This is a genomic window from Pelagovum pacificum (assembly GCF_016134045.1).
Taxonomy (GTDB): domain Bacteria; phylum Pseudomonadota; class Alphaproteobacteria; order Rhodobacterales; family Rhodobacteraceae; genus Oceanicola; species Oceanicola pacificus_A.
Map to the genome: position 1 here is coordinate 995062 of NZ_CP065915.1, position 54980 is coordinate 1050041.

The following is a 54980-nucleotide window of genomic DNA, read 5'->3' on the forward strand; positions in this document are numbered from 1 at the left end:
ACTCAGACCCGCGGCGCGTGGCGTTGTCGGGCGTCCTGCAATCCGGCGCGCCGGCGCTGCCATCCGACGAGGACTGATCCATGCCCGACAACGAACTCCTGCTCTACGGCACCGTGGGGGACACCTTCTGGGAAGAAGATTACTTCACCGCGGCGCAGGTTCGCGGCCAGCTCGCGGTCATGTCAGGCCCGATCACGGTTCGGATCAACTCCGGGGGCGGCATCGCGAGCGAAGGGCAGGCGATCTACACGATGCTCGTCGACTATCCCGGCGAGGTGCATGTCGTGGTCGACGGGATCGCGCTGAGCTCGGCGAGCCTGATCGCGATGGCGGGCGACCGGATCACGATGCGGCTCGGGTCCTGGATGCTGATCCACGACCCCGCGCAAATGTTCACGGATGGCCGCGGCACAGAGGACGATCATCGCACCTCGGCGGAACACCTCCGGATCATCGCCGACGCCTATGCCGACGTCTACGCCCGTCGTACCGGCCAGACGCGCGAGAGGGTCCGCGAGCTGATGCAGGCCGAGACCGTGCTGAACGGCGAGATGGCCGTCGAGCTCGGCTTCGCCGATGATCGCGACGAGGAGACGCCGGCGGTGACCGCCGCGGTCTTCGACTTCCGCATGTATCGCAACGCGCCGCGCGAGCTTCGCGAGGCAGCAGAGGCTCTGGGCCCCGCCCCGAGCAGAACGGCCGTTCTGGCCATGGTCGCGGGCGAGCCCCGCCAGAAGAAGGACCCGCAGATGACGCAGAATCCCGAAGGGGCCACGGCCACCGCGCCCAAGCCCGCAACCTCGCCGGCCCCGCCGGCCAATCCGACGCCGCCGGTGGCGGACGGCGCAACCGTGACGATGAGCGCCGACGATGCGGTCCGCGCCGAGCGCACCCGCACCCGGCAGATCATGCAGGCCTGCCGCCAGGCCGGCCTCGAGATGTCGGTCGCGGATCAGCACATCGCGTCCGGCACCTCGCTCGAGGCCGCGCTCGACGACATCACCGCGAAGTGGCAGGAGAAAGGCGACACCGATGCGCCGATGACCGGCGCGCCGGTTGCGCATGTCGGCATGGAATCCCGCGAGAAGTTCGTCATGGGCGCGACGAAGGCGCTGATGGCGAAGGCACGGCTCGAGGGCGGGGAACGCAACGAGTTCTCCTCGCTGACCCTGTCGGAGATGGCGCGCGAGTCGATCGAGATGGCAGGCGAGCGGGTCACCTCGCGCGACCGTCGCGAGATGGTCGGTCGGGCTCTGACCATGGCCGGCATGCACACCACGTCGGACTTCGCCAACATCCTCGCCGACGTCGCCTCGAAAGCGGCGTTGCAAGGCTGGAACGAGGCGGAGGAGACCTATCCGCTCTGGACCCGGGCGGGCTCGCTCAGCGACTTCAAGCCCTCAAAGCGGGTCGGCCTCGGTCTCGTCTCAGCGCTCGAGAAGATCGGCGAGACGGGCGAGTACAAGTACGGCACCGTCGGCGATCGCGGCGAGGAGATCGTGCTCGGCACCTACGGCAAGATCATCGCGATCACCCGCCAGGCCATCATCAACGACGACCTGATGATGCTCGGCGACCTGCCGCGCCGGATGGGGCGTGCCGCGCGCCGGACGGTCGGCAACCTGGTCTACGCAGTGCTCACGACAAATCCCAATATGTCGGACGGCAAGGCGCTGTTCCACGCCGATCACAACAACCTCGGCTCGGCCGGGGCTCCGTCCGTCAGCACGCTCGGCGCGGCTCGCGCGGCGATGCGCACCCAGAAGGACCCGGGCGATCCCAAGGCGACGCTGAACATCTCGCCGCGCTACATGCTGGTCCCGGCGACGCTCGAGACCGCGACCCGGCAGCTGCTGACCTCGACCGTCGACCCGACGTCGCAGAAGGGGCACGCGACCAACCCGGTCAACGGCATGGCCGAGCTGATCGTCGACGGCCGTCTCGACGCCGCCTCGACCACGGCCTGGTATCTCGCGGCCGACCCGAGCGCCTACGACACGATCGAAGTGGCCTACCTCGATGGGAATGACACGCCCTACCTCGAGGAAAAGACCGGCTGGACGGTCGATGGTGTCGAGCTGAAGGTCCGGATGGACGCCGGCGTCGCGCCGCTCGCCTACCAGACCCTCTACAAGAACCCCGGCCAGTAAGCCGCGCTGATCAAATGGCGCGCGGATCAGACCCGCGCGCTGGTTCCACATTCCATCTTACATCTCGAACGGGAGTACCCCGATGAAGAACTACGTTCAGCCCGGCGTGAACCTCACGCTGGCCGCCCCCTACGACGTCGCCTCGGGCGCCGGCGTGCTCGTCGGCTCGATCTTCGGCGTTGCGGCACTCACTGCCGACTCCGGCGACGATGTCACCATCGTCACCGAGGGCGTCTTCGATCTCGCCAAGGTCTCCGCACAAGCCTGGACGGTCGGCGCGCGCATCTTCTGGGACGACAGCACGAAGCTGGCGACCACCACGGCGGCGAGCGGCGCCAACAAGCTGATCGGCGTCGCCACGGCCGCGGCCGCCAACCCGTCCGACACCGGGCAGGTCCGCCTGTCGGCCGCCTTCACGCTCTGACGGCGCCGATGTCCGCCTTCTCGGTCGCGGTGAACACGATGTTCACCGGGCCGCATCATGCCGAGTCCGCGACCTACACGCCGCAGGTCGGGGACCCGGTTGCCTGTCGCGTGATCCGGCGCGCGCCGACCGAGGACTTCGGGATCGGCCGAGGCCGCGTCTCGGTGGCCGGCGTCACTTTCCTCGTCCGCAAAAGCGAAGTGGCAAGCCCACGCGCCGGGGACGTCATCACCGCCGCTGGCGAGCAGCGCACCGTCGACGGCAGTCCCGAGCTCGATCCGAAGGGTCTCATCTGGACGATCGACACGCGGCCTGGCCCAACCTCCTAAGGAGAGTGCGATGAAGAAGATCCGTATCACGGCGAAAGACGGCGCGACGATCACCGGCCCGGTCACGCTGAAACTGACCGGTCCGCAGCACCTCGCACACACCGACGTGCTCGGGGCCCGCTGGCGTCGAGCCGGGCTGTTCGACCTGCTCGAGGGCGAGGCGGTCACCTTCGCGCGCGGTGAGGTCCTCGCGCTCGAGCCCGTCGAGGCCGTCGATCGCGCCGCTGCCGACCCGATCGGGTGGGAGTGGCCGGTGAAGAAAGTCGAGCCGAAGACGGCAAAGGCCGCGCCGGACGAATGATCCGCGTCGAGACGCCGACCCGCGCGATCGACGCGGGGCTCAAGTACAATTTCGAGCTCTTCGAGCGGGGTGTGACCGACGCGGTCGGGATCGCCGAGGAGGAGCTCAAGCAGCGGTGGCGCAGCCAGGTGCGCCGCGCAGGCCTCGGCAACCGCCTCGCCAACTCGATCCGTGGGGCCGCCTATCCGACGAGCACGGTCTCGGCCAACGCAAAGGCCCTCGTGTGGACCCGCGCCCCGAAGCTGATCGCGGCGCATGAGCAGGGGGCGCTGATCCGCGCGCGCCGGCGTCGCTACCTCGCGATCCCGACGGACGCGGCCGGGACCGGTCGCGGTGGGGGACGGATCACGCCGGCCGCCTGGGAGCAGCGGAGCGGTATCGAACTCCGACCGATCAAGCTCCGGCGCGGTGGCGTCCTGCTGGTCGCGGACGATGTCCGGATCAACAGCCGCGGGGCTGCGACGCAGAAGCGGGGCCGCCGTCGTCGCGATGGCATTCTGACCGGCGCACAGAGTGCCGTGATCTTCATCCTGATCCCGCAGGCGAAGCTGCCCAAGCGGCTCAACCTGCAGGACGACGCCCGGGCCGTCGCGGCGGCGCTGCCGTCGCTGATCGCAGCCTATACCGGAGCACGCTGATGCCGAGCACATACGAGACGATCCTGTCTGCGCTCAAGGCCGCGCTCGAGGCTGGCACCGATGCGGTCGTGATGCGCGCCGACGACGCCCAGGAGAGCTTTGCGGTCCCGCCCGAGGGTGCCATCCTGATCGTCGAAGGCGAGCCGGGCGCCCCGGAGCTGCTGATGTCGCCGCTCAGCTATACCTACGAGCACGGCATCGAGCTCGAACTCTACGTCACGGGCGAGAACAACATCACCGGCTTCGACGCGCTGCGCGTCGCGGTCGGCGCCGTCCTGGCGGCGGATCGCTTCCTCGGTGGCGCCGTGACCTGGCTCGACTGGGCCCCGGCGGTCCCGAACGACGACCCGATCGACGGCAATGACGCGATCCGCACGGGACTGATCCCGGTCACCGTCACCTACACCACGAGCAATCCGCTCACCTGATCCCTGAACATAGGAGAAGCCCGATGGGAGAAGCACGCGGCGCGACCGCCGAGATGGCGTTCGCCTTTGAAACGACGTTCGGCACCCCGCCGGCGTCCGGTTATTTCCAGCTGCCGTTCGCCCGGTCGACCGTCGGCCCGATGAAGGGCCTCGTCCCGTCGGAGCTGCTCGGCCTCGGCCGTGATCCGCAGGCACCGACGCAGGACCTGATCGACGTCGCCGGCGACGTCGAGGTGCCGGTCGACCTCAACAACATCGGCTACTGGCTGACCCTGCTGTTCGGCGATCCGGAAACGACTGGCTCCGATCCGTACACCCACGTCTTCACCTCAGGTGCGGCCGAGCTGCCTTCCGCAGCGCTCGAGCAGGCCTGGCCGCAGGTGCCGTTCTTCGAGATGGAGAAGGGACTGAAGGCAAACACGCTCACGATCGAGGCCCGCCGGGGGCGGGGTGCGAACCTGACTGCGACGGTCGGACTGATGGGCAAAGGCGCCGCGACGGACACGAGCTCCGGGGCCGGCACGCCGACCGAACAGGCGCTCGAGCGGTTCGCGCACCCGCATGTCGACATCAAGCGCGATGCCTCGGCGATCTCGTCGATCCTGTCCTGCGGGATCAACTTCACCAACAACCTCGAGCCCCTCGATGCCATCGCCAGTGACGGCGAGGTGCCCTCGATCACTGGCGGTGTGTCGGCGGCCACCGGCACGATCGTCCAGCGGTTCGACAACACCGCGCTGATCACCCAGGCCGACGGCTTCACCTCCTGCGCCCTCGACATCTCCTGGACACTCAGCGCCAGCAAGAAGCTCTCGATCAGCCTGCCGCGCGTCTACCTCGAGCGGCCGAAGATCGAGACCACCGGGCCGAACGGCGTCGACGTCAGCTACAGCTGGACGGCCGCGCAGCAGGCGAACGGCGATCCGATGATGACCGTGACGCTCATCAACTCCATCGCCTCCTACAACGGGTAATCCCATGCTGAAACTGAACCTCACGGGCCGGCCCGAGCGCATCGAGCTCGGGCACGGCGCCGTCCTGATCTGCGATCCGGTCGACTACGACATCGTCCTCGAGGTGATCCTCGAGGCGGAGGGGGCCGAGACCCTCGTCGTGCGTGGGCGCCGCCTCGGTGCGCGCGTGATCACCGGGTGGGAAGGCTTGGCCGACCTCGGAACGGGCGAACCGCTCGAGTTCACGCCTGAGCTCGTGCCCTCGCTGTTGCGTCAGCCGGTCGTCTGGTCGGCGTTCTGGGAACAATACGCCATGCGCGCCTTCGGGATGGTTTCCGAGGGAAACGGCTCGGCGCCCTCGTCCGATGGCACTTCGGAGGGGGACGCGCCTATTGCCAAGGGTGCCGCGACCTCTTCGGTGGAACGTGCGAAGAGTGCCCCGCGCGGGTCGGGCCGCGCAACGCGGAAGGCGAAGCCCTCGGCCAGCTCGAAAGCGAAGAAGCAACCGGCGTCTGGCGCCTGATGCAACGTGCCGGCCGCCAACTTAGGCGGGCCGGCTCCAACGGCGTGCCCGTCGGCTTAGACGTGGTCGCGCTGTTCCAGATGGGCGGCGCGACCGGGGTCGACCTGGCCGCGCTGACCCAATGGCTGCCTCTCCTCGAGGCGGAAACCTTGGCCGCTCTGGATGAGCGACAGGAGCACCCTGAATGACGCAGAACACCTACACGGTGCGGATCGGCGCGGAAGGCGGCGAGACGGTCGAGCTGACGTTCGACAGCATCCGTGGCAGCGCGAAGCAGATGTTCGACCAGATCAAGTCGGGCTCCGCCTCGGCCGATCAGATCGCGGACACCTTCACGCGGGGCGTGCGCGACCAGTCGCGTGCCTTCAACGAGTTGCGCGCCTCCCTCGATCCGGCCTACTCGGTCCAGCGGCGCTACGAGCGCCAGGTCGAGCAGGTCAACCGGGCCGTTCGGGCCGGTGCCGTCGATCAGCGCCGGGCGGCCGCCGTCCTGGCGCTGGTCGAGGACCAATACCAGGACGCGACGGCCGCCGCCGCGCGCTACGGCGGGCAGGTCCGGCGGTTCGACTTCCGCATGCTCACGATGCAGCTTAGCCAGGTCAGCGACATGGCGCTGGCCACGGGCGACCCGCTGCGCGCGCTCGCGGTGCAGGGCTCTGACATCGGGATGCTGTTCGGCGGTCCGGTGGCAATGGGGCTCGGCATGGCGGCAGGGGCTGGCATGATGCTCCTGCCGAGCCTGCTCGATCTCGGCGGTGAGGCCGAGACGCTCGAAGAGAAGTTCGACGGGCTGGTCGGTGCTCTCGACGAATATGCGAGCTATGCGCAGACTGCTCTGACGCCAACGTCCGAGCTCGAAGAGCGCTTCGGTCGCTTTGCCGAGACGGTCCGCGCAAGTGCCGAGCTCATGGCGGGGCTCAGCCTCGATAGTCTTCGCGACGAGGTCGGAGATACCGCCGATGGCCTAACCGAGAGCCTCGGCGAACTCGCCGAATTGATGTCTCGCCTCGACGAGCAGCGCGACAGCCTTGCCGGACAAGTGGCTTCGGGCGTGGCAACCCAATCGCAACTCCAGCTCGTTCGCGACGACATCGCCGGCCTCGAGGAAGATGTCGCATCAGCTGCGAACGAGCTCGGCGTCCTGCCATCCCACGTCCGGATGCTGACGGCCGAGTTTGCAACCTTTTCGCGCGCAGATGGGCCCCGGGAGATCGTGGCGTCTGCCACCGCGATCCAGTCCATTCTGGACCAGATGCGCGAGAGCGGCGCGCAACTAAGTCCTGAGCTGCGGAACGTCGCCTCGATCATGGACGAAGTCGTCCAGAAGGGCGCGCTCGCCGCCTTGGCGGCTGAGGACCTCGGCCACGAAAGCCGATCCGCCCGCGACATATTCAAGGACGTCTCGAGCTGGGTCGGCCAGGTCGCTAGCGGCATTGATGATGCCAGCTCTTCGGCCGGACCGTTCGAGCGCATCTGGCAATCCGTGCTGAAGCAGACCGAGGACATGGCGGCAGCTGCAGCAGAGGTCGAGCGCTACGCGCGCGGCATCTCTGCGACGGCTCGCATCCCCGGCATGGCCGACCTGACGGACCAGTACGGCACCCAAGCCGGATTCATGCGCGAGCAGCTCGAGCTGCAGCAGCAGATCGCCCGAATCGAGGCGCGTCGCGCGGCGACCGATGCCGCGAGCTCCGTTCTCGACATGGGCGGGCTGGGCATGAATCCCGACGAGCTGCGCGCGCTCGAGGCGACGATCGGGCGGATCGCAACCGCGACCTCGGATGCCGATCTTTCCCGCCTGTTCGCCGAGGCGCAGCAGCAGATCATCGCCGCCAACGATGGCGTCGAAGGCATGGAGCGCGCGGCTCTGAACGCCACGCTCGCGCTCGGCACGGCCGCGACCACCATGCGCGAGTTCGCCGGGGCTCAGAACGCGGCCGTCGGTGACGCGCGAATGCTGACCGCAGCGCTCGATGATGCCGACACCTCCGCGCAGACGGTAGCGAACCGCCTGGCCGTGCTCGGCCATGACAGCACGGCCGAGGGTATCCGCGCGTTCCAGCGCGAGATGGGCATCGCCGTTGACGGGATTGTCGGGCCCGACACGCTCGCCGCCATCGACCAGGCGCTCGCCCAGCTCGACGAGATGCGCGCCGCCTCGAGCGCTGCCGCGACTTCGAACACCGAACGCGCAGCGGCTTCGGACGCCGCCGCCACGAAAGAGGCGGAGACGGCTGCCGTCGCTGCCCGCGCGGCCACCAGTGTCAAGGATGCGACCGCCGGTCTCGAGAAGGCCGTCTCGGTCGAGATGGTCGGTGCAGTCGAGGCGATCGTCGTCGCGGAGAGCGCCGCGCAGGGCGCCGGGCAGCAAGTGGGCGATGCAACCGTCGCCGGGCTGTCCGACGGTCTCTCTGGCGCCGTTTCGGCTGTCAGCGAGGGTATGGAGCTGGTCCCGGCCTCTGTGCTCGCGCAAGCCGCTCCTTCGCGCGCCGCGGGCGTCTCCGTCGGCGAGAACATCGGCGACGGCATCAGCGCAGGCATGCGGTCCCGCTTGGACAACATCACGACGACGGCGCGCTCGATGGCGCAGATCGCCACCTCGACGGTGCGCTCCGAACTGCAGATCCAGTCTCCATCGCGTGTCATGGCCGAGCTCGGCGCCTACTCGGCCGAGGGCTTCGCGGAAGGGTTGGAGGAAGGTGGCGAGGCGGCCGAAGATGCGATGGAAAGCCTCGCCGATCGCGTCCGCGAAGTCGCGGAACGCGAGCAGGACATGATCGACGCCGGCCGGAAAATGGGGTCCGATCTCGTGTCGGGGATCATCGACGGCATGGGGCGCGGCGATCTCGGCGGTGGCCTCGAGGATCTGCTCGGCGGCTTCCAGGGCGACTTCACAGGCTGGCTCACGCAAGGGCTCGGCGCGAACTTCGGCACGATGATGCAGACGGCCGCCCCGATCCTCGGCGGTGTCAGCGCGGCGATGCAGCTCATCGACGGGTTCTCGAGCGAGGAAACCATTGGGGAAGGGCAGCGGGGCCGGCTCGGTGTCAGTGGCTCCTACGTCGACGACTGGGAGCGGATCAGGCGCGAGACGTTCTGGGGGCTCTCGTCTTCGACCTCGACCGAGTACGATCGGAATGCCCGTGCCAGTGCCGAGGCGACGAAGTCCGTTGCCGCCATGACGGCCGGCGTCGAAGACATGGCCGCTGTGTTCGGCGGTGCTGTCGGCGACGTCCGCGCCGTGTCCGTCGAGTTCGATAGCCGGAACGGCGGCAGCCTCGCCGACGGCCTGCAGGCGCTGAACGAGGCGGAAGCGATCGCTGCGCTCGGCACTCGTAGCCTGACTCGTGAATACGAGACCCACGCCGGCGCACTCGAGCGGATCTCGTCGGTTGCCGGAACACTGCGCCTGACCGACGGCATGTTCGGCCTCTCGGGTCGCACGGTCGGCCCAGTCATGGCGAACGACGCATCACGGGCCTTCGACCGGTTCGGCGGCCCGGACGCCTACGCCGCAGGCGCCCAAACGATCTTCGGAGGCATGTCCCCGAGCGAACAGCTGAAGGTGCTTCGGCAGCAAGTCGCGGCGCAGGCTCGTGGCACGGGATACTCCTTGAGCGATGTCGACACCGCCGCCGAGGTGTCCCGTCGGTTCCAGACTGCCAACAAGAACCGCAACTATGGCAACGCCGCTTTTCTGGCGTCGATTGCCGACTCCGCGGCCCAGATGGATCGATTGCGCGAGACCATCGCGGGCACGGGTAGCGCTGCGAAAGAGGCGGCGGCGGCGCAGCGCGAAGCCGCGCGGGCCGAACGTGAGCGCATGGTAAGCGAGCAGCGCGGTCTGGAGATCCAGCGGCTCCAGGTGCTCGGTCAGGAGCACAAGGCTTTCCAGCTTCAGCTGGCGGAGACGCCGGCACATCTGCGTCGCGCCACGATCGCGCTGCGCGATGCGCAGGACGCGGCGGCCTACCAAGCCGAGCGCACCGGTCTGGTCGATCGTCTCCTGACGGCGCGCGGCGACCAGATCGAACTGGACAAGCGGTGGCTCGACAGCCTGCACGATCGCAACCGGGCGCTCGGGGAGACGATCCTGAAGGAGGAGCGCGCCGCTGCCGCGACGGCCGAGATGGCCCGCGCGATGTCAGAATACGCCGATGCCCTCGACCCCGAGGACTTCGGCAGCCGGCTCGAGTATATGATCGAGTATGCCGCCCGCAGGAGCGGTGAGCGGACCGGTGGCGGTGCCGTGTCCTACGTCGGACCGGTCAGCGCCAGCGGCTCCACCTCGACGGTCAATGCGGACGCGCCGCAGACCGTGGCCCTGCTGCGCGAGGTCAAGCAGTTGCTCGAGTCCGGTCTCGGAAGCTCGGCCGCTACGACCAAGCGCATCGAATCCAGCCTTCGGCAAATCCGTGACAACGGCGTCTTCGTCAAGAACCCCCCGAGGGCCCGTCTGAGGGTGACCAGCTCATGAGCCTTTACGTTGTCGAGCGCCAGCTCGGGCTGTCCGACCTGACAAGCGTCACGTCCGACGGCGTCACTCTCGGGTTTCCGGACAGTGCCTGGAACTACAACGGCGCCACCAGTTACAACAAGAACGACCTCGTGGTGCGCAACTTCTACTGGTATCAGTCGCTGGTCGGGTCGAACGCCGGGCATGATCCAGAGGATGATGACCAGGACGACCCGAGCTACTGGCTGAAGGTTGTCGCGGTCGCGCTATTGCGGCTCTTCGACAGCGGGGTCGATACCCGCCTCGGCGAGGATCCGGAAATCGTAGTAGGAGACTGGGGGCCGATCAGCGGACCCGTCGTCATCAACTTCGACGACATCGCCCACACGAAGGTCGACACCGTCTACCTCGAAGGGCTGAAGGATGCGACCTCCGCGCGCCTGCAGGTCTACGATAGCAGCGACGTGCTGGTCTACGATCAGACCAAGACGCTGATCGACGAAAGCCCGATCTATGACTGGCTGACCTGGCTGACCTACGAGGCCGACGACTTCTACCGCACGAACGTCCTGTTCTGGGATGTCCCGGCCTTCTCTGGCTACCGGATCGTCCTGACGCTCGAGGGCGGCCACCCGGCGATCGGCGAGGCGTTCGCGGGTCGCCGCGTCTACCTTGGCGACTTGAACAACGGCGGCAGCACCGACACCGACGACTTCTCGTCGAAGGACCGCAACGTCTGGGGCGATGTCGAGCTGGTCGAGCAGGGCTATGCGGAGATCGCCGACTACGTCGTCGGACTGAACCGCAGCCAGAAGCAGTTCGTGCAGCGCATCGTTCGGCGCAACCGGGCGAAGGTCCAGCTCTGGACCCCGCCACCCGACTTCTCGTTCACCGACGCTACGATCCTCGGATATCCGCGCGACGGCGTGGTGTTCCCGATGTCGAGCGATTTCCGCCTGACGGCGTCCATTCCCATCACCGGCATCAAAGCGAGCTGAGACATGGCTGAAGTTACAACGACGATTTCCCTGCTGCCGGCGACGGCTCAGATCCACGAAGACGGCTACTCAGGCATCATGCAGGCCTGGGCGGCAGCCCTTCCGAACCACAGCGCCGAGATCAACGCGGTTAGCGCCGAGATCAACGTGGTGGCCGCAGAAATCAACGTTCAGGCCCAGGCCGCGCTTGCCGCCGGCCGCTGGTATGAGGATGTCGACACTGGTATGTCCGAAACCTCGTCCGGCGAGACCTTTTCGACCACCAACAAGGCCGGTGAGTTCGAGCTTTACCTGAACAACGACGATGACGATCTTCTGCTCGGAACCTTCCCGACGCAGACCGCGCTACTCGCAACACAAAGCGCTGTCGAGACTGCACAGGTTGCCGCCGAAACCGCCCGTGACCTTGCCGAAACCTATGCTGGTGCGGTCGATCGGGCCACTTCGGTTGCGGGTTTGGTCGATCCGTCTACCGTTGCCAATGGTGCGCACGCCATCGTTTCCGGGAGCGGCGACCCAGACATCGACGGTCTCTATGAAGAACAGTCGGATACTTGGGTGCGCATTGGAGACACCGGCCTCGCCAGCAAACTTGCTCAGGCCGCCTTCAACCGGTTCTCGGCTGGATACGGTGACTTTCAAGGTGCCGGAGATACAGTGCCTATCGTGGCAACCACGCGAGGCGATGGCACAGGACTCGCTATCCTATTCGGGTTCAACAGGGTCTTGGGGCGACTGGTCGGCGAAGGTATCCCCGACGAGCCTGTGCAGGACACCATCGACTCGAGCTTTCCTGGACACGCCCTCTACAACGGGGAAGGCCCGATCATCCCCATCGTCGGCAACTCCGACTCTGGAATCATCTTGGGTTACGATCTTTCGACGGACAAGCTGGTGGGGGCGGGTCTCGCCGCGTCTTCGAGTTCGCCGCAACGCGAGCGCCGCGACAAGACGGTTCCGACTGCCGATATGCTTCAGGCTATGGTCTACGGTCAGTCGTGGAGCCTTGGCACCGGCTCGGACGGCCCGCTCACGACCGTTCAGCCCTACAACAACATCACGTTCTCCAGCGGTCCGGTGACCGGCTCGTCAGGCACCACGTCCAAGGCGCTTGTCGAGGGCGCAAACGAGAGCCCGTGTTCGATCATCGCCAACATGGCCTATTCCTACGGTCTCAGCCTTGGCGCTTTCGGAGACGAGCAGGTGTTCTTTGCGTCGTCTGCGGGGCAGGGGTCGCGAGAGATCGACGAGCTCGACGCGGACAGCACCCGCTGGGAGCTCGTGCAGGACCAGCTGACCGACGCGGGCACCATTGCCGCCAACGCGGGAGACACCCACAAGATCGCTGCGATGTGCTGGATCCAGGGCCAGGCGGACATCGCCAGTCCGGTGACGCCGCAGGAAACCTACTACGGCCTGTTCACGGCGATGGCCGACGATTTCGCGGCGGAGGCGACGGGGCAGACCGGGCAGACCGAAAGCCCGGTGATCCTCTACACCCAGACGGCACGGCTCACGTCTTCCCGCGATCAGGTCGCGCTCGCACAGCTCCAGGCCGACGGCTACGGCGACATCATGTATCTTGTGACGCCGGAGTATTTCCTGCCGTTCAGCGACGATGATCTGCACCCTACGGAAGTCGGCCACCGCTGGTATGGGGCATATCTCGGCCGCGCGCTGGCGGAAGTGCTGGCGGGCTACGAGCCGCAGCGTCTCAAGCCTCTAGGTGCGATCACCCACGGCGCGGAGGTCCACATTCGCTTCAAGGTGCCGCGCGGCCCGCTGGTCTTCGACACGTCGAATATGGAGCCGATGACCAATCACGGGTTCCAAGTGAAAGACGACGGCAGCACGGTTTCGATCGCAAGCCTGCGCATTCGCGACGACAAGGTGGTCATTCGTTTGGCTGATGCCCCGACTGGTCCGGTAACCGTCTCCTACGCGCTCTCGGAAAGCCAGTCGTGGGTTGGCGCCGAGCAGGTCTCCGGGGGCAACCTTCGCGACAGCTCTGCCGATACCGTGCTGATCTCCGGCGTCAGGCGGCCGCTCTTCAACTGGTCCCCCCACTTCGCCTTCACCGCGCCCATCTCCGAGGAGTAGAGACATGGCCAACCCGTTCTTCGTTCTCAACGTGCCCTCGACCAACGCGGTCGGGACACTCGACCCCGCCGACGTGACCCTCTACGGAGACGCCGAGGTTGGCGCGTGGGGGCACTGGCTGTTCGGGCCCGATGCTGACAGCTACTACGGCCTGAATGGTCGGCAGCTGACCGAGCAGGACGCCGCGCCGGCGTTCTCGACGAACTATGTCAGCTTGCCGGTGGCGAACGGTGACGCGCTGCTGACCGGCTTGAACCCGATTACCGCCGGGCTGACCAGCTGGACCTTCTGCGGCGTCCTGCAGCGGCCCGCCGCGCTTGCGGCGACGGTGAGCCTGTTCGGCAACATCGTGGGTAGCCAGGGCTCAGGCCTCTACCTCGCCTCCGGCGTGCGCATGGCGGCAAACTATGGCGGATCGAACCAGACGGCGAACTCGTCCATGCTGCTGCCGGATGACGAGCCGGTGTTCGTCGGGGTTTCGATGGACTGGTCGACCTCGATCAACAATCTCAACTTCGTCCTCGGCGGCGTCGGGCAGTCGAACCACTCAAAAGGCACAGGTTCGCTAGCACACCGCGACGCAGCCTTCGCTGTCGGCAACCGGGACTCCGCGTCAGCCGACGCGAACCTCGTGCGTTTCCACGAGGCGATGATGTTCACGTCAGCCCTGACGCCGGCGCAGATGAACGCCATCAACACCCGATCGGTCACGCGGATGGCAAACCGCGGCGTGGTCATCGACGGTCCCGTGTAGGCGGCTGACCACAACATTCAACAATGCGACTGATGAACAAGCCACCATCAAGAGCTCTGTTATTTCCGAGGTAATCAACATGTCATATGTAGAAGTAGAGTTGCCATCATCTATTGATATTAAAACAGCCCAAGAACTGGTTCAGAGCGGGCGGTTGACGCTAGTGCAAGACTCCGCAAATGTTGCGGGAGCACAGTGGTCTGAGTCTATGGTTGAGCGCTTCTTCCTTGACATGCTGGAGGCTTCAGGTGGCGCGAAATTTCAAAGAGTGGGCCCGCGGGATTCAAGACCCATCGCCGGAAGACCCGGAATTCGAGTCTATCTTCTCGAACTTACTTGCGCCGGGAGCGAACGCGCTCACGATCCCGATCTTACCGAGCAAGACATCGCTTGCTGGCTATTGCTATTGGAACGTTGAAAGTTGCTGTGATAAACTCGGCGGAAAATTAATTTTTGGTTGGCAAGTTACAACTATTAAGAGGTTTTTCGTGCAAGCCGTGCACCACGCAGTCTGGGAAGCGCCGGATGGCAGATTAATTGACCCGACGCCCAAACTTGCTGCGAGCCCTCACAGCGGTACGTTTTGCCCGGACGGATCTGATCTGAATTTCCACGCCTTTGATCGTTTCCCAAAGAGAGTTTGGGCAGTCAAACATCAGGACGCACAAGAATGGAAGAGATACGATCTGATGTATGACCGCCTACGCATTGAGCAAGTAAAGTTTGGTACCGCTTCGAACAAACTCTCTGATTTTGAAAGGCTAGATCGCCCGAAGTGGAAAAAAGCTGAGCAGAGAATGCTTCACCGTGCATCACGTAGGGGAGAAGAGTGTCTGTGTGGTTCCGGTAAATCGTATGGCCGCTGTCACGGTCTGTGAGGCAAGCTACTGAGCCGCATTAGGCAGCGGCTCCAAGCCTTATCAATTCGATAGCCTCGAGAATAGGCTTTGGCCCGCGGCCTAGATGCTTATCAATCGGCGGAGGTCAATACCAAACCGGTCGGTAGAGGCTGACTCATGGCAATTAGCGATCTCATCAAGTCGCGTCGACTATGAGGACGAGGAATTCGTAGCGGCCAGCCTTTTGCTCGTCTTTCGAAGCAATGGTGGAGTCGACTTTCGACAAAAACATGGGTTAGACCGAATGGCACTCTTGAGAATGGCGAGAGGCATCGCCGACCACTTCCCGATCCGCGTGACAGAATGGGCCATGATCGTGCCGGCCTTCGGCATGGGCGTCGCGCTCTGGCTGCAGGACGATATGTTCACCACGTCGCCGAGCTTCGCAAAGCTCGCACAATGGGGCGACGAAAGCATGTGGTGCGTCCTCGTGTTGCTCTGTGCCGTTGCCCGGCTGGGCGCCCTGACGATCAACGGCAGCTTCCAAGCGTTCCCCTACACGCCACACCTGCGCGCAGCGGCCTCCCTCATTGGGATCACCTTCTGGGGCCAGTACTCAATCGGGTTTCTCGCGGCTGCCCTCTACGGAGGCGGTGCTTGGTCAGGAGTGATCGCCTACTCGACGTTCGTGATCCTCGAGCTCGTCAATCTGTCCCGGTCGACCGGCGACATCCGCCGGGTGAGGGGGAAGTGAATGTGGGACTCGCTCAAAGATGCCGCCTGGCTCGACAGTGCCAGCGCCTTTCTTCTGGCTGTAAGTGCCGTCCTCGCCGTTCTCTTTGGCTATCGGTCGGCGCGACCGCGTGGTGAACAGCCGGCTGAGCCGCAGCAGCTTTCGGTCGCTGGTGCTCTGATCGATGGTCAGGAGGCGAGAAAGCTGCGCGCGTCGATCGATGCCAACACCGACGCGCTGCACAACAACACCGAGGCTGCCAAGGGCGTCTCGGTCGCCGCAGAGCGCATGGAACGTTCGCTCGGCGATGTGAAGGACGAACTAATCCGGAGTCAGTACCGCAAGTAGCAAGGGCAGGGCTTTGCTCTGTCGAAAGCAAGGGGTCGGCAGTTTGACGTGATGCCGAGCACGGGCCCCGTCGAAATCTGCCGCTGATCACCACAACCGTCAATTGAAACCAGCCCGCCTCGCGCGGGCTTTTCCGCGTCCACGCGACGCTCATCCATGGAGACGCGACATGCGCTTCGTTCCCAACTCCCGCACGATCATCGCCCGCGCTCACTCGATGTGGGCGTTCTACCTCGGCCTGCTGTTCATCTGGTTGCCCGAGATCATCTACCTCGCCGCCGGCATCGACACGAACCCGCGCGTCTGGTTCATCCTCGGCACGGTCGCGATCCTCTACGGCATCGTCGGCCGGTTGCTCGACCAGTCGATCGACCGCTCGAAGGTCGAAAGCCCGGCATGGATCGCTGGCCTGGCTGTGCTCGTGGTCGGCGCGGTCCTCTGGTCCGACATCCGGACGCCGGCGCCTGAACCGCGCCTCGAGCCGCTCCCGGTCAGCCAGACGGCCGAGTCCGCCACGATGGGCGTCGCCGTCCCGCTGGTCGCCCGGTGGGAGGGGCTGCGCACCGAGGCCTACCTCGACCCCGTCGGCGTCCCGACCATCTGCTACGGGCACACCAGCGGCGTCCGGCTCGGTGACCGCATGAGCGAGAGCCAGTGCCAGGCTCTGCTCGACACGGAACTCCGCGACTACCGGGCAAGCCTGCACCACTACTTCACGCCGCAGACCATTTCCGGCCGCCTGACGCCGTACCGGGACGCCGCCTACACCTCGTTTGCCTACAATGTCGGGACGGCGGGGGCAGGGGGCTCCACCGCGACCAGGCGGCTCAATGCGGGCGACATCGCCGGCGGCTGTGAGGCGCTGACCTGGTGGAACAAGGCTGGCGGGCGCGTGATGCGCGGCCTCGTCAATCGTCGGGCCGAAGAGCGCGATCTCTGCCTTCGCGGCCTCGGGACCCGGACATGAATCCGTTCGCCGCCTTCGCCGCGATCGGCGTCCTGATCGCGGCCTACGCGCAGGGATGGCTGCTGCCGGCGATCGGCTTGCTTCTGGTGTGCCTCTACCTCTGGCAAGTCGGAAAGCACCTCTGATGCGCGTCGCGGTCATCTGCACGGTGCTGGCCGCCGTGATCACCTCGGCCGTCTGGATCGGCCTCACTCGCGGGCGCGACGATCGCGACCGCCTTAGCACCGACGAAAGGATCGAAGATGCGCGCGACGCTTGCCCTGGTGATCTTCCTTGGCACGACCGGCTGCTCTGCTCCGATCGGTAGCTTGGCGGTATCGCAGGCGGAGGTCTGCGACGAGCTCGAGCGGCCGATCGCCGAGCTCCGCCGTGGGCTGACCGCCCATCCCGAAACGCACGACGACGTCGGCGGACCGGGCGTCGAAGTCATCATCACCGCAGAGGCGGGGTGTCGTCTCTGATCCGCCGCCGGTCGGTCCACCGGCAAAACCACGGGGCCGCTGCCATGTCGCAAGCCTCGAAACACGGGGACCCGTTGTACGTTCTGACGTGCCCGTCCCGGCACAACCCCGCCCCTCGGCCTGCCCGGCCGGGGGGCTTTTTTGATCCCGGGGGCTGATAATAATCGATCATGCAGTGTGCCGGGGCTACGATGTCGGCAAACTTCAAGACGGATAAGCTGTGAAGACGAGGGGGATTTATGACGAACTTGAAGGATTGTTGGGACAAATTGGAGATACTAGCGAAGCTACTTGGTGCTGTCCTAGTCCCAGTTGTCATAGGTGGCGCTGCGTACTTGTTGAATGATCGAATAGCGAAGCGGAGTGCGGCCGCCGACCTCATGGCGGTTGCGGTCGGGGTGTTACAGGAACCGGTTGAAGATGGCCGATTGAACGATCCACTTCGCGATTGGGCGATCGCAGTGCTACAGTCGCCTGACGAAGTTGTGCCGTTGACTGACTCCGCTGCCAACGAACTAAATCTCAGATCCTTGAGTGCCCTTTATTCAGAGTTCGATTTAGAAAAAGGCTATTTCTTAACGCCGTGGCCAAGAAATGTCCCAGAGGGCGAGCTCTATGATCTGGACGATCTCATTCAAGAGCCTTATCGCAGAGAGGGCGCTGAGGGACCTCAGTAGGAACTAGGCCAGATGCCGTTGGACATCTAGAAGTCTCTCTCTCTGGGGCATTGGCATCTCACACCTGTCGGCCTGAGTGCCCGCCAATGCTCGATCCGCTCTTCCACGACGCCGCGACCCACCTGGAGATCACATGCTCGTCCTGCCGGCACACAGTTACGATCTGGAGGAAGGATGCGGACGCGCAACTCGTGCTTCTCTCGCGCCATGAGTTCGAGCGCCGGGTCGTCTGCAGCCGTTGCGGCACGAAGCGGCCGTGGGTTAAAGCGCTGCCGCCGGAGCGGCGCGGGCCGAACCGGTTCGGTTGAGGCCGGAATTAAAGCGTCGTGGTTGTTGGAGCGATCGCGGATAATTGTTCGGCCAATAATATCCAAGGTATTGTAGTCTTACTTCCTAGATAATTTTTATCGGTACCGCAGGGCCTGCCTAGCTCTCTCGAGTACATCGACACCTTCATTCACAATGTCATCTTGCAAGCTGACTATTGTCCTAGCAACTTCTGACCCATCAAGTTTCGCAACCAATTTATCATTCTCAACAGCATAACCGTTTGTAGTTAGCCTAAGAATTTCAACTTTTCGAATAAAGTCCGTCGCGTCGACCCCGGTTTCTGGCGCAAGCAACTTCAGTAGGTTGAGGTCCCTATTAAATTTTGACCGCAAGTCAATTTCCATTTGTGGTTGAGGATCAATTGGCTTGTTTGCCAAGATATATGCTGAGTGCATTTCGTAGGATCTGTCGGCTTTTTTGACTTCATCCAAGTTGGTTATCAGTTCTTTCACCAAGTTCGAGAAAACCTCATATCGCGCGCGCCGCTCGCCATTGTTCTGGTTTATCCAGTCTCTGAGGATTGGGAGAGGGACCGATATGACTGATGTGATTGCGGTGGCTGATGCCGAAATCAGGAGTGCGACATTTGCGATGGTCCATTCCATATTTCTCTCCCATTCTTCTTAGGTTGGCGAAGTCAAAAACATGATCTGCACCATGCATGTGTTGCCGCCGGATTGGTATAGGCCGAATCGGTTTGGTTGACCCCGATCAATTTACTTTCATGGGCAGCAGTCTTACGAACCGTGCGGAGGCTCGCTGAACCTGGCAAACCGGCATTACCTCGGTCAAACCGGGAACAGAGCCCTTTTACATGACGCTCCCTTGGCGAAACACCAATAGCTTGGCGAGGGAGCGGGATGTTTACACCGAGCGTGTCAGGGGTTCACCGCCGTGTCGCTGCGAGCGGGGGTAGTGCGGCATGTTGCCCGTAACCGGGAAACCAGCGATGGTCCGGGCAACGTGCACGGGGGTTAAGAGATGAAGAAATGTGTAGACTGCGGAACCGAGATTGGGATGCTGACTTCCGCAGGACCTGAGGGCCGTCACTGCAAGCGTTGTAATGCCGCGCGCTTGAGGAGCGGCCCGACGGCCGCGGCTGCGCCGGCACCTCGCTTAACCGACGCTGAAATCGAGCGGGTATTGTTGACAACGGAAGTCAGCTCCGACCTTGCGATCACTGAACGGCTCGAAATCGTCACGGCCGAGTGCGCGTTCGGCATGCACATTTTCAAAGACCTCTTCGCAGAGGTGCGAGACATTGTTGGAGGGCGCTCTGCTGCGGTGCAAAAGACGATGCGGGAGTCGCGGCGAGTCGTTCTGTTCGAACTGAAGAGAGAAGCTCGGCTTATTGGTGCCGACGCTGTGGTAGGGGTCGACCTCGACTACGTCGAACTCAGCGCGATGAAGAGCATGGTTCTGTTGGTCGCTTCCGGCACGGCAGTGCGCCTCGATCGCTCCTAATGTGCCGCGCGACACCCACTTCTACACCGCTGATCCGTTTCCAAACGCGCCCGCAAGTCATTGATATGTATGGCGTGGGATGCGCCACGGTTTCCACGCTAGATCGCTGAGAATACGTCGAAAACTTGCTCCTATCGGGTGCGCCATTACAAACTTCTTACCGGTTCAAAAGTCATCTACGTTTTCGCGACGCGTTCCCGGTGGTCTAAGGCCCGCCGATGCCTCATGCGCTCTTCCACCACACCGCAACCCACCTCGAGCTGACCTGCACGTCCTGCCGGCATACGGCGACGATCTGGAGGATTAATGCCGACGCGCAGCTCGTGCTGCTGTACCGTCACGAGTTCGAGCGTCGGGTGGTCTGCAGCCGGTGCGGGTCGAAGTGGCCGTGGGTGAAGGCGCTGCCGCCGGAGCGGCGCGGGCAAAACCGGTTCGGTTGATGTGACTGAGAATCCTTAGTCCGAAGCTGCTGTCGGCGATACCTCGAGTGCTTCGATCGTTCTGACTTGAGATCAGCGGAAACACGTCGGCGACCGGACTGTCTTATCTTCCAATTTGACGACTTAGGGCAGGACCGTGTTAGAAGGCCATCAGGTGAGATTGGTACCTTACCTGAGGATTTCAGCTTTTCGGGCGCCCACGTTCCTGCGTGGGCGCTCTTTTCTTTACCCCTCATCACAACTGCTCGAAATTCGATATCCCGAACCCATTCGTCACCGTGATGACTTCCTTTGCATTAAGCATGCGCAACATATTGCTTTGTTGGAAGAATACCCTTGCTTGTCCGTTTGGACCGGCTAGGTGCCTTGACGTAAACGGGGGGCCTGCATGATCACGACTTGGCTTCTGTTGCTGGGCGGGTTCGTCCTGCTGATCGTCGGTGGGGAGCTTCTGGTACGCGGGGCGGTCCAGATTGCCGAACGACTCGGGATGTCTCCCCTTGTGATCGGGTTGACGCTCGTCGGCTTCGGGACATCAATGCCGGAGCTGGTCACCTCGGTTCAGGCTGGCCTTAGCGGTTCACCTGGTATTGCCTATGGCAACATCGTCGGTTCGAACATCGCCAATATCCTGTTGATCGCTGGCGTCTCGGCGGTGATGTGCCCCATCGTTGTAGCTCGGTCTGCATTGCGCCGCGACGCCTCGATCATGCTGCTGATCGCGATCGCATTTGCATTTCTGGCGATGACGTTCCCTATGGGTCGCCTCATCGGTACGGCCATGGTGGCCGGACTCGTCGGCTATCTGATGTTTGTCATCCGACAGGAGCGCGGGTCTGGAGCCGCTGGAGCGATCCACGACAAAAGCACTGCCTTTTCGGAAGCGGACCTCTCGATTTCGAAGAGTTCGACGCAGAGCGGGCTATTCGTGCCGCTCCTGATCGCGGCGGCGGGCCTTGGGTTGGTAGTTGCGGGTGGCTCCTTTCTTGTTTCCGGAGCCGTCGAAATCGCTCGCAACCTCGGTGTTTCGGAGACGGTCATCGGGCTGACCATCGTGGCAGTCGGGACTTCTATGCCCGAGCTCGTGACATCTGTCATCGCTGCATTGAAGCGGCAGGGTGATGTCGCCTTCGGTAACGTGGTCGGCTCCAATATCTACAATATCCTTGGAATTGGCGGAGCCACCGCTCTGATCGCTCCGTCGATGGTGCCGGCCGAGATCGTCCGCTTCGATGCTCCGCTCATGGTCTTCGTGTCGCTGGCGTTCGTCGTGTTCGCAGCTACTGGAATGAGGGTCGGTCGCAGAGAAGGCGCCGTGCTGGCCGCCGGCTACCTTGCTTACGTCTGGTTGCTTTGGCCTTAGACTCCGGCTTTAGGCGAGGTGACGCCTAGGGGGAGTGAGAGAAGACTGAGGCCAAAGTACACGACAAATCGGCCCAATCCTTATGTTTTGGAGACTAGTGGCCACCACGCATGGCGCTCTTTGCAAGCGCAGCAATGAGGTCAGTCCGCGTCACAATCCCAACGATCTGACCATGTTGGACAACTGGGACGGCGTCTACGTCGGCGTCTGCCATCATCGGCAGGAGTGCTCCAACGGGCGTGTTGGTCGTCGCTCGAGGAACCGCGACACTCATGACCTCCTCCGCCAGAACTGGCTTTGAGCGACGAGGATCAACCATGCGCCTCAGTGCGGCAGTATAGCCCCGGTCGAGCCGCAATGCGTCATCTCGGGCTCGACTGATCAAATGCAGCTGGAAGATCACACCGAGAAAGCGCCCGGAATTCTCTGTGACTGGGATCGATGTGAACCGGTGTCTTCTGAACAGGTCGGCAACCTCCCCAATCGGAGTGCGCGGAGAGACCGTAACAAGATTTTGTGACATCACATCCACCGCCGTCATTGGCCCGGATGACCGAACTGCGGCCTGCATTTCTGCTGCTCCGATCAAGCGAGCCAAGTCCTCCACGCCAAGATTGAACGATTGGCGGTAGCGCTCAAGGATCTCGGTCAGGTCACTCTCAGACAGGCCCAAGCCTTCTGCCGAGCGCCGGTCCACTTGTCGCTTTTCTGATGGATCATCGAATTGGCGGAACGGATAATGACGACCGGTTAAGCGGGCGTAGGCCGCGGCGATAAGCACCAGAGCTGTCGTTCCAACGGCAATTGGTGCCAGTGCGAACCAGAAACCAAGTCGTGAAACAGCCTCGGGAGACATGGCAGCAGTCATTGCTACTGCGCCGGCAGGGGGATGCACCGCTCGGCAAAGGATCATCGCAAAGATCGCGAGCCCAACGGCGAGTGCAATACGCGATGTGGGATCGGAGATGGTCATGCAGACCGCCACGCCGACTAGCGCGGCGACAGTGTTGCCGACCACGGCAGACCACGGCTGGGCCAGGGGACTGTTGGGAACTGCGAACAGCAGGACCGACGAGGCGCCGAAGGGCGCCACGAGATAGAGGCCGAGCTCGGTGTCGATCTCGGGCGAGAGGACGAAGAATCCGGCCAGCCCGAGGCCAATTGTAGCCCCCAAGCCCGCCCGAGCAGCCTCCACGCTTGAGACACGAGAAACGGCTGGACCAAGGGATTTCAAAGCGCGCACGTCGGTCCTCCGGTGGAAACGTGCGCAAAGTTTCATCAGTTTGAAAAAGGCGCAAGCCACCGCAGGTCGGTCCGAGAGAATCCTTGAGGTCGCCGATCTGGTCCTCGGCGCTTGAAGCGAAATTGCCGCCGACCTGCCGGTAAGGCTTTTCCCCTTCGTAGAGGAAAGAGATCGAATCCAGAACATCGGTGCCGAAGTTGTACGGGATTTGTACGGATCGCTCGCGAAAACATCCGTTTTGTACCGCACTTAACGACAGAACATACGCTCTCCACGTTTATGGCGGAGCGACAAAAGGGCTAATTTTCAGGGCTTTAAGTGGTGCTGCCGCGGAGGATCGAACTCCGGACCTCTCCCTTACCAAGGGAGTGCTCTACCCCTGAGCTACGGCAGCGATGGCGCGGGGATTAGCCGCTCTCTTTCGGGCGTGCAAGCCCCGTCTGGACGGTTTTCGGCGTTTGCGGTAACCGGGGGCATGGATGACAAGCGTGGCAAGTCAGGCGCGGGCGAAACGCGGGAGGCGCGGCTGAAGGCGGCGCTCAAGGCCAACATCGCGAAACGCAAGGCACAGGCAAAGGCGCGCGACCGGGAAGACGAGCCCGGCGACGAGCAGGAATAGGGGTCACCTCATGGATTCGATCATCGTCAGGGGCGGCAAACCGCTCTCGGGTCAGATCAACATCGCCGGCGCCAAGAACGCCGCTCTGGCGCTCATGCCGGCGACGCTTCTGTCGGACGAACCGCTGACGCTCACCAACGCGCCGCGGCTGTCGGACATCAAGACGATGACCAGCCTGCTCCAGTCGCTCGGCGCCGAGGTCACCTCGATGCAGGACGGCAAGGTGATCGCGCTGTCCTCGCACAACCTGACCTCCACGCGTGCCGACTACGAGATCGTGCGCAAGATGCGGGCTTCGAACCTGGTGCTCGGCCCGCTGCTGGCGCGCGCGCACGAAGCGATCGTGTCGCTGCCCGGCGGCTGCGCCATCGGCGCCCGGCCGATGGATCTGCATGTCACCGCGCTGGAAGCGCTGGGCGCGGAGATCGAACTGAAGGACGGCTACCTGCACGCCGTCGCCAGGGGCGGGCTCAAGGGCGCGCGGGTGCCGCTGCGCTTTGCCAGCGTGGGCGCGACCGAGAACGCGCTGATGGCCGCCACGCTCGCCAAGGGCACGACGCTGATCGAGAATGCAGCCCGTGAGCCCGAGATCGTCGATCTCGCCCGCTGCCTGCGCGCGATGGGCGCCCAGATCGACGGCGAGGGCACCTCCACCATCGAGATCCAGGGCGTCGACCGACTGAATGCCGCCACGCACCGTGTCGTCTCCGACCGGATCGAGCTCGGCACCTACATGCTGGCCCCGGTCATCGCCGGTGGCGAAGTGGAGTGCCTCGGCGGCACGATGGAGCTGGTCCAGTCCTTCTGCGAGCGGCTCGATGCCGCCGACATTCATGTCGAGGAAACGGCCAACGGGCTGAAGGTCGCCCGTCGCAACGGTCGCCCGCGTGCCGTCGATGTGGTGACCGAACCGTTCCCCGGTTTCCCGACCGACCTTCAGGCGCAGATGATGGCGATGCTCTGCACCGCAGAGGGCACCTCGGTGCTGGAAGAGCGCATCTTCGAGAACCGCTTCATGCATGCGCCCGAACTGGTGCGGATGGGCGCGAACATAGACGTCCAGGGCGGCACCGCGAAGGTGACCGGCGTCGAGCGCATGAAAGGCGCACCGGTCATGGCGACCGACCTGCGGGCCTCCGTGTCGCTGATCCTCGCCGGTCTCGCCGCAGAAGGGGAAACGCGGGTGAACCGGGTCTATCACCTCGACCGCGGCTACGAGCACGTCGAAGAAAAGCTCGGCGCGGTCGGTGCTGACATCGAGCGGGTGGCCGGCGAGTGACCGAAGACGCCCGTTTCGAAGACGGTGGAGAGCAGCCTCTCCGCCTTCGCGCCCTCGATGCCGAGGACCTCGCCGTGATCTCCGGCCTCGTACAGGACGGGGTCTTGCCGGGTGGCGAGATGACGTGGGACCGCAAGGCCCGTCGTTTCGGTATGCTGGTGAACCGCTTCCGCTGGGAGGACGCCCCGAAGGCGCAGGCCCGCGCCCGCGACTACGAACGGGTGCAGGCGGTGATCGCCATTGAGAATGTCGAACTGGTGCGGGTTCAGGGGATCGACCCTTCCGACAAGGACACGGTCTTGTCCGTGCTGGCCATCACGTTCGAGCCGGGCGAGGACGGGGCGGGACATGTCCTCGTCACGCTGGCCGGCGACGGGGCGATCCGGGTGCAGGTCGAGGCGCTCGAAGTGTTGCTGCGCGACGTGACCCGTCCGTACCGCGCGCCCTCCGGCAAGGCGCCCGCGCACGAGTGAGCGCTCTTCGCCGCGGTCCAAAATGAGCGCTCTTTGATTGTCGCTTCCCGGCCCGGTGGCTAAGAGGGGTGGATCAGGAGACGTTTCATGGCCCGCACCCTTTCCACGCGCGATTCCACGTTCGAGACCGAGTTCACGGCGCTTCTCGGTGCCAAACGCGAGGATTCGCCTGACGTGGCGGAGACGGTGGCGAAGATCATCGCCGATGTCCGCAGCCGTGGCGACGCGGCGCTGGTGGAGCTGACCAACCGCTTCGACCGGGTGTCCATCGGAGCCGAGGCGCTGCGCGTCTCCGAGTCCGAGATCGACACCGAGATCGCGAAGGTGACGGACGAGGACCGCGCCGCGCTCGAACTCGCGGCGGAGCGGATCCGCGACTACCACGCCCGACAGCTGCCGCCGGACCAGTCGTGGCAGGATGCGCATGGCGCGACGCTCGGCTGGCGCTGGACGGCTGTCAACGCGGCGGGGCTCTATGTGCCGGGCGGGCTCGCCTCCTATCCCTCGTCGGTCCTGATGAATGCCGTCCCCGCCAAGGTCGCCGGGGTCCGCCGGCTTGCCGTCACTGTCCCTATGCCGGACGGCATCGCCAATCCGCTGGTGCTGCTCGCCTGCCGCCTCGCCGGGGTTGACGAGGTCTACCGGGTCGGCGGTGCGCAGGCGATCGCGGCGCTGGCCTACGGCACCGAGACGGTGCGCCCCGTGGACAAGATCACCGGTCCCGGCAACGTCTTCGTCGCCGCCGCGAAACGCGCCGTCTTCGGGCAGGTGGGCATCGACATGATCGCCGGCCCGTCCGAAATCCTCGTCATCTCCGACGGCACCGGCGACCCCGACTGGATCGCGCTCGACCTGCTCAGCCAGGCGGAGCACGACGAAAGCGCGCAGTCGCTCCTGATCACGACCGATCCCGCGCAGGCGGACGCCGTGCGTGCCGCCGTCGAGGCGCGGCTCGAAACGCTCGAACGGCGCGAGATCGCAGGCAAATCGTGGGAGGAGTTCGGCGCGATCATCACGGTCTCCGACCTCGACGAGGCGGCCGCGCTCTCCGACCGGATCGCGCCCGAGCACCTCGAACTGGTTGTCGACGATCCGGAGACGCTGGCCGCCAAGATCACCAACGCCGGGGCGCTCTTCCTCGGCCAGTGGACGCCCGAGGCGATCGGCGATTACGTCGGCGGGCCGAACCACGTGCTGCCGACCGCCCGGTCGGCGCGCTTCTCCTCCGGCCTGTCGGTGATGGATTTCGTCAAGCGCACGACCATCGCGCGGATGACGCCCGAGGCACTGAAAGCGGTCGGCCCGGCGGCGGAGACGCTGGCGAAGGCCGAGGGACTCGAAGCGCATGGCCTGTCCGTGCGGGCGCGGCTCGACCAGCTGAACGAGGGCGGCGCATGACCCGGATCTGCCATATCGAACTGGAGGAGACCGGCACCTCCGACACGACGCCGGAGATGGTCCAGGAGCGCAAGGTCGCGGTCTACGACCTGCTCGAGGACAACAGCTTCACCCTGCCGTCGCGGGATGGTCGCGAGATCCCGCCCGGCCCCTACCGGTTGACGCTCGGCATCCGCGAGAGGCGCTTCGTCTTCGACATCGGCACCGAAGGCGGCGACCCGGCGGCGGAATTCCACCTGTCGCTCGGGCCCTTCCGGCAGGTCGTGAAGGACTATTACCAGATCTGCGCGAGCTACTACGACGCCGTCCGTTCCGACAGCCCACGCCAGGTCGAGACGATCGACATGGCCCGGCGCGGCATTCACAACGAGGGCGCGCGCGTCCTTCAGGAACGGCTCGACGGCAAGGCCGATATCGACATCGACACGGCCCGGCGGCTTTTCACCCTTCTCTGCGTGCTCAACAAGGAGACCTGACGGTGAAGGCAACGGTCCCGCAGGCTCTTCCAAGTTCGGTCCTGTTCTGCTGCGATCACAACGCCGTCCGCTCGCCCATGGCCGAGGGCATCATGAAGCAGCTCTACGGGCAGGGCTGCTACATCCAGTCCGTCGGCGTGAAGAACGACCTCGAGATCGACGGCTTCGCCATTGCCGTCTGTCAGGAAATAGGTGTGGAGCTGTCGCGCCATCGCGTCCGGTCGTTCGAGAGCATGGAGCAGCTCGGCGACACGCTATCGTCCTTCGATCTGATCCTCGCACTGTCGCCCGCCTCGCAGCGCCGGGCGCTGGAGCTGACGCGCTATTGTCACCTCGAACTGGAATACTGGCCGGTACTCGACCCCACCGGGCTGGGCCGCACGCGGCAGGATCAGCTTGCATCCTATCGCCAGACCCGCGACCAGATCCGCCAGAAACTGATCGACCGCTTCGGAGACCCGACCGCATGACACGCGACGTGCTGGACCGCTACTATGCCGCTTTCAACGCCAAGGACATCGACGCGATGCTCGCCGAACTCGACGAGGACGTGGCCCACCACGTCAACGAGGGCGAGATCCGTCAAGGCAAGGAGGCGTTCCGCGCTTTCTGCGGACATATGTCCGACTGCTATGACGAACATCTGACCGAGATCGAGCTCTTCGCCAGCGACGATGGCAACCGCGCGGCAGCCGAATTCATGGTGAACGGCACCTATCTGAAGACCGACCCCGGCCTGCCCGAGGCCCGTAACCAGGCTTACCGGCTGCCTGGCGGGGCGTTCTTCACCCTGCGCGACGGCAAGATCATCCGCGTCACGACTTACTACAACCTCGCCGACTGGCTGAAGCAGGTCTCATGAGCCTGAGCTATCGCATCCTGCGCGGCGCGGATGTCGAGGATCGGCTCGACGACCTCGCTGCACTGCGGATCGACGTATTCCGCGACTGGCCCTACATCTACGACGGCTCGATGGACTACGAACGTCGCTACATGGCGAGCTACCGCGACAACCCCGACGCCGTGCTGGTCGGCGCCTTCGACGGCGACAGTCTGGTCGGGGCGGCCACCGGCTCTCCGATGGAAGCGCATGGCGAGGATTTCGCCGCGCCATTCGAGGGCACTGACATACCGCTCGCCGAGATCTTCTACTGCGCCGAGTCGGTCCTGCGCGCCGAATACCGAGGGCAGGGGGCCGGCCACGCCTTCTTCGACGCGCGCGAGGCGCATGCCCGCGCGCTCGGCCGCCGTTATTCTGCCTTCTGCTCCGTCATGCGGCCCGATGACCATCCGTTGCGGCCTGCCGATCACCGCGCACTGGACCCGTTCTGGCGCAAGCGCGGCTACGAACCGCTGGAGGGTGTCATTGCCCGCTTCCGCTGGCGCGACGTCGGTGAGACGGAAGAGACCGAGAAGCCCCTGCAATTCTGGATGAAACGGCTGTGAAGGTCGGCGCGCTGGCGTACCGGTGCGAGCGTCTGCCCGGCTGGGTCGCCCACGAGGCGAAGCTCGATCGGCTCTTCGCGGAGGCCGGGCCGGACCTCGCCGTATTGCCGGAATATGCCGCGATGGAAGCGGCGCTGATCGCGGGCGAGCCGGATGGCACGCCGCGGCACTGGCGCGACCGCGCCGCGGAGCGAGCCGGTGACTGGGTCGAACAGGCCAAGCACATCGCCGCGATCCACAAGAGCTGGATCCTCGCCGGCACCGGCCCGGTCGTTACCGACAGAGGAGTCGTGAACCGTGCCTGGCTCGTCTCGCCCGAGGGAGCGGTCGGCACGCAGGACAAGATGATCCTGACCCCCTACGAGCGCACCGAGATGGGTATGGTCCCCGGCGAGTCGCTGACCCTGTTCGACACACCGTTGGGCAAGCTCGGTATCCTTGTCTGCTACGACAGCGAATTTCCCCTTCTGGCACGGGCCCTTGTCGAAGCGGGGGCCGATGCGATCCTCGTCCCTTCCTGCACCGACCTGCCGCAGGGACAGACACGTGTCCGGGTCTCCTGCCGCGCCCGTGCGGTGGAAGGGCAGTGCCTCGTCGTACAGGCGCCGCTTGTCGGACAGGTGTCCGGTTGCGAGCCGATCGACAGCTCGACCGGGCGCGCGGCCGTCTTCACGCCACCCGACCTCGGACTGCCGCCCGACGGGATCCTTGCCCAGACGGAAACCGATCGGCAGGGCTGGGCGTTGGTGGATGTGTCGCTGTCGGACGTGACGGCGGCACGCCGCTCGGGCCAGGTCGGCAACGTTGCCCACTGGTCCGAACAGGATCATCGCGTCACGGATGTCAGGACGCTCCGCCTCTGACGATTTCCCTTGAAAAGCGTGGTGATCGAGCGCATTTACACCGCGTCCGCGCCAAGGCGGGCGATTTATGACGGAGACCACATGGCCAAGGAAGAACTTCTCGAATTCCCCGGCGTCGTGAAGGAGCTCCTGCCGAATGCGACATTCCGGGTCGAGTTGGAGAACGGCCATGAGATCATCGCACACACGGCAGGCAAGATGCGCAAGAACCGCATCCGCGTCCTCGCAGGCGACCGCGTTCAAGTCGAAATGACGCCGTACGATCTGACCAAGGGTCGGATCAACTACCGCTTCAGGTGAATGCCAGGGCGCCAGATCCGGCGCTGAAGCTCGTCCTCGCCTCCGGGTCCCCCCGGCGGCGGGAGCTGCTCGGCCAGCTCGGTATCGTGCCAGCCGCGATCCGGGCGCCCGACATCGACGAGACGCCCGGCAAGGGCGAAAAACCCCGTGATTACGTGAACCGCATTGCCCGCCAGAAGGCGGAGGCGAGCGTGCCGTCCGACGATGAGCTGGTGCTCTGCGCCGACACCACCGTCGCGGCGGGCCGCCGGATCATGGGAAAGCCCGCCGACCGTGCCGAGGCTGACGCCTTTCTGCGCCTGCTCTCGGGGCGCCGCCACCGGGTCATCACCGCCATTGCCGCCCGGCGCGGCGACGAGATCCGCGTGAAGGATGTGGAGACCGCGGTTAAGATGAAGGTGCTCTCGGAAACCGAGATCAGCAACTACCTCGACACCGGCGACTGGGACGGCAAGGCGGGTGCCTACGCGATCCAGGGGCCGGCGGGTGCCCTGATCCCTTGGATCAACGGATCCTTCACCGGTGTCGTCGGCTTGCCGCTGGCGGAGACGGCGACCCTGTTGCGCACCATGGGACTGGTATTCGGAGGCAAGCCATGAAGGGCCGCCGCGTCGTTCTCGACCATATCAACGGGCAGGAGGCCGCCGCGCTGCTGGTCGACGGCCAGCTCGACGACTTCCTGATCGACGATCCCGACCGGCCACGACCCGGCACGATCTATCGCGCGATCTGCGACCGGCCGATGAAGGGGCAGGGCGGCATGACCGTGCGCCTGCCCGATGGCGGGTCGGGATTTCTGCGCCAGGTCAAGGGCTTGTCGCCCGGGCAACCGCTTCTCGTACAGGTGACCGGATACGTGGAAGACGGCAAGGCCGTGCCGCTGACGCCGAAGATCCTGTTCAAGAGCCGCTACGCCATTGCCACGCCCGATGCGCCGGGGCTCAACGTCTCCCGCCGCATCCGCGAGGAGGAGGAACAGGTCCGCCTGAAGGACATCGCCCACGACCTCGTCCCTGACGGCATGGGCCTGATCCTGCGTTCCGCCTGCGAGGGGGCGTCGGAAGAGGATATCGCCGAGGACATCACCGCCATGCTCTCGCTCGCGGACGCCGTCGCGGCGGATGCCGAGGGTCGCGAGCCGTTGTCGCTGATCGACGGTGACAGCCCGCACACGCTCGCCTGGCGGGAGTGGGAAGGCGTGCAGGACGTCGTGACGGAGCCGGGCGGGTTCGAGCGTGAAGGCGTGCTTGATGCGCTCGAGACGCTGACCGCCGGCGTCGTGCCGCTCGGCGCGGGCGACATGGCGGTCCAGCCGACCCGTGCGCTCGTCGCGGTGGATGTCGACACGGGCGGTGACACTTCGCCTGCGGCGGGTCTGAAGGCGAATATCGCGGCGGCCAAGGCGCTACCGCGCACGTTGCGGGTGCTCGGCCTCGGCGGGCAGATCACGGTTGATTTCGCGCCGATGTCGAAGGCCAACCGCAAGCAGGTCGAAACCTCGCTGCGCGCCGCCTTCCGGTCCGATCCGATCGAGACGGCCCTCGTCGGATGGACCCCGCTTGGCCATTACGAGTTGCAGAGGAAACGCGAACGCGCGCCGCTCGCGCGTGTCTGGAGGCCCTGATGAGCTGCCCGATCTGCGGCAAGGTAACGGATGAGAAGGTCCGCCCGTTCTGCTCCAAGCGCTGCGCCGACATCGACCTCGCCAAGTGGCTTGGTGGCGACTATCGCCTGCCGGGCGAGCCTGCGACGGAAGAGGATTTCGACGAGGCCGAGCGCGAGGAGCGCCGCAATCTCCCCCACTGACCCCGTCGTTTGGTGATCCTCAGTCGCCGAGGATGCGGCTGACCATCTCGCGCGTGTCCCGGCTCAGGTTCGGCGTGTCGAGAATGCGTTGCAGCGCGGCGCGCATCTTCTCCTGCCGCCCGGTGTCATAGCGCTCCCACGTGTCGAACGCCGTCGAGCCGCGTGCGGCGATCGACGGGTTCACGGGGTCGAGCCGGATCAGCCAGTCCGCCATCAGCTCGTAAGCCTTGCCCGACGGGTCATGGAAGCCCGCCGGATTGGCGTTGGCCAGCGGCGAGAAAACGGAGCGGAAGCGGTTCGGGTTCTTCCAGTTGAACGCCGGGTGCCCGGTGAGGCGGTCCGCCGTCGTGGCGGCGTCCTCGGGTGCGGCGCTGGCGACCTGAAGCGAGAACCACTTGTCCATGACCAGCGGATCGTCGCGCCATTTCGTTTCGAAATCAGCGAGTTGCGCATCGCCCTTGCCGATGTTGAGCAGTGCGCTCAGCGCCGCGAGCGACAGGGTCATGTTGTCTGCGCTGTCGTATTGCGCCGCAGCGCGTGCGCCATCGTCGCGCCGCGACAGCAGCCCGAGACACCGGTTGGCGAGGCTGCGTTTGCCCGCTGCGGCCGCGTCGGGGCTGTAGGGGCCGGGGACCTGGTTTTCGTCGAAGGTCTTTGCCAGCAGCGGTTCCAGCTCTTCCGCGATGCGGTCGCGCAGCGCTTCGCCCGCCGCGTGGATCGCGGTCGGATCGGGGGTCTTGCCCGCCGCGTGCAGCCCTTGGGCGATATCGTCCTCGGACGGCAGGCCGAGCACCAGCGCCTTGAACGCCGGGTCGAGGTGCGTGTCGCGCAGCACGGACGAGATGCCTTTCACGAGATGCGCATCGTCCGCCTCTTCACCCGCAGCGCGCTTGAGCAGCACTTCCCGCGACAGGTTGCGGCCCGCTTCCCAGCGGTTGAACGGGTCGGTGTCATGGGCCAGCAGGAAGGCATTCTCTTCCGTCGGGCGCTCGAATTCCACGATCACCGGCGCGGAGAAGCCCCTGAGCAGTGATGGAACGGGCCGCGCCACGTCCTTTCCCTGTCGCTTGCATAGGTCGGCGATGTCGTAGGTCAGAACCTCGGTCTCCTGGCTCATCTCGACCATCGTGGTGCCGACGATTTCCGCCCCGTCGGGGTGCAGAAGTCCGATCGCCACGGGGATCACCAGCGGCAGCTTGTCGGACTGGCCCGGCGTCGGAGGCGTGCTTTGCGTCAGCGTCAGCTTGTAGGTCTGTCCGTCCCAATCCTCCTTCACCGACAGGCGCGGCGTCCCGGCCTGCGAATACCAGCGTTTGAACTGTTCGAGGTCGCGGCCCATCGTGTCCGCGAAAGCGGCGAGCCAATCCTCGATCGTGACGGCCTCACCATCGTGCCGTTCGAAATAGAGGTCACAGCCGGCGCGCCAGGCGTTGTCGCCGACGAGGCGTTTCAGCATGCCGACGACCTCCGCCCCCTTCTCGTAGACGGTTAGCGTGTAGAAATTGTTGATCTCGACGAAGCTTTCCGGCCGCACCGGGTGGGCGAGGGGGCCGCCGTCCTCGCGGAACTGGCGGGCGCGCAGCAAGAGAGCGTCCTCGATCCGTTTCACCGGGGCGGAGCGCATGTCGGACGTGAACTGCTGGTCGCGGTAGACGGTCAGGCCTTCTTTGAGCGACAGCTGGAACCAGTCGCGGCAGGTGACGCGGTTGCCGGTCCAGTTGTGGAAGTACTCGTGAGCTATCACGCCCTCGATCCGCTCGAACTCCGCGTCGGTGGCGGTCTCGGGAGAGGCGAGAACCAGCGCGGAGTTGAAAATGTTCAAGCCGGTATTCTCCATCGCCCCGGCATTGAAGTCACTAACGGCGACGATGTTGAAAATGTCCAACTGGTACTCTCGGCCGTAGGTCTCTTCATCCCACTTCATGGAAGCCTTGAGAGACTCAAGACCCCAGGCGCACTTGTGCTCGTCCCCCTTGCGGACCCAGATCGCAAGGTCGACCTCGCGCCCCGACCGCGTCGTGAAAGTATCGCGCACCGGCTGCAGGTCGCCGGCCACCAGCGCGAAGAGGTAGGCCGGCTTGGGCCAGGGGTCGTCCCATTCGGCAAAGCCCTTGCCGGATGCCACCGGGTTGCCGTTCGACAGGAGAACGGGAAGGTCGCTTTCGATACGCACGCGGAACCGGGCGAGCACGTCGGGGCGGTCGGGATAGAAGGTGATCCGCCGGAATCCTTCAGCCTCGCACTGAGTGCTGAAGATGCCGTTGGACATGTAGAGCCCTTCGAGGGCGGTGTTCTCCTCGGGCGATATCTCGACCTCGGCTTCCCACAGGAAGGGCCGATCCGGGACGTCGCAGGTGAGGCCGCGGTCGGTCACGTCGGGGCTCACCGGCTCGCCGTCGATCGCGGCGGAGATCAGCCGAACGGACTCGCCATGAAGGAAGAACGGGGCGGCCGGCGCCGCCGGGTCGGGACGGAATGCGATGCGCGATAGCACGCGCGTCGCTTTTGGCGAGAGCTTGAAGGTCAAATCAACGCGATCGACCTTCCAAGGAAACGCCTTGTAATCACTCAGAAAAATCTTCTCGTGCTGGTTGTCCGGCATGATGCCCTCTCGGAACTCGGGTTTCCCGCGGACGTTATGTTTGTGAATCTCTGCCCGCAAGGCAGTGGAACACAGGAGACAGACATGTCCGCACCCGAAACAAACGTCGACAAGCAGGCAAAGCGACACAGACCGTCGATCGTAGGGATCTCGGTGGTCCTTATCTTCGTCGCCATCATCACGGTCGTCTTCAGCGTCTGGCTGTTCGCCGCAGGCGATGAGCCCGAAGGCGCGGATACGCAGATCGACGGACGCACCGGTGAAGTGGTGAGCGGAGAGGGTGACACGGCCCCGGCCGCGAATGGTGAAGAGCCCGCCGATTGATCCCGTGCCCTTGTTGCGCCCCTGAAAGTTCTGTCTACTCGCGCCGACTGTCATTGAAGGAGCGACGACATGGCCGAAGTGGATCGCAACGGGCTTAAGGTCGCCGGGGAGCTTGCGGCGTTCATCGAGGACAAGGCCCTGCCCGGGACGGGAGTCTCGGCAGATACGTTCTGGTCGGGGTTTGCGTCCATCCTGGCCGACCTCGCACCCCGCAACAGAGAGTTGCTGAAGGTCCGACAGGACATTCAGGACCAGATCGACCGGTGGCATCTCGATCGCGAGAGCCAGCCCTTCGATTCAACGGCTTACGAGACGTTCCTGCGTGAAATCGGCTATATCGTGCCGGAAGGGGACGACTTCAGCATCGACACTGGCGGGGTGGACCCGGAGATCGCGGAGATCGCCGGGCCGCAGCTTGTCGTGCCGATCACCAATGCCCGCTTCGCGCTGAACGCCGCCAACGCGCGATGGGGATCTCTGTACGACGCCCTTTACGGCACCGATGCGCTTGGCTCGCTGCCGACCGGCAAGGGCTACGACGAGGCGCGCGGCGCGCAGGTGATCGAGAAGGCGAAGGAGTTTCTCGACAAAACGTTTCCGCTGGCCAGCGGCTCGCACGCCGACCTCGATGGGTACGTTGTTGAAGACGGCGCTCTGAGCGGCACGATCGGCAGCGACAAGGTTGGCCTCGCCGATCCGTCGCAGTTCGCCGGCTATCTGAAGGACGACCTCTGCGAACTGCAAATCCTGCTTCAGAACAATGGCCTGAAAGCCGAAGTTCTGATCGACCGGACCTCGCAGATCGGCGGATCGGACAAGGCGGGCGTGTCGGACATCTGGCTGGAATCCGCGATCTCGACCATCATGGATTGCGAAGATTCCGTGGCCTGCGTCGATGCCGAGGACAAGGTACTCGCCTATTCCAACTGGCTCGGCCTGATGAAAGGCGACCTTGAGGAGACGTTCACCAAGGGCGGCGAGCAGATGACCCGCAAGCTGAACCCGGATGCGAGCTACCTCGCGCCGAACGGGGACAGCGTAGAGGTGAAGTGCCGCTCGCTCATGCTGGTGCGCAACGTCGGCCACCTGATGACGAACCCCGCGATCCACCTTCCCGACGGCAGCGAAGTGCCGGAAGGGCTGATGGACGCGATGATCACCACGCTGATCGCGATGCACGACCTGAAGAAGGACAGCGGGCCGCGCAACTCGCTCCACGGGTCGGTCTACGTCGTGAAGCCGAAGATGCACGGTCCGGAGGAAGTCGCCTTCGCCAGCGAGATCTTCGACCGCGTGGAAGAGGTGCTTGGCCTGCAGCGCTATACCGTGAAGCTCGGCATCATGGACGAAGAGCGCCGGACCTCCGTGAACCTCAAGGAATGTATCCGCGCCGCGAAGAACCGGGTGGCCTTCATCAACACCGGCTTCCTCGATCGCACCGGCGACGAGATCCACACCTCGATGGAGGCCGGTCCGATGATCCCGAAGGGGGAGATGAAGGACAGCGCCTGGATCAAGTCCTACGAGGATCGCAACGTCGATATCGGGCTCGCCTGCGGGCTGAAAGGCAAGGCGCAGATCGGCAAGGGCATGTGGGCGATGCCGGACAAGATGGCCGACATGCTGACGGCCAAGATCGGCCATCCCAAGGCGGGCGCGACCTGTGCCTGGGTTCCGTCGCCGACCGCCGCCACCTTGCACGCGACCCATTACCACGAAGTGAACGTCTTCGACGTGCAGGACAAGATCGCCGCCGGCGGAGCGCGCGGCACGCTCGAGGACCTGTTGACCATTCCGGTCGCCACCGGGCGCAACTTCGAGATCGAAGAGGTGACCCGCGAGGTCGAGAACAACTGCCAGGGTATCCTCGGCTACGTCGTGCGCTGGATCGACCAGGGCGTCGGCTGCTCCAAAGTGCCCGACATCAACGATGTCGGCCTGATGGAAGACCGTGCGACGTGCCGGATCAGCTCGCAGGGGCTGGCGAACTGGCTGCATCACAACGTGGTCACGCCCGACCAGGTGATGGCGGCGATGCAGAAGATGGCCGAGGTCGTCGACCGGCAGAACGCCGGTGACCCGAGCTACGAGCCGATGGCGCCTGACTTCTCCGGTGTCGCGTTCCAGGCGGCCTGCGACCTTGTCTTCAAGGGCCGCGTCCAGCCGTCGGGCTACACCGAACCCGTTCTGCACAAGCGCCGGCTCGAGAAAAAGGCGCAGGCGTGAGCCTCCCCGTGATCACCGAAGCCCGCCGCATCGACAGCGGCCGGCTGGAGACACGTGTGCTCTCCCACGGGCCGGAAGACGGGGTGCCGGTGGTGTTCGTGCACGGCAACCTCTCTGCCGCGACGTGGTTCGAAGAGACGATGATGCGGCTGCCGGACGGTTTCCGCGCCATCGCGCCCGACCTGCGCGCCTATGGCGAGGCTGACCCCGAGGCCAAGGTCGACGCGACGCGCGGGCTGAAGGACCTGTCCGACGACCTCGCCGCGCTGCTTGCGGCGCTCGATATCGAGGCAGCGCATTTCGTTGGCCATTCGCTCGGCGGGGCAGTGCTGTGGCAGCTGCTCGCCGATCATTCGGGCCGGGTGCTCAGCCTGACGCAGGTATGCCCCGGCTCGCCGTTCGGCTTCGGCGGCTGCCTGCCCGATGGCGGCGCGGCCTATCCGGACGGGGCAGGGACCGGCGCGTCGGCGGTGAACCCGGAGTTCGCCAAGATGCTTGCCTCGGGAGACCGGGGTGGCGAGACGCCGTTCCACACGCGCAACATCCTGAACGCCTTCGTCTGGAAGCCGCCCTTCGTGCCGGAGCGGATGGAGGACATCCTCGACGCCGCGCTGGCCCAGCACACGGACGAGCAGGACTATCCCGGCGACGTGAAGCCGTCGGACAACTGGCCGACCGTGGCCGCCGGAGACTGGGGGCCGATCAACGGCATGGCACCGCACCGGATCGACGATCCGCTCGGTTTCACCAAGGGGCCGACTCCGCCGATCTGCTGGATCCGGGGGAGCGACGACGCGATCGTCGCCGACAATTCCGGCTTCGACCTCGGTGCGCTCGGCGCGGCGGGCGCGGTGCCGGGGTGGCCGGGGGCGGAGGTCTTCCCGCCGCAGCCGATGATCGCCCAGACGGAACGCGCCCTGTCGGCCTACGAGGCCGCCGGCGGCACGGTCCAGCGGCACGTGATCGAGGATTGCGGCCACTCGCCCTACCTCGAGAAGCCGGGGGCCTTCGACACGGCGTTCCACGCCTTCCTGACCAATATCTGAAAGGAGTTCGGCATGGCCGAAATCACCCTAGACCACGCTCGCACGATCATCAGCGCGGCGCTCGCCAAGGGGCGCGAGCTGAACCTGAAACCGCTCACCGTCGTCGTGCTCGACGCTGGCGGCGCGATGAAAGCGGTGGAGCGTGAGGACGGCGCGGCGCCGGGCCGGATCGAGATCGCGGGCGGCAAGGCCTACGGGGCCGTGATGCTCGGCATGGGCGGTCGCGCCCAGATGGACCGGGCCGAAGCACAGGCCTATTTCATCGCCGCCGCGAACGGCGCGCTCGGCGGGCGCATGGTGCCGGTGCCGGGCGGCGTGATCGTCAAGGACGGGGACGTGACCATCGGCGCCGTCGGCATCTCCGGCGATGCGTCCGATCAGGACGAGGCCGCCGCGCTGGCCGGGATCGAGGCCGCGGGCCTGACCGCCGTTCCCTGATCGAGATTGCCCGAACTGGCAGACCCAGACGCCCCGACCCCGCGCGCCGAGGTCGGGGCGTTTTGCGTTCTTGGCCGAAATGCGCATGAAACCGTAGCCTTGGCTCGCCTATCCCATCCGCGAACGGTCCGCCCGTCCGCAGTCCGACTTCGATCTGCCCGGAAACGAGGCATGTGCAAGCGTGAACGGCTCTCGGTGCGGGGATCGGTCTTTTCCTGCTGAACACGCGTGTTTAGCTTTGTTAGCGAAAGGGGATCGCGCATGACCCGTCCTGTGATCGGCATCATCGGCAACTTCGCCATGATCAACGAAACCTACGCGACGCACAGCGGCGGCGTGATGAACTCCGAGGCGGTCTCGCTCGTCTCCGGTGGCATTCCGCTGATCGTGCCGGCGGACCCGAGGCTGTTGTCGGTGAACGACCTGCTCGAAGCCTGCGACGGGTTCCTGCTGACCGGCGGACGGCCGAACGTCCACCCAGAGGAATACGGCGAAGAGGAAACCGAGGCGCATGGCGCGTTCGACCGCGCCCGCGACGCGATCACTCTGCCGCTGGTGCGCGCCTGCGTGGAGCGGGGACAGCCGGTCTTCGGCGTCTGCCGGGGCTTTCAGGAAATGGCGGTCGCCATGGGCTCGACCCTGCATCCCGAGATCCGCGACCTCCCGGGCCGGATGAATCACCGAATGCCGCCCGACGGTACGCTGGAAGAGAAGTTCGCCCTCCGCCACATCGTGACGCTGACCGAAGGCGGACCGTTTCACCGGCTGTTCGGGGCGCGCGAGGTGATGACCAACACGCTGCACGGGCAGGGGATCATGAAGGCCGGCAAGCGCATCGTGATCGACGGCCACGCGCCCGACGGAACGCCCGAGGCGACCTACGTCAAGGGCGCCCCGGGCTTCACGCTGTCGGTGCAGTGGCACCCCGAATACAACGCCGCGAATGACCCGGTGTCGCGGCCGCTGTTCGAGGCGTTCGGCGATGCGTGCCGTGCCTGGGCCGGCGGCGCGCGGGCGGAACCTCAGCGCATCGCCGGATAAGTCGGTTGTCGATTACTGACCGAGCGTCGTGCTCGAGAAAGGATCGGCGGACGCCATCGGCTGAGCCGCGACCGGCGTCGGCTGGACGATGCCGCCCTCGGGGTTGAACGTCGGAACGGCCGCGTTGCCGAAGGACTGGCCGACGGACCCGGGACGACCCGACAGGAACACCGTCACCGCATCGAACACGGTACCGGCGCGCGCATCACCGCAGAACTCGGTGATATCGGCGGCCAGCAGGCTCGTGTCCTGATCGCCGACCGGCGGTTGCACGGGGGAGTCGCTGGCGAAGTCGCGCCATTCCTCCAGCCCCCAGAGCGTCGCGGCACGGATCGGCCCGCTTGTGGCGGAGTTGTTGATCGTACTGCAGCGGATGTCTCCGGCGTTGGCCGGCGGCGTGTAGGTCGGATCCGGCGAGATATCGACGAACGGAATCGCGGGCGTCTGCGGCAGGATCGGCGCCATTTCGGGAACCTCGCCGCGTGCACACGCGCTCAGTGCGAGCGCGGCGACGGCAAGAAGGATCGGGGGAGTGGGGATTGCAGTTCTCATCGGGCCCTGTTCAATGTTTCCTGTCCCTATTAACGGTGCCTAATGCAACGCTCAACAATCAATGAAATCATGGCCGAAGCGGATGACATGATCCGTCGGCACGGATTCGCCCTTCCGCCCTTCGCTTACTGGACCCCTGAAACGTTCCGCGAGCGTGCTGCCGACGCCCGCCACGTGATCGATTCCCGCTGCGGCTGGGACATCACGGACTACGGCGCGGGCCGCTACGACGAGATGGGCCTCTTCCTTTTTACCCTCCGCAACGGCCGTCTGGCCGACCTGCAGGGCGGCAAGGGCATGTGCTATGCCGAGAAGCTCCTGATCTCGAAAGAGGATCAGCTCTCCCCCATGCATACCCATGTTATTAAGGCCGAAGACATCATCAACCGGGGCGGCGCCACCCTTGTGGTCGAGCTCTACGGCAGTGATGACGAGGGCAACTTCGCCGAAGATCGCGGCGGCGCGGTGATGTGCGACGGGATCGTGCGGCGCTACGGTCCGGGCGACAAGCTGGCGCTCGCGCCGGGTGAGTCGGTCACGCTGTCCCCCGGCGACTGGCACGCCTTCTGGGGCGATGGCGGCGACGTTCTGATCGGCGAAGTCTCGACCGTGAACGACGACGAGACGGACAACATCTTCCGTGAGCCGATCGGTCGTTTCGCCGAGATCGAGGAGGATGTCGCGCCGACTCACCTCCTCGTCAGCGATTACGCGAAGTGGCTGGCCTGACGGTCAGCCCCTCCGCCTGACAGGCTTAGGCGTTGAGAATCAGCGCCTCGTGCCGCTTCAGACAGCGGCGCGCGGTGTCGCCGTAGCGGTTCGGCTCTGCCCGGAGTTCGGGGAAGATCGAGAACATCTCTTCCCGCGCCGCATCCGTCACGCCGGAGAGGCCGATGTGACCGGGGTGGAAGCTCTCGGTCGGGGCGCCCTCGGCGAAGATGATCTCGTGCTCGTCGAACATCAGGTGGAAGTAGGTGACCCAAGTCTGCTCCTCGCGCAGGACGGCGTGTCCGTCCACCAGGTGAGTCGCCGCCACCAGCACTTCGCTGTCGCCGAACAGAAGTTCGGCACGCGCGCCCTGAAACAGCATCCGGTGCTGGGGCGACACGATCAGGTCGCGGTCGAGCCCCGGCACGGCGCGCGGCGTGATTCGCACTGGCGCGAACCGGTCGACCCCCGGCACCTTGCGTGATCCGATCCAGCGGATCGGCTGAAGGCCGTGATCACGCGTGACGACCTTGTCGCCGATCCGCAGGCTTTCGACCGGGCGCGCGCCACGCGGCGTCAGGACCCGCGTCCCGGCGCCGAAGCAGATGATGTTCTCGATCTCCGAGAAGTTCAGCACCGTCCCGTCGTCGAGCAGCACGAAGCCGGACAGGCCGCCGGCGGCATCGTCGCTGTTGTTGATCGTCAGTGTCGACAGGTCGGCGAGCTTGCCGAGCTGCAGCGTGTCGCCATTGGTCTCGCCGCCTTCGCCGCCGAAGATGTCGATCTCGCCCGACAGGCTCTCGAGGAAGTCCTCGAGGATGAACAGATCGTCGCCATCGCCGCCGAAGACCGTATCGGCCTCGGCGAAGCGGATGGTGTCGTTGCCGTCGCCGCCGTAGAGATCGTCCGCGCCGGTCCCGCCGGAGATGACGTCGTCGCCCGCCCCGCCATAGAGGGTATCGGCACCGCTGTCGCCGGTGAGGCTGTCGTTGCCGTCGCCGCCGTAGACCAGGTCGTCGCCGGTGCCACCGTCGATCGTGTCGGCGCCGAGGCCACCGCTGATGGAATCGTTGCCCGATCCGCCGGTGAGGCTGTCGTTCCCGTCGCCGCCGTCGATCCGGTCGTTGTCCGCGCCGCCGTCGATACGGTCGTCGCCCGCACCACCCCAGAGCAGGTCGTTGCCGTCCCCGCCGGTGATGCTGTCGTTGCCCAGGCCGCCGAAGACGCTGTCCTCGCCCGCGTCCCCGGCAAGCGTGTCGGCCGATCCGGCAGTGCTTGTTGTCCAGGTCGGGCCGATGAGCTGCACGTTGTCGATCTGCGTGCCGTGGTTGTCGATCACCCCGGTCTCGCGGAATTCGAGACGGTTGCTCCCGTTGCCCGAGCCGCCGATCAGCTCGTAGCTGTAGTTCTGCATACCGCCGTCGACCGCATCGATCGTGTCGATCAGCTCGCCGTTCCAGTAGACCTCAAGGATGTTGTTGGCCGTGAAGTCGAGGTCGCCGGCATCGAAGGAGAGGTCGTAGGTCTCGCCCTCCATGACGCCGGGAATGTCCTGGTAGACATGCAGGTTGTTGGGCGACCCGCCCATGTCGAGCGTGTGCGTGCCGTCGGTGGCGTAGGTATTGCCCTTGCCGTCATCGTGCAGGTCGAACGTGTTGTTGGGGTCGTAGGAGGTCCAGCCGATGATGGAGCCCGTCGCCACCCCGCCGTAAGCCGTGTCGGTGACTCCGGTGAAGTCCTCGAAAGAGCCGTTGACGATCAGGTCCTCGAACGTGATCTCGACATCGTCGCCGAAGATGAAGTCGTCGCCAGTCCCGCCCGAGACGCTGTCGCTCCCGGCATTGCCGGCGAGCGTGTCATTGCCGATCCCGCCGAGCAGCGTGTCGTCGCCGAGCCCGCCGTAAAGCGCGTCGGCCCCGTCCTCGCCCGAGAGCGTGTCGTTGCCGGCGTCGCCGTACAGCGTGTCGGCGCCCGTGCCGCCCTGCAGCAGGTCGTCGTTGTCGCCACCGTAGAGCGTGTCGCTTTCGGTGCCGCCGTAGAGCGAATCCGCGCCCGTTCCGCCGTAGAGCGTATCGATGCCGCTGTCGCCATAGAGCCGGTCGTCGCCGGCATCGCCATGCAGCGTGTCGTTGCCGGCGCCGCCTTCGAGCCGGTCGGCATTGTCGCCGCCGTACAGCGTGTCGTTTTCCAACCCGCCATAGAGCGTATCCGCCCCGGCGCCGCCGTAGAGCGTGTCATAACCTTCGTCGCCGTAGATCGTGTCCGAGCTGGCGTCGCCATAGAGCCGGTCGTCTCCGGTGCCCCCATAGAGCGTGTCGATCCCGTCGCCGCCGTAGACGACGTCGTTGCCGGCCTCGCCGAACAGCGAGTCGTTGCCGGTTCCGCCGTAGATCAGGTCGGCCCCGTTGCCGGACCGGACAAGATCGTTACCCGCACCCGCGTCGATGATGTCGTTGTTGCCGTCGGCCCCGTCGATCGTGTCGCTGCCTGCATCGACCGAGCCGGGAAGCAGCGTGTCGTCGCCACCCGTGCCGTGCACCGTGCCGTCGGGCTGGACGAAGGACGTCGCCTGCCGGTCGGCCGTCGTTCCGCTGACCATCTGCGACTCGACGCCGGTCAGCCGCACGGAGGTGATCGGCTTGGCCGTCAGCCGCGCCTGGTCGGTGTTGGCGGTGACCTCCGGGAACAGGTAGGTGCGTCCGGCCGTGTCCTGCACGATGACGGCGGTGATCGTGGTGGTCGTGCCGTCCGAATAGGTCAGCGTCGCATTGTAGGTGGCCGTCCCGTCATAGGTCTGGAGCGAGCCGCCGTTGATCCTGAACGTGTCGTTCGAAAGGCTGTTGTTCTGATCGTAGGACGTCGAGTTGCCGCCGGAATACGAGCCCGGCGACAGCGTCTGGATGCGATTGTAGAGCGGATCCGACGTCGAGCCGTAGGTCCGGTTGATGAGGAGCGATGCGTTCTCGGCCTCGGAGTCCCCTTCGGTCGGGTCGATGGAGCCAAAGTTGTTGCCGAGATAGAATACGTTGAATGTCGTCGCCACGGATCAGCCCTCTTGCCCGGAGAATACGCAAGGGGCCGCGATCGCCGGTCGACGTCGCAAAAATTGACCAGCCGCCCCGAAATCGTTGCGCAACACCGTCTCCTGAACTTTTCAAATTGCGGGCCACGACTAGGGACGCGGCCAACTGCTCGATAAGGGCAAAGTGACGGTTGAGCCGGACCTTTTCAGAGCCGAATGAGATCGATTTTGTGACGTTAAGGTTAACGTTGCGGCAGCGCAGCACCCGCTATGCGCGTCTTTGCGGTGATCCGGCCTGACTCCTGACTTGGTCGCGCCGCAATGCTCCGGTGTTCAAGCCGATCCGCCCTATCCGGGCGCCATTGGACGCATCGGGGCGACAAACCCTGCAATCGCTTTCGCCGAGCCCGCAGTACCCTTGCGGCGACTCGCCCTGTCGCTCCGCTTGTGAAGCCGGGTTCTGGCCGATACCACTTCGCCAACAGTTGCACGGACCGGGGGAGCAATCCTGATGCGCATCGGAACACCGAAGGAAGTCCATCACGGCGAGGATCGGGTCGCGATGACGCCAGCCTCCGCGAAGGACCTGCAGAAGCTGGGTTATTCCTGCGTGATCGAGGCAGGGGCGGGTGAAGAGGCCGGCTTCCTCGATGCCGCCTACGAAGAGGCGGGTGTCGAGATCGCGGCGAGTGCAGCCACGCTTTACGATGCCGCCGACATCGTCGCCAAGGTGCGCCCGCCGACCGAGGACGAGATCGCGCTGCTGCGCGAGGATCAGCTCCTGATCTCCTTCTTCTATCCTGCGCAAAACGGCGACCTTCTGGACCTCGCGAAGGATCGCGGGGCTTCGGTCATCGCGATGGACATGGTGCCGCGCATCAGCCGCGCCCAGAAGATGGATGCGCTGTCCTCGATGGCCAACATCGCCGGCTACCGGGCGGTGATGGAGGCCGGCAACAACTTCGGCCGCTTCTTCACCGGGCAGGTGACCGCGGCGGGCAAGGTGCCGCCGGCCAAGGTGCTGGTCGTCGGGGCAGGGGTCGCCGGCCTCGCCGCGATCGGCACCTCGACGTCGCTCGGCGCGATCACCTACGCCTTCGACGTGCGCCCCGAAGTGGCCGAACAGATCGAGTCCATGGGCGCGGAGTTCGTCTACCTCGACTTCGAGGAAAGCTCGCAGGACGGGTCGGCCACCGGCGGTTACGCCGCGCCATCGTCGCCCGAGTTCCGCGAGAAGCAGCTCGAGAAGTTCCGCGAACTCGCGCCCGAAGTCGACATCGTCATCACCACCGCCCTGATCCCCGGCCGCGATGCGCCGGTGCTCTGGACCAAGGACATGGTCGAGGCGATGAAGCCCGGCTCCGTCATCGTCGACCTCGCCGCGGAGCGGGGCGGCAACTGCGAGCTGACGCAGGCCGACGAGAAGCTTATCACCGACAATGGCGTGACCATCGTCGGCTACACCGACTTCCCCTCGCGGATGGCGCAACAGAGCTCCACGCTCTACGCGACCAACGTGCGGCACATGATCTCCGACCTGACGCCCGAAAAGGACGGAATGGTCGTGCACGACATGGAAGACGATGTGATCCGCGGCGCGACCGTGACGCACGAGAGCAAGATCACCTTCCCGCCGCCGCCGCCCAAGGTGCAGGCCATCGCGGCGCAGCCAAAGAAGGAGAAGCCGAAGGAGCTGACCCCGGAAGAGAAGCGGGCGAACGAAGTCGCCGCCTTCAAGGCCCAGACCCGAAGCCAGGTCGGGCTGCTGGTCGGCGGCGGGCTCCTGCTGCTTCTGATCGGCGCATGGGCGCCCGAGAGCTTCATGAGCCACTTCATCGTCTTCGCGCTGTCCTGCTTCATCGGGTTCCAGGTCATCTGGAACGTCAGCCACGCGCTGCATACGCCGCTGATGGCCGTGACCAACGCGATTTCGGGGATCGTCATCCTCGGCGCGCTGCTGCAGATCGGGTCGGGGAACTTCCTCGTCATGTTGCTGAGTCTGGTCGCGGTGCTGATCGCCACGATCAACATCGTGGGCGGCTTCCTCGTCACGCGGCGCATGCTCGCCATGTTCCAGAAGTCCTGACCCCCTGATGTCCGCACCCGAACGTCAGACCGCATGGCTCCGGCTCGTTCGCGGGGGCGCCGCCCTCTGGGTGGTGCTGGTCCTGCTGACCCTGACGGCACCCACCGGCACCATCACGATCGTCACCATCGTCTACAGTGTCGTCATGGTCGTGCTCTGCATGGTCGCGGCCCTGCTGATCGCCCGCCCGGCGGAGCCGGGAACCCCGGGCGAGAGCTTACGCAACCACGCCGCCATGATCCTGATCCTGATCCTCGCCGGCAACGCGTTCTTCGGATCGCAGCTGTCGCGGACCGGCGCCGCACCGGAGGAGCAAACGCAATGAATACCACCATCGGGAGGCCGTCATGAGCATCGGCATCGTTTCCGCCGCCTATATCGCCGCGGCCGTCCTCTTCATCCTGTCGCTCGGCGGGCTGTCCAACCAGGAGAGCGCCAAGCGCGCCGTCTGGTACGGCATCGCGGGGATGGCCATCGCGGTCGTCGCCACGATCTTCGGCCCCGGCGTCTACAACCTGTTCCTGATCCTGATCGCCGTCGCCGCGGGGGCCTTCGCGGGCCATTACGTCGCCGGCAAGGTTCAGATGACCGAGATGCCGCAGCTCGTCGCGGCACTGCACTCCTTCGTCGGCCTCGCCGCCGTCTTCATCGGGCTGAACGCCGACATCATGCTGTCTTCCGTGGAGAGCCTGAAGGCCGACGGCGCGCAGTTGCAGACGTTGCTGGCCGACCGGGCGCTCACTGGCTTCGGGGAACGTCTGTGGCTCAAGGACGCCGTCGAGGTCTCCATCCTCAAGGTCGAAGTGTTCCTCGGCATCTTCATCGGTGCCGTGACCTTCACCGGCTCCGTCGTCGCCTTCGGCAAGCTGGCGGGCCGCGTCGACGGCAAGCCGAAAAAGCTGCCGGGCGGTCACATGCTGAACCTGCTGGCGCTGGTCGTGTCGATCATCCTCGGCCTGATGTTCATGAACGGTGCGGGCCTGTGGACCATGGTGCTGGTCACGCTGATCGCGGGCTTCATCGGCTGGCACCTCATCATGGGCATCGGCGGGGCGGACATGCCAGTGGTCGTGTCGATGCTGAACAGCTATTCCGGCTGGGCGGCCGCGGCGATCGGCTTCACGCTGGGCAACGACCTGCTGATCGTGACCGGCGCGCTGGTCGGCTCCTCCGGCGCGATCCTGTCCTACATCATGTGCAAGGCGATGAACCGGCACTTCGTCTCGGTCATCCTCGGCGGCTTCGGCGGCACCACGGGCCCGGCGCAGGAAGTCGAGGGCGAGATGGTCGCCACCGATGCCGATGGCGTCGCCTCCGCGCTCGAGGATGCCGACAGCGTGGTGATCGTGCCCGGCTACGGCATGGCCGTCGCGCAGGCGCAGCAGCCCGTGGCCGAGCTGACGCGCCGCCTGCGCGCGCAGGGCAAGGAAGTGCGTTTCGCCATCCACCCCGTCGCAGGGCGTCTTCCGGGCCACATGAACGTCCTGCTGGCCGAGGCGAAGGTGCCCTACGACATCGTGCTGGAGATGGACGAGATCAACGACGACTTCCCCTCCACCGACGTGGTGATCGTCATCGGCTCCAATGACATCGTGAACCCCGCCGCGCAGGACGATCCGAACTCTCCGATCGCGGGGATGCCGGTGCTCGAGGTCTGGAAGGCGAAGCAGGTCTTCGTCTCCAAGCGGGGGCAGGGGACGGGTTACTCCGGCATCGAGAACCCGCTCTTCTTCAAGGAGAACACCCGCATGTTCTATGGCGATGCCAAGGCATCGGTGAACGAGTTGCTGACAAAGATCAGCTGAGTCGCGATGTCGGGCCACGAAGGCCCGAAACATGTTGAAGTTGACTCTGCAACCGGCGCTCCTTGGGCGCCGGTTTCTTATTTCATTGTTTTATTTGTAAAATTTCGCAGGTTCGGCGGGAAAAGGTCAATAAACCTTACTCGCCTATAGGGCGAATTAACCTTAATGGAGCTCGCCCTTCGCCCCAATTCGGCCCGATTTCGCGCCAAGGCTCGACGTTAACGGGCCGTCCCCTCACAAGTCCCTCACCGGCCCGGAAGTTCGTGAAACCAGTAACTCTTCGTTCCCCGGGAGAGGCCTCTTATGGCAATCGTAAACGCAGACCTTGGAAGCAGCGACTTCGTCGTCGACAGCTCCAACGCCAACAATGGTGACGTGGTCAATGTCACCGCCCTCGGCAGCAACACCCTCACAGTCGACGGCGTCGATGTTTCTGTCAGCAGCATCGCAAACGTCACCGCCCTGGCGACCCCGACATTCGAGGCGGTCAACGGCGGCTCGCTGACGTTCAACGCGGGACTGCTCGGCGCTACGGCGCTCAACAGCATCAACTTCAACGTTGGCGAGGACGGCTCGCGGATCGAGGTCGACGCCGCGACGATCAACCTCAACATTTCCGACTTCAACGTGAACTTTCTCGGCAACGACGACAGTCCCACGGGCATCGGCGAGTTCGTCTACGATCCGCCCGCACTTTCGCTGACACCGATCACCTTCGACGTCTCGGGATATTCCACGGGCGACCGACTTATGGTCGACGGACGGTCGGCCATGTCATTCACCTACGATTCCGGCAGCGGGATCGGCCGCCTGTCCAGTACGGCATTCCTGCAGCAGACGGTGCGCTTCGAGTTCGAGATGAGCCAGGAGCAGGCCGATCTTCTGCTCAACGCCGGAACCCGTGGCGATTACATCCTCGCCGACGGCACGTTCATCTTCCCCGGTGCTTCCTTCGTCTGCTTCGTGAAGGGCACCATGATCGAGACGGAGCACGGCCCGGCGCCGATCGAGCTGCTGCGCGAAGGCGACCTCATCCGAACCCGCGACAACGGCTTGCGCCCGATCCGCTGGATCGGCTCCACCCGCATCCGCTCCACCCGTGACACCGCTCCCATCCGGTTCGCGCGGGGCTCCATCGGCAACGGTCGCGAGCTGCTCGTCTCTCCGCAGCACCGGATGCCGATCGAAAGCTGGGAAACCGAGCTGTTGTTCGGGGAAAGCCGGGTTCTCGTCCCCGCCAAGCATCTCGTGAACGGCGACACGATCACCCAGCTCGAACCGGGCACGGTGGAATATTTCCACATGCTCTTCGACACCCACGAGATCGTCTTCTCCGAAGGTGTTCCGACGGAGAGCTTCCACCCCGGTGAGTTCGGTCTATCGACCCTCGAACGTGCCGCGCAGGAAGAGATCTTCGGCCTCTTCCCGGAACTCCGCACCGACCTCGCGGGCGGCTTCGGTCCCGCCGCCTATCCGACGCTTCGCCGGCACGAGGTCGCTCTCCTCGCCGCCGCCTGAGCATACCGCCTCTCACACCGACCGACCCTTGCCGCGCCCCGTCAGCCCCGCCTAGGCTGGCGGGGTCCGGTATTGAGGGAGGGCACATCATGGCCAGAGTCACGGGCATCGGAGGCGTCTTCTTCCGCAGCAATGACCCGGCGGCACTCGCCGCCTGGTATCACGAACATCTCGGCATCGACCCGGTGTCCGAGACGGGCGCTTGGACGCAAGCCGCCGGCCCCACGGTCTTCGCCCCCTTCAGCCAGGGCACCGACTATTTCGGCGACCCGGCGCAGCAGTTCATGATCAACTTCCGCGTCGATGACCTGAAAGCGCTGACCGCACAGCTCGAGGCCGCCGGCATTACCGTCGAGACGCGGGAGGAGTGGGACATGCCCGAGATCGGCACCTTCGCGCGTATCCACGATCCGGACGGCAACCCGATCGAGCTGTGGCAACCGGCCGACGGGATCTGAGCCCGGCTGTCAGTCGTCGTCCTCGCGCCGACATTCCCCGGCCACGTCACCGATCCCGGCGGGCAGCACCGTGGCCGACCCGATGCAGGCCGTGCGAAGCTGGCGGGCAGTGAGATTCTCCGCCGCGCTCAGGTCCGCGCCGTCCAGCCGCGCGCCGGAGAAGTCCGTGTCGTCCAGCAGTGCACCCTCGAAATCCGCTCCGCGCAGGTCGGCGCCCTTGAAGTCGGCGCGCGTCAGGTCGGCCCCTTCGAAGTCGACGCCGGACAACTCCGCGTCCTCCAGGTCGGCGCCGATCAGGATAGCCCCTTCGAAGTCGACGCCCTCGAGGTCGAGCTCCTTCAGTTCGGCTCCCGTCAGGTCCGTGCCTTCGAAGGAGGGGGCGAAGTCGGCGAGCGTGCCGATCTCGGCGAGATAGCGCAGAACGGTGCCGGCGTCTCTCGAGCGGATCTGGGACAGGACGGCCGTGGTCTGCGCGCGGCCCGCCGCGGCGAAGCTTTCGGGCCGGTCCGCCATGCCGGGGTCGATGACCAGCGCGGTGATCCGGTCGACATAGGCTTGCAATGCCTCCGCGCTCGCGCGGGCTTCCTCGCGCTGGGCCTGCCCCTCGTTGAAAATAAGTCCTGCGCCCCACAGCACCGCCGGAACCGCGAGAAGCGAAATCCAGTCCCAGAGGGTGCGCCCCGAAAAGCCCATCCATGCGGGCTTCCAGACGACCCAGAGCACCACGAGAACGGCGACGACGACAAGCAGTATGCCACTGGCGAGCATGAGAAATCCGAACATGACCGAACCTTGCCGGGGGAGGGGGGCGACGGCAAGGGATCCGCCCCGGAGCCGCAACAAAAGGACTGCGGCGGCCATCGATATTGTAAGGATTCGTCACGCGGCGGTGACGAGACGTGCGTCGAGTTTGAGTTGCGCCGCGATACCGCTAGAGTCACAACTGCCTGACGAGCCGGCCCGAGACCGGCAGTCTATCCCAGAGACAGGAGACGTTCCGTGACATCACAGGTGCTCGCCCATTCCAAAAATGGCGACACGCCGCCCCACAGGCTGCGCGCCGCTTTCACGGCACTGGTCCTCGGCGCGGCGATCGCGCTGACGCAGGCGCTGCCGGTCAACGCGCAGAGCCGGCCCACCACTTTCGCCGACCTCGCAGAACAGGTCAGCCCGGCCGTCGTGAACATCACGACCTCGACCATGGTCGCCGGCCGCTCCGGCCCGCAAGGTGTCGTGCCCGAAGGCTCGCCCTTCGAAGACTTCTTCCGCAATCTCCCCGACGAAGACAGCCCGCGCCGCTCCTCCGCGCTCGGCTCCGGCTTCGTGATTTCCGCCGACGGCTACATCGTCACGAACAACCACGTGATCGAAGGCGCCGACGAGATCATGATCGAGTTCTTCGACAACGACGAACAGCTCGTCGCCGAAGTCGTGGGCACCGACCCGAACACCGACATCGCGCTGCTGAAGGTCGAGGCCGAAGATCTGCCCTACGTCGCCTTCGGTGACAGCGACGGCACCGGCGCACGCGTCGGTGACTGGGTCATGGCCATGGGCAACCCGCTCGGCCAGGGCTTCTCAATCTCCGCCGGCATCATCTCCGCCCGCAACCGGGCGCTGTCGGGAACCTACGACGACTACATCCAGACCGACGCCGCCATCAACCGCGGCAACTCCGGCGGTCCGCTGTTCAACATGGACGGCGAAGTGATCGGCGTGAACACCGCGATCCTGTCGCCCACCGGCGGCTCCATCGGTATCGGCTTCGCGATGTCTTCCGCTGTCGTTTCCAATGTGGTCGACCAGCTTCAGGAATACGGCGAAACCCGCCGCGGCTGGCTCGGCGTTCGCATCCAGGACGTCACGCCGGACATGGTCGACGCGATCGACGGTCTCGACTCCGCGGTCGGCGCGATGATCACCGACGTGCCTCCGGGTCCGGCCGAAGACGCCGGCATGCAGGCGGGTGACATCATCCTGACCTTCGACGGCACCGACGTCGAGGACACCCGCGAACTGGTCCGCATGGTCGGCAACGCGCCGGTCGGCAAGGAAGTCCCGGTCACCGTCCTGCGCGAGGGCGAGAACATGGACCTCACCGTGACGCTCGGCCGTCGCGAGACGGACGAAGCCGAAGCCTTCCCCGCGTCGTCCGACGCCGTTCCGGAAGAGCAGGGCGAAGCGGAAGTGCTCGGCCTCACCCTCTCCGAGGTGACGACCGCGCTAACCGAGCAGTTCGATCTGACGGTCGAAGAAGGTCTCGTCATCACCGGCATTGATCCGATGTCGGAAGCCGCCTCCAAGGGGCTGCTCGACGGTGACGTCATCACCGAGGCCGGCCAGCAGCCGGTCGCCACGGTCGCCGAGTTCCAGGAGCGTATCGAAGAGGCCCGCGATGCCGGCCGTCGCTCGCTCCTCCTCCTCGTCCGCCGTGGTGGTGATCCCCGCTTCGTCGCCCTCGGCCTGGTCGAAGACGACGCCGGCGAAGAAGACGACTCCGCCGAGTGATCGGCACCTCCAGCAACTGACCAATCAGGGCGCCCCGCGGGGCGCCCTTTTTTGTAAGGGTGTCTGAGCTGTCTGAGCGACGCGGCGAACGTGGCCACACCCGGCCCCGATCCGATCAGGCCGAAACGCCGACCCCATACTGCCGCTCGATCTCCAGCAGCCGCTGCTTGCGCCACAGCCCGCCGCCGTAGCCGGTGAGAGAGCCGTCAGCCCCAATCACCCGATGGCAGGGGATCAACAGCGCGATCTGGTTCGCGCCGTTCGCCCGCGCCACGGCCCGGGTCGCCGAAGGCCGGCCGATCGCCCGCGCGATGTCGGCATAGCTGCGTGTCTCGCCCGCCGGGATCTCGCGCAGCGCGGCCCAGACTTCCCGCGAGAAGGCGGAGCCATGCAGGCCGAGCGGTACTTCGAACCGCGCCGACCGGCCGGCGAAGAAATCGCCAAGCTCCTTGCGGGCCTGTTCGGTCGGGGGCAGGGTGCCGATCCCGATCGACCCTTTCGCGCTTTCGAGCAGCCGCTTCAGCTCACTCGACAGCGCCTTTCGCCCGACGAACTCCAGCAAGTGCAGGTGAGAGAGGCTCGAAACCGCGATCATGTCGCCGATCGGGGTGCCGATCCAGTCGGCCATCAGGACGCCGTCCTTCACGAAGTCACCGGGCGCACATCCGACCAGCCGGGCAAAGGCGGCGCGGAAGGCGCTCGCCGACTCGAACCCGGCCTCCTGCTGTGCGGCGATCACCTTCGACCCGTCCGACAGGCTTTCGAACCCTTCGCGGAGCCGCCGCTGCCGCGCCATCTCGAGAAACGTCATCCCGAACTGCCGCTTGAAACTGCGCCGCACCGTCGACAGATCGAACCCCATCCGCGTGATGTGCTCTTCGCTCCAGCGCAGCTCCGGCCGCTCGTCGAGCGCGGCCAGCAACGCGCCGATCATCGGGTCGGCCGAGGCGGCGGGTTGCAGCGGGTGGCACCGCTTGCAGGCACGGAAGCCCGCCTCGATGCAGGCGCCGACGGAATCGTGGAACGTGCAGTTCTCCGGCTTCGGCTTGCGGGCCGGGCAGGTGAAGCGACAGAAGATGCCCGTGCTCGACACACAGACATAGGCGCGGCCCTCGTAGCTCTCGTCCCGCGCAAGCAGCGCGGCATAGAGCGTGGCGTGATCTGGAAGGTCAAACAGCATCATGGCCACAGTCATACCAGCGCCGCCGGACCGCTACGCCGGAAAACGGGCGGCTATTCGAGAAAGGTCAGCCGGCCTCGTCGTATTGCTCGTCCAGCCGGTCGAGCTCGTCCTGCCGGAGTTCCACCAGGCCGAGCTGCACGGCGGTATAGCGCGAGATCACCGGGCTCGACGGGCCGCCGTTGCTCTCCTGGAACTCCTGCACGGCGACCTGCGTGGCGCGGTCATAGGCCTCCGTCGGCCGGCCCGCGTAGCTGCCGCGCGCGGTCAGCGCGCGTTGCAGGGAGCCGACGAAATCCGCCGTCAGCTCCTGCGGGCAGAGCGTCTCGAACTCCGTCTCCGTCCGCTCGCGCAGGATGCGCTGCTCGGTCACCGTCTCGAAGGTCGCAGCCTGAAGCTGCTCGCCGGCCTCGTTCACCGTCGCGGGCCGGATCATGACCTGCTCCGTCACCGTCTCGATCAGCGCGGGAGAGATGGTGCGCCCGTAGCAAAGCCCGTCGTCCCCCTGCGCGATGTGCAAGCGGTCGGCCTCCGGCGCAATGCGGGTCGCGGAGCCGCCCGCGCTGTCGCAGGCCGCAAGCGCCATCACCGCGAGGGCGATCATCGGGGGAGGGAACCGGATCATCTCAATCTGCTCGCATCAGGGGTCTCTTGCCCCGGTTTCGGGCACCCTAGACCACGACGACACATGAGCAAAGCGTTACCGCCGAACCGGCCTCTTTCGGATGCCGGCGAGGGTCGCTAGACAGGGCCGAGACCAAGAGGATACGGGCAATGGCGAAAATCACCTACATCGAACACGGCGGCAAGGAACACGTGGTCGAAGTGTCCAACGGCATGACGGTCATGGAAGGCGCGCGGGACAACGGCATCCCCGGCATCGAGGCGGACTGCGGCGGCGCCTGCGCCTGCTCGACCTGTCATGTCTACGTGGCGCCCGACTGGGTCGACAAGCTGCCCGACCGCGACCCGATGGAAGAGGACATGCTCGACTTCGCCTACGAGCCGGACCCGACGCGCTCGCGCCTGACCTGCCAGCTGAAGGTGACCGACGCGCTCGACGGGCTTGTCGTTCAGATGCCGGAAAAGCAGATCTGATGCGCGCGGCGCCGATCGCGGGGCTGGCGATGCTGCTGGCCCTGCCGGTCGAGGCGCAGGTCCCCGACATCCTGTCCGCCCACTACGACGGCCCGACCGACCGCTACCCCCACGGTGCGCTCGGCGACCCGTTCGAATGGGGCACCCTCGTGCTCGAGCGGAACCAGTGCCCCGGCTGCGCGGGGATCGAGCGTGACACGCTGACCATAAATCTGCCGCCGGAGCTGGTCTTCGAGGACACCGCGCCGCGCCTCGTGGACGTCGACGGCGATGGTCTGCGCGACGTCATCACGGTGCAAAGCCATCGCGACTACGGGGCCCGCCTTGCCGTGTTCGACAGCCTTGGTGCCGTGGTCGCGGCAACCGACCGGATCGGTCAGCCGAACCGCTGGCTCGCGCCGCTCGGCGCAGTCGACCTCGACGGCGACGGGCGAGTCGAGATCGCCTATGTCGACCGACCTCACCTCGCGAAGCGCCTGATCGTCGTCGAATACCGCGAGGGCACCCTGACGCCCGAGGCAGTGGCGGAGGGTCACACCAACCACCGCTTCGGCGATCCCGAGATCGGCGGCGGCCTCCGGCTCTGCGATGGCGCGGCGGAGATCATCACGGCCTCCGGCGACTGGACCCGCGTCCTCGCCACCTCGCTGCGAAACGGGGTCCTGAGCAGCCGCGACCTCGGCCCCTACACTGGGCCCGACAGCTTCACCGCCGCGCTCGCCTGCTAGGGCCAGATCGTCATCGCGATCAGCGCGGCCATCTCGCCGACCTGCTGCGTCGCGCCGAGCA

60 protein-coding genes and 1 tRNA gene (2 of these 61 only partly in view) are annotated in these 54980 nt (G+C 65.3%); 51 read left to right on the plus strand and 10 right to left on the minus strand.

Annotated elements, in window-relative coordinates; genetic code table 11:
* From I8N54_RS05055 to I8N54_RS05150, 21 genes are all read left to right on the plus strand, one after another.
* Positions 1–77, plus strand: partial view of a phage portal protein gene (locus I8N54_RS05055; protein ID WP_140193605.1) — the final stretch only. 1405 nt of this gene lie to the left of the window's left edge; only the last 77 of its 1482 coding nucleotides appear in the window; its start codon lies beyond the left edge, outside the window; its stop codon occupies positions 75–77.
* A gap of 3 nt (positions 78–80) precedes the next feature.
* The gene (locus I8N54_RS05060) at positions 81–2150 is read left to right on the plus strand and encodes a ClpP-like prohead protease/major capsid protein fusion protein (RefSeq protein WP_140193604.1); all 2070 of its coding nucleotides are present in this window, start codon (positions 81–83) and stop codon (positions 2148–2150) included.
* 82 nt (positions 2151–2232) lie between these two features.
* Entirely contained in the window at positions 2233–2574 is a 342-nt protein-coding gene (locus I8N54_RS05065) for a DUF2190 family protein (protein ID WP_140193603.1), read from the plus strand.
* Positions 2575–2582: 8 nt separating this feature from the next.
* Positions 2583–2903: a head-tail joining protein gene (locus I8N54_RS05070; protein WP_140193602.1), complete on the plus strand. Its 321-nt coding sequence runs from the start codon at positions 2583–2585 to the stop codon at positions 2901–2903.
* 10 nt (positions 2904–2913) lie between these two features.
* Positions 2914–3204 (plus strand): hypothetical protein, encoded by a 291-nt coding sequence (locus I8N54_RS05075; protein WP_140193601.1) that lies wholly within the window; start codon positions 2914–2916, stop codon positions 3202–3204.
* Positions 3201–3842 (plus strand): DUF6441 family protein, encoded by a 642-nt coding sequence (locus I8N54_RS05080; RefSeq protein WP_140193600.1) that lies wholly within the window; start codon positions 3201–3203, stop codon positions 3840–3842. Before I8N54_RS05075 ends, I8N54_RS05080 begins: the two co-directional genes overlap by 4 nt.
* Positions 3842–4270 (plus strand): acyl-CoA transferase, encoded by a 429-nt coding sequence (locus I8N54_RS05085; RefSeq protein ID WP_140193599.1) that lies wholly within the window; start codon positions 3842–3844, stop codon positions 4268–4270. Before I8N54_RS05080 ends, I8N54_RS05085 begins: the two co-directional genes overlap by 1 nt.
* Positions 4271–4293: 23 nt before the next feature.
* Complete coding sequence (locus I8N54_RS05090; RefSeq protein ID WP_140193598.1) at positions 4294–5244, plus strand: phage tail tube protein; 951 nt, start codon at positions 4294–4296, stop codon at positions 5242–5244.
* A 4-nt stretch (positions 5245–5248) separates the two neighbouring features.
* Positions 5249–5746, plus strand: a complete 498-nt coding sequence (locus I8N54_RS05095; protein ID WP_140193597.1) for a hypothetical protein — start codon at positions 5249–5251, stop codon at positions 5744–5746.
* A gap of 44 nt (positions 5747–5790) precedes the next feature.
* Positions 5791–5934, plus strand: a complete 144-nt coding sequence (locus I8N54_RS05100) for a DUF7697 family protein (protein WP_198571753.1) — start codon at positions 5791–5793, stop codon at positions 5932–5934.
* Positions 5931–10223: a peptidoglycan-binding domain-containing protein gene (locus tag I8N54_RS05105; RefSeq protein ID WP_140193595.1), complete on the plus strand. Its 4293-nt coding sequence runs from the start codon at positions 5931–5933 to the stop codon at positions 10221–10223. Before I8N54_RS05100 ends, I8N54_RS05105 begins: the two co-directional genes overlap by 4 nt.
* Positions 10220–11200: a hypothetical protein gene (locus tag I8N54_RS05110; RefSeq protein WP_140193594.1), complete on the plus strand. Its 981-nt coding sequence runs from the start codon at positions 10220–10222 to the stop codon at positions 11198–11200. The genes I8N54_RS05105 and I8N54_RS05110 overlap by 4 nt, the downstream gene beginning before the upstream one ends.
* A gap of 3 nt (positions 11201–11203) precedes the next feature.
* Entirely contained in the window at positions 11204–13300 is a 2097-nt protein-coding gene (locus tag I8N54_RS05115; RefSeq protein WP_140193593.1) for an SGNH/GDSL hydrolase family protein, read from the plus strand.
* Between the two features lie 4 nt (positions 13301–13304).
* Positions 13305–14054 (plus strand): hypothetical protein, encoded by a 750-nt coding sequence (locus I8N54_RS05120; protein ID WP_140193592.1) that lies wholly within the window; start codon positions 13305–13307, stop codon positions 14052–14054.
* A gap of 248 nt (positions 14055–14302) precedes the next feature.
* Positions 14303–14932, plus strand: coding sequence for an SEC-C domain-containing protein (locus I8N54_RS05125; protein WP_197097497.1), 630 nt, complete (start codon positions 14303–14305; stop codon positions 14930–14932).
* 265 nt (positions 14933–15197) lie between these two features.
* Positions 15198–15647: a hypothetical protein gene (locus tag I8N54_RS05130; protein WP_140193590.1), complete on the plus strand. Its 450-nt coding sequence runs from the start codon at positions 15198–15200 to the stop codon at positions 15645–15647.
* A complete protein-coding gene (locus I8N54_RS05135; protein ID WP_140193589.1) occupies positions 15648–15974 on the plus strand; it encodes a hypothetical protein in 327 nt (108 codons plus the stop codon).
* 169 nt (positions 15975–16143) lie between these two features.
* On the plus strand, positions 16144–16941 hold the full coding sequence (locus I8N54_RS05140) for a lysozyme (protein WP_140193588.1): 798 nt from the start codon (positions 16144–16146) through the stop codon (positions 16939–16941).
* Entirely contained in the window at positions 16938–17066 is a 129-nt protein-coding gene (locus I8N54_RS20260) for a hypothetical protein (protein WP_269434061.1), read from the plus strand. The genes I8N54_RS05140 and I8N54_RS20260 overlap by 4 nt, the downstream gene beginning before the upstream one ends.
* Before the next feature lie 117 nt (positions 17067–17183).
* Entirely contained in the window at positions 17184–17402 is a 219-nt protein-coding gene (locus I8N54_RS05145; RefSeq protein WP_140193587.1) for a hypothetical protein, read from the plus strand.
* Positions 17403–18165: 763 nt separating this feature from the next.
* The gene (locus tag I8N54_RS05150) at positions 18166–18387 is read left to right on the plus strand and encodes a hypothetical protein (RefSeq protein ID WP_140193586.1); all 222 of its coding nucleotides are present in this window, start codon (positions 18166–18168) and stop codon (positions 18385–18387) included.
* A 96-nt stretch (positions 18388–18483) separates the two neighbouring features.
* Here the strand turns inward: I8N54_RS05150 and I8N54_RS05155 are convergent, their stop codons facing one another.
* On the minus strand, positions 18484–19014 hold the full coding sequence (locus tag I8N54_RS05155; RefSeq protein WP_140193585.1) for a hypothetical protein: 531 nt from the start codon (positions 19012–19014) through the stop codon (positions 18484–18486).
* Positions 19015–19426: 412 nt separating this feature from the next.
* On the opposite strand from I8N54_RS05155, the gene I8N54_RS05160 reads away from it, so the two are divergent.
* From I8N54_RS05160 to I8N54_RS05170, 3 genes are all read left to right on the plus strand, one after another.
* Positions 19427–19873 carry a YbjQ family protein gene (locus I8N54_RS05160; protein ID WP_231592466.1) on the plus strand — a complete coding sequence of 149 codons (447 nt, stop codon included), beginning with the start codon at positions 19427–19429 and terminating at the stop codon, positions 19871–19873.
* A gap of 218 nt (positions 19874–20091) precedes the next feature.
* Entirely contained in the window at positions 20092–20313 is a 222-nt protein-coding gene (locus I8N54_RS05165; protein ID WP_140193583.1) for a hypothetical protein, read from the plus strand.
* 388 nt (positions 20314–20701) lie between these two features.
* On the plus strand, positions 20702–21676 hold the full coding sequence (locus I8N54_RS05170; protein ID WP_140193582.1) for a calcium/sodium antiporter: 975 nt from the start codon (positions 20702–20704) through the stop codon (positions 21674–21676).
* A 94-nt stretch (positions 21677–21770) separates the two neighbouring features.
* Here the strand turns inward: I8N54_RS05170 and I8N54_RS05175 are convergent, their stop codons facing one another.
* Both I8N54_RS05175 and I8N54_RS05180 read right to left on the minus strand, forming a co-directional pair.
* Positions 21771–22955, minus strand: a complete 1185-nt coding sequence (locus I8N54_RS05175) for an HPP family protein (RefSeq protein ID WP_197097496.1) — start codon at positions 22953–22955, stop codon at positions 21771–21773.
* A gap of 283 nt (positions 22956–23238) precedes the next feature.
* A tRNA-Thr gene (locus tag I8N54_RS05180) sits at positions 23239–23313 on the minus strand.
* 81 nt (positions 23314–23394) lie between these two features.
* On the opposite strand from I8N54_RS05180, the gene I8N54_RS05185 reads away from it, so the two are divergent.
* The 13 genes from I8N54_RS05185 (at position 23395) to I8N54_RS05245 (ending at position 31579) form a co-directional block, all read left to right on the plus strand.
* The gene (locus tag I8N54_RS05185; protein WP_197097495.1) at positions 23395–23538 is read left to right on the plus strand and encodes a hypothetical protein; all 144 of its coding nucleotides are present in this window, start codon (positions 23395–23397) and stop codon (positions 23536–23538) included.
* Positions 23539–23548: 10 nt separating this feature from the next.
* Positions 23549–24817 carry a UDP-N-acetylglucosamine 1-carboxyvinyltransferase gene (murA, locus tag I8N54_RS05190; RefSeq protein ID WP_140193581.1) on the plus strand — a complete coding sequence of 423 codons (1269 nt, stop codon included), beginning with the start codon at positions 23549–23551 and terminating at the stop codon, positions 24815–24817.
* The gene (locus tag I8N54_RS05195) at positions 24814–25290 is read left to right on the plus strand and encodes a DUF2948 family protein (RefSeq protein ID WP_140193580.1); all 477 of its coding nucleotides are present in this window, start codon (positions 24814–24816) and stop codon (positions 25288–25290) included. The genes murA and I8N54_RS05195 overlap by 4 nt, the downstream gene beginning before the upstream one ends.
* An 87-nt stretch (positions 25291–25377) precedes the next feature.
* A complete protein-coding gene (gene hisD / locus I8N54_RS05200; protein WP_140193579.1) occupies positions 25378–26688 on the plus strand; it encodes a histidinol dehydrogenase in 1311 nt (436 codons plus the stop codon).
* A complete protein-coding gene (locus tag I8N54_RS05205; protein WP_140193578.1) occupies positions 26685–27164 on the plus strand; it encodes a UPF0262 family protein in 480 nt (159 codons plus the stop codon). Before hisD ends, I8N54_RS05205 begins: the two co-directional genes overlap by 4 nt.
* 2 nt (positions 27165–27166) lie before the next feature.
* On the plus strand, positions 27167–27634 hold the full coding sequence (locus tag I8N54_RS05210; protein WP_140193577.1) for an arsenate-mycothiol transferase ArsC: 468 nt from the start codon (positions 27167–27169) through the stop codon (positions 27632–27634).
* Entirely contained in the window at positions 27631–28026 is a 396-nt protein-coding gene (locus I8N54_RS05215; protein ID WP_140193576.1) for a ketosteroid isomerase-related protein, read from the plus strand. Before I8N54_RS05210 ends, I8N54_RS05215 begins: the two co-directional genes overlap by 4 nt.
* Positions 28023–28610, plus strand: coding sequence for a GNAT family N-acetyltransferase (locus tag I8N54_RS05220; RefSeq protein ID WP_140193575.1), 588 nt, complete (start codon positions 28023–28025; stop codon positions 28608–28610). Before I8N54_RS05215 ends, I8N54_RS05220 begins: the two co-directional genes overlap by 4 nt.
* Positions 28607–29473: a carbon-nitrogen hydrolase family protein gene (locus I8N54_RS05225; RefSeq protein ID WP_140193574.1), complete on the plus strand. Its 867-nt coding sequence runs from the start codon at positions 28607–28609 to the stop codon at positions 29471–29473. The genes I8N54_RS05220 and I8N54_RS05225 overlap by 4 nt, the downstream gene beginning before the upstream one ends.
* An 81-nt stretch (positions 29474–29554) precedes the next feature.
* Positions 29555–29773 (plus strand): translation initiation factor IF-1, encoded by a 219-nt coding sequence (gene infA, locus I8N54_RS05230; protein WP_007256914.1) that lies wholly within the window; start codon positions 29555–29557, stop codon positions 29771–29773.
* On the plus strand, positions 29770–30372 hold the full coding sequence (locus tag I8N54_RS05235) for a Maf family protein (RefSeq protein WP_140193573.1): 603 nt from the start codon (positions 29770–29772) through the stop codon (positions 30370–30372). The genes infA and I8N54_RS05235 overlap by 4 nt, the downstream gene beginning before the upstream one ends.
* Positions 30369–31397: a ribonuclease E/G gene (locus I8N54_RS05240; protein ID WP_140193572.1), complete on the plus strand. Its 1029-nt coding sequence runs from the start codon at positions 30369–30371 to the stop codon at positions 31395–31397. The genes I8N54_RS05235 and I8N54_RS05240 overlap by 4 nt, the downstream gene beginning before the upstream one ends.
* Entirely contained in the window at positions 31397–31579 is a 183-nt protein-coding gene (locus I8N54_RS05245; RefSeq protein ID WP_140193571.1) for a DNA gyrase inhibitor YacG, read from the plus strand. The genes I8N54_RS05240 and I8N54_RS05245 overlap by 1 nt, the downstream gene beginning before the upstream one ends.
* 19 nt (positions 31580–31598) lie before the next feature.
* Here the strand turns inward: I8N54_RS05245 and pepN are convergent, their stop codons facing one another.
* Positions 31599–34181: an aminopeptidase N gene (pepN, locus tag I8N54_RS05250; protein ID WP_140193570.1), complete on the minus strand. Its 2583-nt coding sequence runs from the start codon at positions 34179–34181 to the stop codon at positions 31599–31601.
* Positions 34182–34265: 84 nt separating this feature from the next.
* On the opposite strand from pepN, the gene I8N54_RS05255 reads away from it, so the two are divergent.
* From I8N54_RS05255 to I8N54_RS05275, 5 genes are all read left to right on the plus strand, one after another.
* On the plus strand, positions 34266–34505 hold the full coding sequence (locus tag I8N54_RS05255; protein WP_140193569.1) for a hypothetical protein: 240 nt from the start codon (positions 34266–34268) through the stop codon (positions 34503–34505).
* A 69-nt stretch (positions 34506–34574) separates the two neighbouring features.
* Positions 34575–36731, plus strand: a complete 2157-nt coding sequence (locus I8N54_RS05260; RefSeq protein ID WP_140193568.1) for a malate synthase G — start codon at positions 34575–34577, stop codon at positions 36729–36731.
* Complete coding sequence (locus tag I8N54_RS05265; protein ID WP_140193567.1) at positions 36728–37777, plus strand: alpha/beta hydrolase; 1050 nt, start codon at positions 36728–36730, stop codon at positions 37775–37777. Before I8N54_RS05260 ends, I8N54_RS05265 begins: the two co-directional genes overlap by 4 nt.
* 12 nt (positions 37778–37789) lie before the next feature.
* Complete coding sequence (locus I8N54_RS05270) at positions 37790–38215, plus strand: GlcG/HbpS family heme-binding protein (protein ID WP_140193566.1); 426 nt, start codon at positions 37790–37792, stop codon at positions 38213–38215.
* Between the two features lie 261 nt (positions 38216–38476).
* Positions 38477–39256 (plus strand): gamma-glutamyl-gamma-aminobutyrate hydrolase family protein, encoded by a 780-nt coding sequence (locus I8N54_RS05275; RefSeq protein ID WP_140193565.1) that lies wholly within the window; start codon positions 38477–38479, stop codon positions 39254–39256.
* Between the two features lie 12 nt (positions 39257–39268).
* On the opposite strand, the gene I8N54_RS05280 is transcribed toward I8N54_RS05275, so the two are convergent.
* Positions 39269–39808, minus strand: a complete 540-nt coding sequence (locus I8N54_RS05280) for a hypothetical protein (RefSeq protein ID WP_140193564.1) — start codon at positions 39806–39808, stop codon at positions 39269–39271.
* A 42-nt stretch (positions 39809–39850) separates the two neighbouring features.
* Here I8N54_RS05280 and I8N54_RS05285 point away from each other — a divergent pair, with 42 nt between their 5' ends.
* Positions 39851–40537: a D-lyxose/D-mannose family sugar isomerase gene (locus I8N54_RS05285; protein ID WP_140193563.1), complete on the plus strand. Its 687-nt coding sequence runs from the start codon at positions 39851–39853 to the stop codon at positions 40535–40537.
* Between the two features lie 25 nt (positions 40538–40562).
* On the opposite strand, the gene I8N54_RS05290 is transcribed toward I8N54_RS05285, so the two are convergent.
* Positions 40563–43559 carry a Hint domain-containing protein gene (locus I8N54_RS05290; protein ID WP_140193562.1) on the minus strand — a complete coding sequence of 999 codons (2997 nt, stop codon included), beginning with the start codon at positions 43557–43559 and terminating at the stop codon, positions 40563–40565.
* 490 nt (positions 43560–44049) lie between these two features.
* Here I8N54_RS05290 and I8N54_RS05295 point away from each other — a divergent pair, with 490 nt between their 5' ends.
* From I8N54_RS05295 to I8N54_RS05315, 5 genes are all read left to right on the plus strand, one after another.
* Entirely contained in the window at positions 44050–45624 is a 1575-nt protein-coding gene (locus I8N54_RS05295) for a Re/Si-specific NAD(P)(+) transhydrogenase subunit alpha (RefSeq protein ID WP_140193561.1), read from the plus strand.
* Positions 45625–45631: 7 nt separating this feature from the next.
* Positions 45632–45949, plus strand: coding sequence for a hypothetical protein (locus I8N54_RS05300; RefSeq protein WP_140193560.1), 318 nt, complete (start codon positions 45632–45634; stop codon positions 45947–45949).
* A 22-nt stretch (positions 45950–45971) separates the two neighbouring features.
* The gene (pntB, locus tag I8N54_RS05305) at positions 45972–47429 is read left to right on the plus strand and encodes a Re/Si-specific NAD(P)(+) transhydrogenase subunit beta (protein ID WP_140193559.1); all 1458 of its coding nucleotides are present in this window, start codon (positions 45972–45974) and stop codon (positions 47427–47429) included.
* Positions 47430–47732: 303 nt separating this feature from the next.
* Entirely contained in the window at positions 47733–48947 is a 1215-nt protein-coding gene (locus I8N54_RS05310; RefSeq protein WP_140193558.1) for a Hint domain-containing protein, read from the plus strand.
* Positions 48948–49036: 89 nt separating this feature from the next.
* The gene (locus I8N54_RS05315) at positions 49037–49405 is read left to right on the plus strand and encodes a VOC family protein (RefSeq protein ID WP_140193557.1); all 369 of its coding nucleotides are present in this window, start codon (positions 49037–49039) and stop codon (positions 49403–49405) included.
* Between the two features lie 9 nt (positions 49406–49414).
* Here the strand turns inward: I8N54_RS05315 and I8N54_RS05320 are convergent, their stop codons facing one another.
* Positions 49415–50188 carry a pentapeptide repeat-containing protein gene (locus I8N54_RS05320; protein WP_197097494.1) on the minus strand — a complete coding sequence of 258 codons (774 nt, stop codon included), beginning with the start codon at positions 50186–50188 and terminating at the stop codon, positions 49415–49417.
* 216 nt (positions 50189–50404) lie between these two features.
* On the opposite strand from I8N54_RS05320, the gene I8N54_RS05325 reads away from it, so the two are divergent.
* The gene (locus I8N54_RS05325; RefSeq protein ID WP_140193555.1) at positions 50405–51913 is read left to right on the plus strand and encodes a Do family serine endopeptidase; all 1509 of its coding nucleotides are present in this window, start codon (positions 50405–50407) and stop codon (positions 51911–51913) included.
* A gap of 115 nt (positions 51914–52028) precedes the next feature.
* On the opposite strand, the gene I8N54_RS05330 is transcribed toward I8N54_RS05325, so the two are convergent.
* Both I8N54_RS05330 and I8N54_RS05335 read right to left on the minus strand, forming a co-directional pair.
* Positions 52029–53093, minus strand: coding sequence for a bifunctional transcriptional activator/DNA repair enzyme AdaA (locus I8N54_RS05330; RefSeq protein ID WP_140195595.1), 1065 nt, complete (start codon positions 53091–53093; stop codon positions 52029–52031).
* Positions 53094–53160: 67 nt separating this feature from the next.
* Complete coding sequence (locus I8N54_RS05335) at positions 53161–53718, minus strand: peptidoglycan-binding domain-containing protein (RefSeq protein WP_140193554.1); 558 nt, start codon at positions 53716–53718, stop codon at positions 53161–53163.
* A gap of 149 nt (positions 53719–53867) precedes the next feature.
* On the opposite strand from I8N54_RS05335, the gene I8N54_RS05340 reads away from it, so the two are divergent.
* The gene (locus I8N54_RS05340; protein ID WP_140193553.1) at positions 53868–54191 is read left to right on the plus strand and encodes a 2Fe-2S iron-sulfur cluster-binding protein; all 324 of its coding nucleotides are present in this window, start codon (positions 53868–53870) and stop codon (positions 54189–54191) included.
* Entirely contained in the window at positions 54191–54919 is a 729-nt protein-coding gene (locus tag I8N54_RS05345) for an FG-GAP repeat domain-containing protein (RefSeq protein ID WP_140193552.1), read from the plus strand. The genes I8N54_RS05340 and I8N54_RS05345 overlap by 1 nt, the downstream gene beginning before the upstream one ends.
* Here the strand turns inward: I8N54_RS05345 and cobS are convergent.
* Positions 54916–54980: the 3' end of an adenosylcobinamide-GDP ribazoletransferase gene (cobS, locus tag I8N54_RS05350; RefSeq protein ID WP_140193551.1), read on the minus strand. Its footprint extends 700 nt past the window's final position; the window shows 65 of its 765 coding nt (coding positions 701–765); the start codon falls outside the window, past its right edge; it ends in the stop codon at positions 54916–54918. The genes I8N54_RS05345 and cobS overlap by 4 nt on opposite strands.

What these genes read in the sequence shown, in the direction of transcription:
- I8N54_RS05060 (WP_140193604.1), top strand. Translation starts at nt 81, where the DNA reads ATGCCCGACAACGAACTCCTGCTCTACGGCACCGTGGGGGACACCTTC.
- I8N54_RS05065 (WP_140193603.1), top strand. Translation starts at nt 2,233, where the DNA reads ATGAAGAACTACGTTCAGCCCGGCGTGAACCTCACGCTGGCCGCCCCC.
- I8N54_RS05070 (WP_140193602.1), top strand. Translation starts at nt 2,583, where the DNA reads ATGTCCGCCTTCTCGGTCGCGGTGAACACGATGTTCACCGGGCCGCAT.
- I8N54_RS05075 (WP_140193601.1), top strand. Translation starts at nt 2,914, where the DNA reads ATGAAGAAGATCCGTATCACGGCGAAAGACGGCGCGACGATCACCGGC.
- I8N54_RS05080 (WP_140193600.1), top strand. Translation starts at nt 3,201, where the DNA reads ATGATCCGCGTCGAGACGCCGACCCGCGCGATCGACGCGGGGCTCAAG.
- I8N54_RS05085 (WP_140193599.1), top strand. Translation starts at nt 3,842, where the DNA reads ATGCCGAGCACATACGAGACGATCCTGTCTGCGCTCAAGGCCGCGCTC.
- I8N54_RS05090 (WP_140193598.1), top strand. Translation starts at nt 4,294, where the DNA reads ATGGGAGAAGCACGCGGCGCGACCGCCGAGATGGCGTTCGCCTTTGAA.
- I8N54_RS05095 (WP_140193597.1), top strand. Translation starts at nt 5,249, where the DNA reads ATGCTGAAACTGAACCTCACGGGCCGGCCCGAGCGCATCGAGCTCGGG.
- I8N54_RS05105 (WP_140193595.1), top strand. Translation starts at nt 5,931, where the DNA reads ATGACGCAGAACACCTACACGGTGCGGATCGGCGCGGAAGGCGGCGAG.
- I8N54_RS05110 (WP_140193594.1), top strand. Translation starts at nt 10,220, where the DNA reads ATGAGCCTTTACGTTGTCGAGCGCCAGCTCGGGCTGTCCGACCTGACA.
- I8N54_RS05115 (WP_140193593.1), top strand. Translation starts at nt 11,204, where the DNA reads ATGGCTGAAGTTACAACGACGATTTCCCTGCTGCCGGCGACGGCTCAG.
- I8N54_RS05120 (WP_140193592.1), top strand. Translation starts at nt 13,305, where the DNA reads ATGGCCAACCCGTTCTTCGTTCTCAACGTGCCCTCGACCAACGCGGTC.
- I8N54_RS05130 (WP_140193590.1), top strand. Translation starts at nt 15,198, where the DNA reads ATGGCACTCTTGAGAATGGCGAGAGGCATCGCCGACCACTTCCCGATC.
- I8N54_RS05135 (WP_140193589.1), top strand. Translation starts at nt 15,648, where the DNA reads ATGTGGGACTCGCTCAAAGATGCCGCCTGGCTCGACAGTGCCAGCGCC.
- I8N54_RS05140 (WP_140193588.1), top strand. Translation starts at nt 16,144, where the DNA reads ATGCGCTTCGTTCCCAACTCCCGCACGATCATCGCCCGCGCTCACTCG.
- I8N54_RS20260 (WP_269434061.1), top strand. Translation starts at nt 16,938, where the DNA reads ATGAATCCGTTCGCCGCCTTCGCCGCGATCGGCGTCCTGATCGCGGCC.
- I8N54_RS05145 (WP_140193587.1), top strand. Translation starts at nt 17,184, where the DNA reads ATGCGCGCGACGCTTGCCCTGGTGATCTTCCTTGGCACGACCGGCTGC.
- I8N54_RS05150 (WP_140193586.1), top strand. Translation starts at nt 18,166, where the DNA reads ATGCTCGATCCGCTCTTCCACGACGCCGCGACCCACCTGGAGATCACA.
- I8N54_RS05155 (WP_140193585.1), bottom strand. Translation starts at nt 19,014, where the DNA reads ATGGAATGGACCATCGCAAATGTCGCACTCCTGATTTCGGCATCAGCC.
- I8N54_RS05160 (WP_231592466.1), top strand. Translation starts at nt 19,427, where the DNA reads ATGCTGACTTCCGCAGGACCTGAGGGCCGTCACTGCAAGCGTTGTAAT.
- I8N54_RS05165 (WP_140193583.1), top strand. Translation starts at nt 20,092, where the DNA reads ATGCCTCATGCGCTCTTCCACCACACCGCAACCCACCTCGAGCTGACC.
- I8N54_RS05170 (WP_140193582.1), top strand. Translation starts at nt 20,702, where the DNA reads ATGATCACGACTTGGCTTCTGTTGCTGGGCGGGTTCGTCCTGCTGATC.
- I8N54_RS05175 (WP_197097496.1), bottom strand. Translation starts at nt 22,955, where the DNA reads ATGAAACTTTGCGCACGTTTCCACCGGAGGACCGACGTGCGCGCTTTG.
- I8N54_RS05185 (WP_197097495.1), top strand. Translation starts at nt 23,395, where the DNA reads ATGGATGACAAGCGTGGCAAGTCAGGCGCGGGCGAAACGCGGGAGGCG.
- murA (WP_140193581.1), top strand. Translation starts at nt 23,549, where the DNA reads ATGGATTCGATCATCGTCAGGGGCGGCAAACCGCTCTCGGGTCAGATC.
- hisD (WP_140193579.1), top strand. Translation starts at nt 25,378, where the DNA reads ATGGCCCGCACCCTTTCCACGCGCGATTCCACGTTCGAGACCGAGTTC.
- I8N54_RS05205 (WP_140193578.1), top strand. Translation starts at nt 26,685, where the DNA reads ATGACCCGGATCTGCCATATCGAACTGGAGGAGACCGGCACCTCCGAC.
- I8N54_RS05215 (WP_140193576.1), top strand. Translation starts at nt 27,631, where the DNA reads ATGACACGCGACGTGCTGGACCGCTACTATGCCGCTTTCAACGCCAAG.
- I8N54_RS05220 (WP_140193575.1), top strand. Translation starts at nt 28,023, where the DNA reads ATGAGCCTGAGCTATCGCATCCTGCGCGGCGCGGATGTCGAGGATCGG.
- infA (WP_007256914.1), top strand. Translation starts at nt 29,555, where the DNA reads ATGGCCAAGGAAGAACTTCTCGAATTCCCCGGCGTCGTGAAGGAGCTC.
- I8N54_RS05240 (WP_140193572.1), top strand. Translation starts at nt 30,369, where the DNA reads ATGAAGGGCCGCCGCGTCGTTCTCGACCATATCAACGGGCAGGAGGCC.
- I8N54_RS05245 (WP_140193571.1), top strand. Translation starts at nt 31,397, where the DNA reads ATGAGCTGCCCGATCTGCGGCAAGGTAACGGATGAGAAGGTCCGCCCG.
- pepN (WP_140193570.1), bottom strand. Translation starts at nt 34,181, where the DNA reads ATGCCGGACAACCAGCACGAGAAGATTTTTCTGAGTGATTACAAGGCG.
- I8N54_RS05255 (WP_140193569.1), top strand. Translation starts at nt 34,266, where the DNA reads ATGTCCGCACCCGAAACAAACGTCGACAAGCAGGCAAAGCGACACAGA.
- I8N54_RS05260 (WP_140193568.1), top strand. Translation starts at nt 34,575, where the DNA reads ATGGCCGAAGTGGATCGCAACGGGCTTAAGGTCGCCGGGGAGCTTGCG.
- I8N54_RS05270 (WP_140193566.1), top strand. Translation starts at nt 37,790, where the DNA reads ATGGCCGAAATCACCCTAGACCACGCTCGCACGATCATCAGCGCGGCG.
- I8N54_RS05275 (WP_140193565.1), top strand. Translation starts at nt 38,477, where the DNA reads ATGACCCGTCCTGTGATCGGCATCATCGGCAACTTCGCCATGATCAAC.
- I8N54_RS05280 (WP_140193564.1), bottom strand. Translation starts at nt 39,808, where the DNA reads ATGAGAACTGCAATCCCCACTCCCCCGATCCTTCTTGCCGTCGCCGCG.
- I8N54_RS05285 (WP_140193563.1), top strand. Translation starts at nt 39,851, where the DNA reads ATGCAACGCTCAACAATCAATGAAATCATGGCCGAAGCGGATGACATG.
- I8N54_RS05295 (WP_140193561.1), top strand. Translation starts at nt 44,050, where the DNA reads ATGCGCATCGGAACACCGAAGGAAGTCCATCACGGCGAGGATCGGGTC.
- I8N54_RS05300 (WP_140193560.1), top strand. Translation starts at nt 45,632, where the DNA reads ATGTCCGCACCCGAACGTCAGACCGCATGGCTCCGGCTCGTTCGCGGG.
- pntB (WP_140193559.1), top strand. Translation starts at nt 45,972, where the DNA reads ATGAGCATCGGCATCGTTTCCGCCGCCTATATCGCCGCGGCCGTCCTC.
- I8N54_RS05310 (WP_140193558.1), top strand. Translation starts at nt 47,733, where the DNA reads ATGGCAATCGTAAACGCAGACCTTGGAAGCAGCGACTTCGTCGTCGAC.
- I8N54_RS05315 (WP_140193557.1), top strand. Translation starts at nt 49,037, where the DNA reads ATGGCCAGAGTCACGGGCATCGGAGGCGTCTTCTTCCGCAGCAATGAC.
- I8N54_RS05320 (WP_197097494.1), bottom strand. Translation starts at nt 50,188, where the DNA reads ATGTTCGGATTTCTCATGCTCGCCAGTGGCATACTGCTTGTCGTCGTC.
- I8N54_RS05330 (WP_140195595.1), bottom strand. Translation starts at nt 53,093, where the DNA reads ATGCTGTTTGACCTTCCAGATCACGCCACGCTCTATGCCGCGCTGCTT.
- I8N54_RS05335 (WP_140193554.1), bottom strand. Translation starts at nt 53,718, where the DNA reads ATGATCCGGTTCCCTCCCCCGATGATCGCCCTCGCGGTGATGGCGCTT.
- I8N54_RS05340 (WP_140193553.1), top strand. Translation starts at nt 53,868, where the DNA reads ATGGCGAAAATCACCTACATCGAACACGGCGGCAAGGAACACGTGGTC.
- I8N54_RS05345 (WP_140193552.1), top strand. Translation starts at nt 54,191, where the DNA reads ATGCGCGCGGCGCCGATCGCGGGGCTGGCGATGCTGCTGGCCCTGCCG.